The 56259-nt window shown below is 70.8% G+C and carries 57 protein-coding genes and 2 pseudogenes (1 of these 59 running past the window's edge); 29 read left to right on the plus strand and 30 right to left on the minus strand.

All coding sequences use genetic code 11. The features are described 5' to 3' along the window. Window positions 1-239: 239 nt before the first annotated feature. The 7 genes from ABT297_RS09140 to ABT297_RS09170 all read left to right on the plus strand — a co-directional run bounded on the left by ABT297_RS09140 (window position 240) and on the right by ABT297_RS09170 (window position 6418). A complete protein-coding gene (locus ABT297_RS09140; RefSeq protein ID WP_350546545.1) occupies window positions 240-1406 on the plus strand; it encodes a lipid-transfer protein in 1167 nt (388 codons plus the stop codon). Continuing rightward, on the plus strand, window positions 1403-1855 hold the full coding sequence (locus ABT297_RS09145; protein WP_350546547.1) for an acyl-CoA thioesterase: 453 nt from the start codon (window positions 1403-1405) through the stop codon (window positions 1853-1855). The genes ABT297_RS09140 and ABT297_RS09145 overlap by 4 nt, the downstream gene beginning before the upstream one ends. 145 nt (window positions 1856-2000) lie before the next feature. Next, on the plus strand, window positions 2001-2942 hold the full coding sequence (locus ABT297_RS09150; RefSeq protein WP_350546549.1) for an ABC transporter permease: 942 nt from the start codon (window positions 2001-2003) through the stop codon (window positions 2940-2942). Next, on the plus strand, window positions 2939-3829 hold the full coding sequence (locus tag ABT297_RS09155; protein ID WP_350546551.1) for an ABC transporter permease: 891 nt from the start codon (window positions 2939-2941) through the stop codon (window positions 3827-3829). The genes ABT297_RS09150 and ABT297_RS09155 overlap by 4 nt, the downstream gene beginning before the upstream one ends. A gap of 8 nt (window positions 3830-3837) precedes the next feature. Continuing rightward, the gene (locus ABT297_RS09160; protein ID WP_350546554.1) at window positions 3838-4863 is read left to right on the plus strand and encodes an ABC transporter ATP-binding protein; all 1026 of its coding nucleotides are present in this window, start codon (window positions 3838-3840) and stop codon (window positions 4861-4863) included. After that, window positions 4860-5702, plus strand: a complete 843-nt coding sequence (locus tag ABT297_RS09165) for an ATP-binding cassette domain-containing protein (RefSeq protein ID WP_350546557.1) — start codon at window positions 4860-4862, stop codon at window positions 5700-5702. Before ABT297_RS09160 ends, ABT297_RS09165 begins: the two co-directional genes overlap by 4 nt. A 44-nt stretch (window positions 5703-5746) precedes the next feature. Continuing rightward, window positions 5747-6418, plus strand: a complete 672-nt coding sequence (locus ABT297_RS09170; RefSeq protein WP_350546560.1) for a TetR/AcrR family transcriptional regulator — start codon at window positions 5747-5749, stop codon at window positions 6416-6418. Here ABT297_RS09170 and ABT297_RS09175 read toward each other — a convergent pair. The 3 genes from ABT297_RS09175 to ABT297_RS09185 form a co-directional block, all read right to left on the minus strand. After that, window positions 6375-6974, minus strand: coding sequence for a PaaI family thioesterase (locus ABT297_RS09175; protein WP_350546562.1), 600 nt, complete (start codon window positions 6972-6974; stop codon window positions 6375-6377). The genes ABT297_RS09170 and ABT297_RS09175 overlap by 44 nt on opposite strands. Window positions 6975-7297: 323 nt before the next feature. Beyond that, complete coding sequence (locus ABT297_RS09180) at window positions 7298-7420, minus strand: hypothetical protein (protein WP_350546565.1); 123 nt, start codon at window positions 7418-7420, stop codon at window positions 7298-7300. Continuing rightward, window positions 7417-8316, minus strand: a complete 900-nt coding sequence (locus tag ABT297_RS09185) for a DMT family transporter (protein ID WP_350546567.1) — start codon at window positions 8314-8316, stop codon at window positions 7417-7419. The genes ABT297_RS09180 and ABT297_RS09185 overlap by 4 nt, the downstream gene beginning before the upstream one ends. 211 nt (window positions 8317-8527) lie before the next feature. On the opposite strand from ABT297_RS09185, the gene ABT297_RS09190 reads away from it, so the two are divergent. After that, complete coding sequence (locus ABT297_RS09190; protein WP_350546570.1) at window positions 8528-9430, plus strand: DMT family transporter; 903 nt, start codon at window positions 8528-8530, stop codon at window positions 9428-9430. Window positions 9431-9444: 14 nt separating this feature from the next. Here the strand turns inward: ABT297_RS09190 and ABT297_RS09195 are convergent, their stop codons facing one another. The 8 genes and pseudogenes from ABT297_RS09195 to ABT297_RS09230 all read right to left on the minus strand — a co-directional run bounded on the left by ABT297_RS09195 (window position 9445) and on the right by ABT297_RS09230 (window position 20761). Then, entirely contained in the window at window positions 9445-11340 is a 1896-nt protein-coding gene (locus ABT297_RS09195; protein ID WP_350546571.1) for an amylo-alpha-1,6-glucosidase, read from the minus strand. Further along, window positions 11337-13982, minus strand: a complete 2646-nt coding sequence (locus tag ABT297_RS09200) for an MGH1-like glycoside hydrolase domain-containing protein (protein ID WP_350546573.1) — start codon at window positions 13980-13982, stop codon at window positions 11337-11339. The genes ABT297_RS09195 and ABT297_RS09200 overlap by 4 nt, the downstream gene beginning before the upstream one ends. A 71-nt stretch (window positions 13983-14053) precedes the next feature. Next, a pseudogene (gene helR / locus ABT297_RS09205) lies at window positions 14054-16206 on the minus strand (RNA polymerase recycling motor ATPase HelR). Between the two features lie 348 nt (window positions 16207-16554). After that, complete coding sequence (locus ABT297_RS09210; RefSeq protein ID WP_350546754.1) at window positions 16555-17997, minus strand: protein kinase domain-containing protein; 1443 nt, start codon at window positions 17995-17997, stop codon at window positions 16555-16557. Window positions 17998-18185: 188 nt separating this feature from the next. Further along, entirely contained in the window at window positions 18186-18764 is a 579-nt protein-coding gene (locus tag ABT297_RS09215) for a transcriptional regulator (RefSeq protein ID WP_350546575.1), read from the minus strand. Further along, complete coding sequence (locus tag ABT297_RS09220; protein WP_350546577.1) at window positions 18764-19900, minus strand: PEP/pyruvate-binding domain-containing protein; 1137 nt, start codon at window positions 19898-19900, stop codon at window positions 18764-18766. The genes ABT297_RS09215 and ABT297_RS09220 overlap by 1 nt, the downstream gene beginning before the upstream one ends. Next, a complete protein-coding gene (locus tag ABT297_RS09225) occupies window positions 19897-20292 on the minus strand; it encodes a DNA-binding protein (RefSeq protein ID WP_350546579.1) in 396 nt (131 codons plus the stop codon). Before ABT297_RS09225 ends, ABT297_RS09220 begins: the two co-directional genes overlap by 4 nt. Before the next feature lie 67 nt (window positions 20293-20359). Then, window positions 20360-20761: a hypothetical protein gene (locus tag ABT297_RS09230; protein WP_350546581.1), complete on the minus strand. Its 402-nt coding sequence runs from the start codon at window positions 20759-20761 to the stop codon at window positions 20360-20362. On the opposite strand from ABT297_RS09230, the gene ABT297_RS09235 reads away from it, so the two are divergent. Continuing rightward, a complete protein-coding gene (locus ABT297_RS09235; RefSeq protein ID WP_350546582.1) occupies window positions 20760-21404 on the plus strand; it encodes a hypothetical protein in 645 nt (214 codons plus the stop codon). The two genes, ABT297_RS09230 and ABT297_RS09235, sit on opposite strands and share 2 nt — an antisense overlap. A gap of 20 nt (window positions 21405-21424) precedes the next feature. Here ABT297_RS09235 and ABT297_RS09240 read toward each other — a convergent pair whose 3' ends face one another. Further along, the gene (locus tag ABT297_RS09240; protein ID WP_350546584.1) at window positions 21425-21913 is read right to left on the minus strand and encodes an ArsR/SmtB family transcription factor; all 489 of its coding nucleotides are present in this window, start codon (window positions 21911-21913) and stop codon (window positions 21425-21427) included. Here ABT297_RS09240 and ABT297_RS09245 point away from each other — a divergent pair. Both ABT297_RS09245 and ABT297_RS09250 read left to right on the plus strand, forming a co-directional pair. Next, window positions 21875-22507 (plus strand): MFS transporter, encoded by a 633-nt coding sequence (locus ABT297_RS09245; RefSeq protein ID WP_350546586.1) that lies wholly within the window; start codon window positions 21875-21877, stop codon window positions 22505-22507. The genes ABT297_RS09240 and ABT297_RS09245 overlap by 39 nt on opposite strands. 75 nt (window positions 22508-22582) lie before the next feature. Next, window positions 22583-23074 carry a YcxB family protein gene (locus ABT297_RS09250; protein WP_350546587.1) on the plus strand — a complete coding sequence of 164 codons (492 nt, stop codon included), beginning with the start codon at window positions 22583-22585 and terminating at the stop codon, window positions 23072-23074. A gap of 9 nt (window positions 23075-23083) precedes the next feature. Here ABT297_RS09250 and ABT297_RS09255 read toward each other — a convergent pair whose 3' ends face one another. The 3 genes and pseudogenes from ABT297_RS09255 to ABT297_RS09265 form a co-directional block, all read right to left on the minus strand. After that, complete coding sequence (locus ABT297_RS09255) at window positions 23084-23629, minus strand: DUF488 domain-containing protein (RefSeq protein ID WP_350546589.1); 546 nt, start codon at window positions 23627-23629, stop codon at window positions 23084-23086. Between the two features lie 51 nt (window positions 23630-23680). Next, on the minus strand, window positions 23681-23968 hold the full coding sequence (locus ABT297_RS09260) for a hypothetical protein (protein ID WP_350546759.1): 288 nt from the start codon (window positions 23966-23968) through the stop codon (window positions 23681-23683). Window positions 23969-24039: 71 nt separating this feature from the next. Continuing rightward, window positions 24040-24651: pseudogene (locus ABT297_RS09265) on the minus strand (MFS transporter); the annotation flags it as partial. Between ABT297_RS09265 and ABT297_RS09270 the strand changes: the two are divergent. The 5 genes from ABT297_RS09270 (at window position 24575) to ABT297_RS09290 (ending at window position 28192) form a co-directional block, all read left to right on the plus strand. Beyond that, entirely contained in the window at window positions 24575-25276 is a 702-nt protein-coding gene (locus tag ABT297_RS09270; RefSeq protein ID WP_350546591.1) for an arsenate reductase/protein-tyrosine-phosphatase family protein, read from the plus strand. The pseudogene ABT297_RS09265 and the gene ABT297_RS09270 sit on opposite strands and share 77 nt — an antisense overlap. Window positions 25277-25292: 16 nt before the next feature. Further along, window positions 25293-25955 carry an arsenate reductase ArsC gene (locus ABT297_RS09275; RefSeq protein ID WP_350546594.1) on the plus strand — a complete coding sequence of 221 codons (663 nt, stop codon included), beginning with the start codon at window positions 25293-25295 and terminating at the stop codon, window positions 25953-25955. Between the two features lie 153 nt (window positions 25956-26108). Then, window positions 26109-27230 (plus strand): ACR3 family arsenite efflux transporter, encoded by a 1122-nt coding sequence (gene arsB, locus ABT297_RS09280; protein ID WP_350546597.1) that lies wholly within the window; start codon window positions 26109-26111, stop codon window positions 27228-27230. Window positions 27231-27290: 60 nt separating this feature from the next. Next, window positions 27291-27701, plus strand: a complete 411-nt coding sequence (locus tag ABT297_RS09285) for an arsenate reductase ArsC (RefSeq protein WP_350546599.1) — start codon at window positions 27291-27293, stop codon at window positions 27699-27701. Between the two features lie 185 nt (window positions 27702-27886). Beyond that, entirely contained in the window at window positions 27887-28192 is a 306-nt protein-coding gene (locus ABT297_RS09290) for a hypothetical protein (protein ID WP_350546601.1), read from the plus strand. 56 nt (window positions 28193-28248) lie between these two features. On the opposite strand, the gene ABT297_RS09295 is transcribed toward ABT297_RS09290, so the two are convergent. The 6 genes from ABT297_RS09295 to ABT297_RS09320 all read right to left on the minus strand — a co-directional run bounded on the left by ABT297_RS09295 (window position 28249) and on the right by ABT297_RS09320 (window position 33442). Beyond that, complete coding sequence (locus ABT297_RS09295) at window positions 28249-28746, minus strand: inorganic diphosphatase (RefSeq protein WP_350546603.1); 498 nt, start codon at window positions 28744-28746, stop codon at window positions 28249-28251. Between the two features lie 149 nt (window positions 28747-28895). Next, window positions 28896-29330: an OsmC family protein gene (locus ABT297_RS09300; RefSeq protein ID WP_350546605.1), complete on the minus strand. Its 435-nt coding sequence runs from the start codon at window positions 29328-29330 to the stop codon at window positions 28896-28898. Beyond that, window positions 29327-30712, minus strand: coding sequence for an NtaA/DmoA family FMN-dependent monooxygenase (locus tag ABT297_RS09305; protein ID WP_350546607.1), 1386 nt, complete (start codon window positions 30710-30712; stop codon window positions 29327-29329). The genes ABT297_RS09300 and ABT297_RS09305 overlap by 4 nt, the downstream gene beginning before the upstream one ends. Window positions 30713-30781: 69 nt before the next feature. Next, a complete protein-coding gene (locus tag ABT297_RS09310; RefSeq protein WP_350546608.1) occupies window positions 30782-31576 on the minus strand; it encodes an ABC transporter ATP-binding protein in 795 nt (264 codons plus the stop codon). Further along, the gene (locus tag ABT297_RS09315; protein WP_350546610.1) at window positions 31554-32546 is read right to left on the minus strand and encodes an ABC transporter substrate-binding protein; all 993 of its coding nucleotides are present in this window, start codon (window positions 32544-32546) and stop codon (window positions 31554-31556) included. Before ABT297_RS09315 ends, ABT297_RS09310 begins: the two co-directional genes overlap by 23 nt. Before the next feature lie 95 nt (window positions 32547-32641). Further along, window positions 32642-33442: an ABC transporter permease gene (locus tag ABT297_RS09320; protein ID WP_350546612.1), complete on the minus strand. Its 801-nt coding sequence runs from the start codon at window positions 33440-33442 to the stop codon at window positions 32642-32644. 562 nt (window positions 33443-34004) lie between these two features. On the opposite strand from ABT297_RS09320, the gene ABT297_RS09325 reads away from it, so the two are divergent. From ABT297_RS09325 to ABT297_RS09355, 7 genes are all read left to right on the plus strand, one after another. Then, the gene (locus tag ABT297_RS09325) at window positions 34005-34544 is read left to right on the plus strand and encodes a DUF3887 domain-containing protein (RefSeq protein ID WP_350546614.1); all 540 of its coding nucleotides are present in this window, start codon (window positions 34005-34007) and stop codon (window positions 34542-34544) included. A 2-nt stretch (window positions 34545-34546) separates the two neighbouring features. Further along, complete coding sequence (locus ABT297_RS09330; protein ID WP_350546616.1) at window positions 34547-35683, plus strand: ATP-binding cassette domain-containing protein; 1137 nt, start codon at window positions 34547-34549, stop codon at window positions 35681-35683. After that, entirely contained in the window at window positions 35680-36435 is a 756-nt protein-coding gene (locus tag ABT297_RS09335) for a hypothetical protein (protein ID WP_350546619.1), read from the plus strand. The genes ABT297_RS09330 and ABT297_RS09335 overlap by 4 nt, the downstream gene beginning before the upstream one ends. Window positions 36436-36806: 371 nt before the next feature. Further along, window positions 36807-37778, plus strand: coding sequence for a MetQ/NlpA family ABC transporter substrate-binding protein (locus tag ABT297_RS09340; protein ID WP_350546622.1), 972 nt, complete (start codon window positions 36807-36809; stop codon window positions 37776-37778). 13 nt (window positions 37779-37791) lie between these two features. Next, the gene (locus ABT297_RS09345; protein ID WP_350546624.1) at window positions 37792-38868 is read left to right on the plus strand and encodes a methionine ABC transporter ATP-binding protein; all 1077 of its coding nucleotides are present in this window, start codon (window positions 37792-37794) and stop codon (window positions 38866-38868) included. A 1-nt stretch (window position 38869) separates the two neighbouring features. Beyond that, the gene (locus tag ABT297_RS09350) at window positions 38870-39529 is read left to right on the plus strand and encodes a methionine ABC transporter permease (protein ID WP_350546627.1); all 660 of its coding nucleotides are present in this window, start codon (window positions 38870-38872) and stop codon (window positions 39527-39529) included. A 43-nt stretch (window positions 39530-39572) separates the two neighbouring features. Continuing rightward, complete coding sequence (locus ABT297_RS09355; RefSeq protein ID WP_350546631.1) at window positions 39573-39941, plus strand: hypothetical protein; 369 nt, start codon at window positions 39573-39575, stop codon at window positions 39939-39941. Window positions 39942-39999: 58 nt separating this feature from the next. Here ABT297_RS09355 and ABT297_RS09360 read toward each other — a convergent pair whose 3' ends face one another. From ABT297_RS09360 to ABT297_RS09400, 9 genes are all read right to left on the minus strand, one after another. Further along, window positions 40000-41238 (minus strand): MFS transporter, encoded by a 1239-nt coding sequence (locus ABT297_RS09360; protein WP_350546633.1) that lies wholly within the window; start codon window positions 41236-41238, stop codon window positions 40000-40002. Beyond that, entirely contained in the window at window positions 41235-42188 is a 954-nt protein-coding gene (locus ABT297_RS09365; protein ID WP_350546636.1) for a DMT family transporter, read from the minus strand. The genes ABT297_RS09360 and ABT297_RS09365 overlap by 4 nt, the downstream gene beginning before the upstream one ends. A gap of 108 nt (window positions 42189-42296) precedes the next feature. Next, window positions 42297-43289 (minus strand): LysR family transcriptional regulator, encoded by a 993-nt coding sequence (locus ABT297_RS09370; protein WP_350546639.1) that lies wholly within the window; start codon window positions 43287-43289, stop codon window positions 42297-42299. After that, complete coding sequence (locus tag ABT297_RS09375; RefSeq protein ID WP_350546641.1) at window positions 43286-44362, minus strand: (Fe-S)-binding protein; 1077 nt, start codon at window positions 44360-44362, stop codon at window positions 43286-43288. The genes ABT297_RS09370 and ABT297_RS09375 overlap by 4 nt, the downstream gene beginning before the upstream one ends. Continuing rightward, window positions 44359-45756, minus strand: a complete 1398-nt coding sequence (locus tag ABT297_RS09380) for an FAD-binding oxidoreductase (RefSeq protein ID WP_350546642.1) — start codon at window positions 45754-45756, stop codon at window positions 44359-44361. Before ABT297_RS09380 ends, ABT297_RS09375 begins: the two co-directional genes overlap by 4 nt. Beyond that, entirely contained in the window at window positions 45753-46505 is a 753-nt protein-coding gene (locus ABT297_RS09385) for an SDR family NAD(P)-dependent oxidoreductase (protein WP_350546645.1), read from the minus strand. Before ABT297_RS09385 ends, ABT297_RS09380 begins: the two co-directional genes overlap by 4 nt. Further along, window positions 46502-47263 (minus strand): SDR family NAD(P)-dependent oxidoreductase, encoded by a 762-nt coding sequence (locus ABT297_RS09390; RefSeq protein WP_350546648.1) that lies wholly within the window; start codon window positions 47261-47263, stop codon window positions 46502-46504. Before ABT297_RS09390 ends, ABT297_RS09385 begins: the two co-directional genes overlap by 4 nt. A gap of 67 nt (window positions 47264-47330) precedes the next feature. Next, complete coding sequence (locus ABT297_RS09395) at window positions 47331-48863, minus strand: UxaA family hydrolase (RefSeq protein WP_350546650.1); 1533 nt, start codon at window positions 48861-48863, stop codon at window positions 47331-47333. Continuing rightward, a complete protein-coding gene (locus tag ABT297_RS09400; RefSeq protein ID WP_350546652.1) occupies window positions 48860-49006 on the minus strand; it encodes a hypothetical protein in 147 nt (48 codons plus the stop codon). Before ABT297_RS09400 ends, ABT297_RS09395 begins: the two co-directional genes overlap by 4 nt. A gap of 377 nt (window positions 49007-49383) precedes the next feature. Between ABT297_RS09400 and ABT297_RS09405 the strand changes: the two genes are divergently transcribed. From ABT297_RS09405 to ABT297_RS09430, 6 genes are all read left to right on the plus strand, one after another. Then, entirely contained in the window at window positions 49384-50889 is a 1506-nt protein-coding gene (locus ABT297_RS09405) for a sugar ABC transporter ATP-binding protein (RefSeq protein WP_350546655.1), read from the plus strand. Further along, window positions 50886-51911 (plus strand): ABC transporter permease, encoded by a 1026-nt coding sequence (locus ABT297_RS09410; protein ID WP_350546658.1) that lies wholly within the window; start codon window positions 50886-50888, stop codon window positions 51909-51911. Before ABT297_RS09405 ends, ABT297_RS09410 begins: the two co-directional genes overlap by 4 nt. A 55-nt stretch (window positions 51912-51966) precedes the next feature. Then, complete coding sequence (locus tag ABT297_RS09415) at window positions 51967-52974, plus strand: sugar ABC transporter substrate-binding protein (RefSeq protein WP_350546660.1); 1008 nt, start codon at window positions 51967-51969, stop codon at window positions 52972-52974. Continuing rightward, entirely contained in the window at window positions 52964-54022 is a 1059-nt protein-coding gene (locus ABT297_RS09420; RefSeq protein ID WP_350546663.1) for an ABC transporter permease, read from the plus strand. Before ABT297_RS09415 ends, ABT297_RS09420 begins: the two co-directional genes overlap by 11 nt. A gap of 18 nt (window positions 54023-54040) precedes the next feature. Then, a complete protein-coding gene (locus tag ABT297_RS09425; RefSeq protein ID WP_350546665.1) occupies window positions 54041-56053 on the plus strand; it encodes a ricin-type beta-trefoil lectin domain protein in 2013 nt (670 codons plus the stop codon). A gap of 146 nt (window positions 56054-56199) precedes the next feature. Further along, window positions 56200-56259 carry the start of an amidohydrolase family protein gene (locus tag ABT297_RS09430; protein WP_350546667.1) on the plus strand. Its footprint extends 783 nt past the window's final position, so only the first 60 of its 843 coding nucleotides appear in the window; its start codon is at window positions 56200-56202; its stop codon lies beyond the right edge, outside the window.

Consider the following 56259-nt stretch of genomic DNA (forward strand, 5'->3'; position numbering starts at 1 on the left):
CCGCTCATCATCAACGCAGGTGTAACTCATGCCGCTGCCGGAGCGAAGCGGAGGTGACGGCATGAGTGGTACGGAGCGCAGCGGAGTGGCCGCTCATCATCAACGCAGGTGTAACTCATGCCGCTGCCGGAGCGAAGCGGAGGTGACGGCATGAGTGGTACGGAGCGCAGCGGAGTGGCCGCTCATAATAGATGCAGGTGTAACTCGTGCCGCTGCCGGAGCGAAGCGGAGGTGACGGCATGAGTCGCCGTGCGGTGATCGCCGGGATCGGCGCGACGGAGTTCTCCAAGCAGTCCGGGCGCAGCGAGCTGCAGCTGGCCTGCGAGGCGGTGCTGCTCGCGCTGGCCGACGCCGGCCTCGAACCGTCCGATGTGGACGGCCTGGTCACCTTCGTCAACGACAGCAACCCGGAGATCGAGGTCGCCCGCAACACCGGCATCGGCGAGCTGACCTTCTTCACGCGGGTCGGCTACGGCGGCGGCGCGGCCTGCGGCACCGTCCAGCAGGCGATGCTGGCGATCGAGCACGGCGTCGCCGACGTGGTGGTGTGCTACCGGGCGTTCAACGAGCGCTCGGGCGTGCGCTTCGGGCTCGGCCACGCCGACCGCCCGATGGCCGCCGGCGCCGACCGGGCCGGCTTCTCCTGGCTCACGCCGTTCGGGCTCAACACCCCGGCCCAGGAGGTGGCGATCTTCGCCCGGCGGTACATGCACGAGTTCGGTGCCACGAGCGAGGATTTCGGCCGTGTGGCGGTGGTGGACCGCGCCTACGCCGCGAACAACCCGAAGGCGTGGTTCTACGGGCGCCCGATCACCCTCGCCGAGCACCAGGCGTCGCGCTGGATCGCCGAGCCGTTGCACCTGCTCGACTGCTGCCAGGAGTCCGACGGCGGCCAGGCGATCGTTGTCGCCGCGCAGGACCGGGTGGCCGGCCTGCGTCACCGCCCGGTCCGCATCCTCGGGGCGGCCCAGGGCAGCGGCGACGACCAGCATCTCATGACGAGCTACTACCGGCCGCAGATCTCCGGCATTCCCGAGATGGGGCTGGTCGCCCGCCAACTCTACGCGCAGAGCGGGCTCGCGCCGCGGGACATCGACGCGGCGATCATCTACGACCACTTCACGCCGCTGGTCCTGCCGCAGCTGGAGGAACTGGGCTTCTGCGGGCGGGGCGAGGCGGCGGGGTTCATCGCGGACGGAAACCTCGAGATCGGCGGGCGGCTGCCGACCAACACCCACGGCGGGCAGCTCGGCGAGGCGTACCTGCACGGGATGAACGGCATCGCCGAGGCGGTGCGGCTGGTGCGGGGCACGTCGGTGAACCAGCCCGAGGGCGTCGAGACGGTGATCGTCACGTCCGGCACGGCCGTGCCGACGAGCGGGCTGATCGTCGGGGTCGCTGAGTGATCGCGGAGCGAGCGGGGACGAGCGCCACGCCGGAGGTTCACCGCCTCGACCTGCGGCTCGGCTACGCCGACTGCGACCCCGCGCAGATCATCTACTACGGGGCCTGGTTCCCGTGGATGGAACGGGTCCAGACCGAGTGGTTGTACCTCAACGACCTGCGCCCCGACACCCTCGAAGAACGGTTCGGCTTCCGGATCGTCTCGCGGGCGGCGCAGTGCGAGTATCTGTCCCCGGCTCGGGTGTTCGACCGCATCGCGCTGTCGCTGCTGGTCGAGCACGTGGGCCGGACCTCGCTGCGCTGGGGCTTCCGGATGGTGCGGCACGACGACGCGGCGCTCGTAGCCCGGGCGTGGCTGGTCAACGTGACCATCGGGCCGGACGGCGAGCCGGTGCCCGTGCCGGAGCCGATGCGCTCCGCTCTGCTCAACGTGATGGCGCCGCATCGCTGAGCGCGGTGCGGCACTGCCGTCCGCGCGGAAGGCAGAGTGCCCAAACAAGCGCTTGACCGAGATCAATCGGAGGCGCTAGGTTCATGTGAACAAGCGCTTGGTTGTTCGACAACCGAGCCGTCGGGAAGAGGCCGGGTGCACTCCGATGCTTCGTTTCGCGGGAAAGCGGTTGTTGGCGGCAGTACCACTGCTGTTCATCGTGCCGTTCCTCGTCTTCGCTCTGATCAACTTCGCACCGGGTGATCCCGCCTACGCCCTGGCGGGCGACAACCCGACCCCCGAGCGGATCGCGATGATCCGGCACAACCTCGGCCTCGACGAACCCATGTTCGCCCGTTACGGGCAGTGGGTCTGGTCGGCGATGCACGGCGACCTCGGCGTCTCGTTCATCGCCGACCAGAACGTCACCGACCTCATCCTGCGCCGGGCCTCGACGACCGTGTCGCTGGTGGTGGTCGCCATGGTCATCGCCGTCGTCTTCGGCATGCTGTTCGCGATCCTGGCGTCGCTGCGCCCGAACGGCATCTTCGACCGCATCGTCAACTGGGTGTCCTCGATCGCGATCGCGGTACCGGCATTCTGGTTCGGCATCGTCCTGGCCTCGCTGTTCACGGTGTCGCTGCGGCTGTTCCCGGCCTTCGGCTACCGGCCGCTGGCCGACGGGTTCGGCACGTGGCTGTCCTTCCTCGTGCTGCCCGGGCTCGCGCTGGGCCTGCTACCGGCGGCCGAGGTGGCGCTGCAGCTGCGCTCGTCACTGGGTACCGTGCTCAAGAGCGACTACATTCTCAACGCCGAGGCCCGGGGCCTGAGCCGGCTCAGCGTCGTGCTGAAGCACGCGCTGAAGAACGCGGCCGTGCCGGTGGTGACCGTGCTGGGCTTCCGGGTCTCCGAGGTGCTGGCCGGCTCGGTCACCCTGGAGATCATCTACAACATGCCGGGCCTCGGCCGGCTCGCCGTCGACAGCGTCCTGGCCCGCGACGTGCCCGTCCTGCTGGGCTTCGTGCTCTTCTCGACGACCATCGTGGTCCTGGTCAACCTGCTCGTCGACATCTCCTACGGCTACTTCAACCCGAAGGTCCGCACATGACCGCAACCACCGTGGCGCCGACCCCGTCCGCGGATCAGCCGGAGGGCGGCGCGGTCGAGACCAGCCTTCTGCGCGGCATGCTGCGGCGCACCACCACCGTGGTCGCCGGCGGGTTCCTGCTGCTGCTCATCGTCGTGGCGATCCTGGCCCCCGTGGTGGCGCCGCACGACCCGAACGCCCAGGACGTCCTCAACCGGCTGCGCCCGCCGAGCGGCGAGCACCTGCTGGGCACCGACGACTACGGGCGCGACGTGCTCAGCCGGATCATCTTCGGCGCCCGGGTCTCCCTGGTGGCGGCGGTACAGGCGGCGGGCCTGGCGCTGGTGATCGGCCTGCCGCTGGGGATCATCGCCGGCTACGTGCGGGGCTGGCTGGAGGTGGTGCTCGTGCGCGTCATGGACGCCATGATGAGCACTCCATCGCTGGTGCTGGCCATCACGATCGTCGCCGTGCTCGGCCCCGGCATCACCAACGCCATGCTCGCGATCGGGCTGATCATGTCGCCGCGGTTCTTCCGGGTGGCCCGGGCCAGCACGATGAACGTGCGCCACGAGACCTACATCGAGGCGAGCATCGCCCTGGGCTGCACCGGCACGCGGACGGTCGTGCGGCACATCCTGCCCAACGTGCTACCGCCGATCGTCCTGGTGACCTCGGTGTCACTCGGCGCGGCGGTGGCCGCGGAGTCGAGCCTGAGCTTCCTCGGCCTCGGCGTGAAGCCGCCCGCCGCGAGCTGGGGATCGATGCTCACCACCGCGGCCGCGAACATGGACACGGCGCCGTTCATGGCCTGGCCGCCCGGCGTGATGATCTTTCTGACCGTGCTCTCCTTCACCTACCTCGGTGACGGGGTGCGCCGGGGCCTGACCCGGACCCGAGCGGAGTAGGCCGAGCGATGACCATCGACATGACCACAGCGCCGGACCTGCTCGACGTCCGCGGCCTGAGCGTCGAGTTCCCCGCGCGCGGCGGCGGCTGGGTCCGGGCCGTCTCCGACGTGTCGCTGCGGGTGGGGCAGGGGGAGTCGGTCGGGCTGGTCGGTGAGTCCGGCTCCGGCAAGACTGTCACCTCGCTCGCGGTGATGGGCCTGACCCGGCTGACCGGTGGGCGGATCGCGGAGGGATCGGTCGCCTTCGACGGCCGGGAGCTGACGTCGCTGCCGGAGCGGGAGTGGCGGGCGCTGCGCGGCGGGGGGATCGGCATGATCTTCCAGCAGCCGACGCGGAGCCTGAACCCGGCCTTCACCGTCGGCGACCAGATCGCCGAGTCCGTCCGGCGGCACCTCGGCCTGGGCCGGCGCGCGGCGCGGGCGCGGGCCGTCGAGATGCTCAAGCTCGTCGAGATCCCGCGCGCCGAGTCCCGGGTGGACGACTACCCGCACGCCTTCAGCGGCGGCATGTGCCAGCGGGTGATGATCGCGATGGTGATGGCGACCAACCCGCGCCTGCTCGTCGCGGACGAGCCGACGACCGCGCTGGACGTCACCGTGCAGGAGCGGATCCTGACGCTGCTGCGCGACCTGCGGGAGCAGACCGGGGTCGCGCTGCTGTTCGTCAGCCACGACCTGGCCGTCGTGGCGGACCTGTGCGAGCGGGTCGTGGTGATGTACGCCGGGGAGATCATCGAGGACGGCACCGCCGGGGACGTGTTCTACGAGCCCCAGCATCCGTACTCGGCCGGGCTGCTCGCGTCGATCCCCAATCCCCGCGCGGGTATCGGGAAGCGGCTTGCCTCGATCCCGGGTCAGATCCCGTCCGCGGGGACCTGGCCGGCGGGCTGCCGGTTCCAGGCCCGCTGCGGCTTCGCCGTCCCGGGGGTGTGCGACACCGCCCACCCGCCGCTGCTGCCCTCACCGGCCGGGAGCCTGTCCCGCTGCGTGCGGGCCGGAGAGATCACGCTGGAAGGGGTGGCGGCCGGATGAGCCTGCTCGAGGTCACGGGGCTGTCCAAGTCGTTCTCCTCGGGGCGCGACCTGCTCGGGCGGCGCAACCGGTGGACGCATGCGGTCCGCGACGTCAGCTTCACGATCGATCGTGGCGAGTGCCTGGCAGTGGTCGGGGAGTCCGGAGCCGGAAAGTCGACCGTCGGCCGGATGGTGCTGCGGCTCATCGAGCCCGACACGGGAACGATCACCTTCGACGGCGTCGACGTGCGGTCGCTGAAGGGCGGTCAGATGCGCCGCATGCGCCGGCGCATGCAGATGATCTTTCAGGATCCGTACAGCTCACTGGATCCGCGCATGCGGGTGGCCGACGCGGTCGCCGAGCCGCTGGTGGTTCACTCCACAATGGACGCCGCGGCGCGGGAGCGGCGGGTCGCCGAGCTGCTCGACACGGTCGGGCTCGGATCGAGGTACCTCGCCCGCTATCCCGCCGAGCTGTCGGGCGGCCAGCTGCAGCGCGTGGCCATCGCCCGGGCGCTCGCGCTGAACCCGAGCCTGATCGTGTGCGACGAGCCGGTCGCGGCCCTCGACGTATCGGTGCGGGCACAGGTGCTCAACCTGCTCAAGGACCTGCAGGAGGAGTTCGGGCTGGCCTACCTGTTCGTCTGCCACGACCTGGCGCTGGTCGAGGTGATCGCCGACTCGGTGCTGGTGATGGCCGCGGGGCAGGTCGTGGAGCGCGGCAGCGTGGAGCAGATCTTCCGTACGCCGGCTGAGGAGTACACCAAGCGGCTCCTCGCGGCGACCCCGGTTCCGATCCCCCGGCACTCGGCCCGCGGCCACGCGGGGGCGCCCAGCCCCGGCGTGACAGGCGTCTAGCGATCGGGCGTCATCGAAGCCTTGCCTCGGACAGGAGCCAGTCGGTGGATTCGCAGGATCGTCGATCGCTCATCTTGGAGAAGGCGGCGGAACTCTTCGCGACCAAGGGGGTCTCGGCCACCACGGTCCGGGAGATCGCCGACGTCACCGGCATGCTGTCCGGCAGCCTCTACCACTACTTCGAGTCCAAGGACGACATGGTGGCCGCCATCGTCATCCGCTATCTCGAAGACCTCAACGCCTGCTACGGCGCGATCCCGGCCGATATCGACCCGGCCGAGCAGTTCGTGCGGCTGGTCGAGGGCTCGCTGTCGATCATCGAAGCCCACCCGTACGCCACGGAGATCTACCAGAACAGCGGGAACTACCTGCACTCGCTGGCCAGCTACGAGAAGATCCGGCAGGCGGTGGGTGGCGTACAGCGGCGCTGGGTCGACCTGCTCGAGGCCGGCGTGGCCGCCGGGGTGTTCCGCTCGGACGTGCCCCCACGGGTGCTCTACCGCCTGGTTCGCGACGCCCTGTGGTTGTCGGTGCGCTGGTTCACCCCGTCCGAGGACTACCCCACCCGGCGGTTCGCCGCCAACTTCGTGTCGGTCTTCCTGCACGGCATCCGTCGTGACGGCGCCGGCTCCCGCGCCCTGCCGGCCGGCGACGCGGCGCCGCTCCCCGGCCTCAGGCGGCCACCTCGACGAACGTCGCCTCGCTCTCGACCGTGACCACGCCGCCCGCCGAGACCGTGGCGTACACCTTGATCCGGCGCCCCACCCGTTCGGTGATCCGCGCGGCGAAGGTCAGCTCCTCCTCCAGCGGGGTGCGGTGCCGGTAGCGCAACAGCAGCGTGCCGGTGACGGCCCGCACGCCGGTCGTGCGGATCAGCTGGCCCATGAGGCTGTCCACGACCATGGCGACATACCCGCCGTGCACGGCGTCGGGTGGCCCCTCCACGAGCGGGCTCACGCGCGCCGTCGCGGTCAGACCGCCCTCGGCGTCGGGGATCATCATGATCGGCCCGGAGAGCGGGTTGAGGCTGCCCGAGACCGCTTCGTGGGTGGGGTGCATGCCCCCGTCGCCGTTCGGGCTGGTCTCCAACCGGCGGATCAGGCGCGGCCGGCTGCGCTCGCGCAGCGTGGCGGTCACCCGGGTGACCGCGTCGGTGGCCGCGCGCACGTCCGCCTCGTCGACGTCGGTCAGCCCGACCGCCACCATCAACTCCCGGGTCGCGTGGACGAGCTCGGCCAGGTTCGCCGGCCCGGCCGGGGGCGTCGCGTTCACGGCCGCTCGACGATCGTCGCGGCGGACGGCGCGCCTCCGCGCCGGCCGAAGGGCGTGCGCGCGGCGTCGACGATGACGGCCTGCTTCATGTGCGGCTCCAGGCGAGTGTGGGGCGGTGGGGTGCTCGACGCCGTCCAAAATCCAGATCCGCCACGCCTCACCGCTGAACCAAGCGCTTGCTTGCTTCACCTTAGCAGTCGCCATGATCACGTCAAAGCCCTTGCGAGGCGTGCGCGGCAACGGACGGGATGACCGGCGGGAACGGCGGAACCCCTGGCCGGCGGGTGGCCGGAACAGGGGCTCCTTGACGCGATCGGCCTATGTCAGCCGTCGGACTCCGGCGACGGGATGTAGGTGCCCGGCACGCAATCCGGCGCGAAGAACTTGCCCTCGCCGGGGTACGCCTTCGTCCAGTCGTGCGCCGGGTACCACGTGAAGTGGTTCATCTGCGCGGGGTTCGCGAAGTCGGCCCTGGCGTCGGCCCCGGCGACCCGTTGAGGGTCTCGGCCTGGCTGGTCGCGGCGAGCCAGATCCCGCCCGCCATGGCGAGCACGCCGATGGCTTGGAAGCCGATCTGCGGCCAGGTCGTGGAGAGCCGTTCGTGGAAGGCGGTCACGCCGATCAGCACGCTGGTGAGCGGGTCGAGGATGACGATCGCCGTGAGCGGCACGGCGATCCGGCCGCTCTGGAAGGCGTGCTGGTTGAGCACGACGGCACAGGCGCCGACGACCGCCAGCACGTAGACCTGCGGGGTGGTCAGCACCGACAGCGGATCGGTGGTGAGGTCCGCCGCGAGCGTCTTGAGCAGGGAGGCGCCGATGCCGAAGAGCAGGCCGGTGGCGATGCCGAGCAGAGCGCCGCGCAGCGGGCCGCGTGCGCGCTCGCCGGCCACGAGGCAGACGGCCAGGGCGGGGGTCGCCCACAGCGCGACGCCCAGCCAGCCGGCCAGCGACGGCTGGGACAACCCCGGGCGCGGTTGCGCGGAGAGCAGGAAGACGGCCAGTCCGCTCCCGCCCAGCGCCACCACGCCGAAGTCCGACACGTGTATCCGGCGCCGGTTGAGGGCGGCGGCCAGCGGGATGGCCAGGAAGAGCCCGCTGACCAGCAGCGGCTCGACGAACGCCAGCGGGGCGCGGCTGAGGGCGAGCGCTTGCAGGCCGGCGCCGACGGCCTCCGGGATCCAGCTCAGCAGCCACCTCGGCTGGTGCGCCAGCCGTATGATCAGGCGCGGGTCGAGCGGCCGCGACAGCTGCTCCCGCTTGGCCGCGCTCTGCTCCAGCGCGGATGCGACGGCGAAGCAGACGGCGGAGCCGACGCCCGCGAGCACCGCGACGAGGTCCACAGGGCGCGCCCGCCGGCTGCCGTGCCGCCGGTCAGCGCCGCGCGGCCGGAATGCCGTACCTCGTCGTTGGAACAGCACTCAGTGCGCGCATGTGGCCTCTCCTACCACGATCCGCGAGGGCTAATCCTGTGGGCCCATCGCGGCCCGTACCTCGCCGCGGTAAGCGCCCCGCTGAGGTGTCCATCGCCGTGCCGCAGGGTAAGCCGAGGGCATGGTGTACGCCATGGCGGTCTGTGCCGCGGCGCTGATGGGGATCGGCAACGCGATCCAGCAACGCGCCGCGGCCCGCGCCCCGGCCGCTACGGTCCTGCACTGGCGGCTGCTGGGGTACCTGGTTCACCAGCGGTTGTGGCTGGGCGGCATCGCCGTCGCGGTGGTCGGCAACATCCTGGCCGGCATCGCCCTCGGCCTGGGCAGTGCCGCTCTGGTGGAGCCGCTGACCGTGACCGGGTTGCTGTTCGCGTTACCCGTGGCGGCGCTCTGGAGCCGTTACCGGGTCGGCCGGCGGGAATGGTCGGGCGCGATCGCCGTGGTTGCCGGCGTGGTCGCGTTCCTGCTCGCGGGGGAGCCGAGTCCGGGCGAGCGCGCGGACGCGCCGATCTGGCAGTGGGCGGTCGCCGCGGGGGCGATCGGCATCATCACCTTCGGCCTGGTGTCGCTCGCCCGGCGGATGCGCCCGCAGCACGAGGCGGCGATGCTCGGGCTCGGCGCCGGCATGCTCTTCGGCCTGCAGGCCGCCCTGACCAGCACCGCCGTGCGGCGGCTGTTCGACCATGGGGTGCTGATGCTGCTGCTGTCGTGGACGCCGTACGCGGTCGTGGCGGTCGCCGTGATCGGCATACTGCTCGCGCAGAGCGCGTACAAGCTCGCCCCGCTGCCGGTGTCCTATCCGCCTGTGGTGGCGGCCGAACCGCTCGCCGGCGTCGCCATCGGGATCGGGGTGCTCGAGGGTTCCCTGCGGATGGCGCCGCTCACGATCGCCGTCGAGATCCTGGGGCTGGGGGTGATGACCGTCGGTGTGTACGCCCTGGCCGCCACGCACCTGGTCGAGGCGCACCACCGTCCTCACCACCTTCCGCACCTGCCCCATCGTCTGCACCACGACCGCGGGTGAGGAGGCGTTGCCGCTCATCGAACGGCGCGGCGCGCGCGGACGAGCTCCGCGACCGACCACGCCTGGAACGGGCAGCCGGTGGCGGCGTGCGGCGCGTCGCCGTCCGCGGTCTCCGACACCGAGCCCAGGCCCCATTCGCCGAGGTGGAGTTCGAGGCCGTCGAGCAGTCCGCCGGTGTCGGCACCGACGCGCAGGGAGGCGTCGGTGAACGGTCCGATCAGCCAGGGCCAGACGGTGCCCTGGTGGTAGGCGTGGTCTCGCTCGGCCGGGCCGCCGCTGTGCCGGCCGACGTAGGCGGGTGCGTCGGGCGCGAGGGAGCGCAGGCCGATCGAGGTGAGCAGCGCCTCGCGGCACACCTCCACCACCCGCGGGTCCACGATCGGCGCGTGCGGCAGGCCGACGGCGAGCAGCTGGTTCGGGCGGAGGGACGGGTCGTCGCCGCCCGGCCCGTCGACGACGTCGTAGAGTCCGAGCCCGTCGGGCCGGGGGAAGCGACGCCGGAACGAGGCCGTCGCCAGCTCCGCGGCGGCGCCCCAGTCGTTCGGCCGGCCGATGCGGTCGAAGAGGTCCGCGGTCACGGTGAGCCCCTCGATCCACAGCGCGTTGATCTCGACCGGCTTTCCGCGGCGTTCGGTGACGGGCCGGCCGCCGACGCGGGCGTCCATCCAGGTGAGCGCGAATCCGGGGGACCCCTGCGTGAGCAGGCCGTCGACCGGGTCGGCCGCGATGCCGTAGCGCGTGCCTTTCTGGTGGTGGCTGAGAACGTCGTGCATGCTGTCGCCGAGGGCGGCGACGATGTCCAGGTCCCCTGTCGCGTCGACGTACCGGCCGATGGCGTGCAGGAACCACAGGGCCGCGTCCGCGGTGTTGTATTCCAGTGTTCCGGTGTCCGCGGTGTTGGCGAGCATCCCCTCCGACACCGTCGCACTGGCCCGCGTCAGGACCTCGCGGGCCTCGTCGAGCCGGTTGGTGGCCAGCAGCAGCCCCTCGAAGGACGTCATCAGGTCGCGCGACCACTCGCCGAACCAGGGGTAGCCGGCTACGGCCGAAGGCCCCGCGGGGGTGTCGATGACGAACTGGTCGGCCGCGACCGCGAGCTGCCGTCCGGCGGCGTCGGTGGCGCCGGCCTGCCGGCTCAGCTTGCGTGCTCGCCGGCGTGCCTCGTTGATGAGGCGGGTGGCCGGCGGCAGGACGCCGTCGAAGGGCGTCGCGGCCGCGGTGATCTGCACGGTACCGCCGGGCTCCAGCTCGGCGGTGAACCGCCCGGCCGCCCAGAGATCCTCGACCGGGTTCAGCCCGCGGGCGGCCTCCTCGCGGGCGTACACCCCGCGGTACCAGTCGCCGTCGGGCTGCCACCCCGGGCCGGCCACCCGGTAGGCGTTCTCGAACTCGAAGCCGCCGGCGACCGCGGTCACCTCCGGCGCGCCGCCGGCGAGGCGTTCGCCGTGCGCGTCCCGCCACGTGCACAGCGGGATCAGGTCCAGCACGACCGGGCGTGGGGCCTGCAGCAGCCGGAACACGACGCCGACCGCGGGGCGGCCGTGCGCCATCGCGAGCTCGCGCTCCAGCACCACGTCGCCGAGGTCCCAACGCCAGCTCGGCACGCCGTGCTCGAGGCTGAACTGCGCGAGATGCGTGTGACCGGCGGGGTCGACGGCGCCGCCGGCCCATTCGTCGGTGGCGAGCCGGAACACTCGTTCGCCGACCCGCACGACGGGCTCCAGCGCCGCGAGGCCGAGCCTTCGGGAGCTCGCTCCGGGTGACGCGACCACCAGCAGCCCGTGATACCGGCGGGTGCGCAGACCGGAGACCGTGCCCATCGCGTATCCGCCGAGCCCGTCGGTCACCAGCCACTCGCGGGAGGAGGCGAGCTCGAGGTCGCCGCAGACCTGCCGGCCGAAGGCGATCATGACCGCGCCTCCAGGCGCTCGGGCCGCCGCGACGTCGGCCGGGCCACGAGCTCCGCCAGCAGGCCGGTCCAGCCGGTCTGGTGCGACGCGCCGAGCCCGGCGCCGTTGTCGGCGTGGAAGTACTCGTAGAACAGCAGGTTGTCGCGCCAGCGCGGGTCTTCCTGCAGCGGCCGCACCCACCCGTGCGCGGGTCTGCGACCGTCGGGCCCGCGGCGGTACAGCGAGAGCATCCGCTGCCGCAGGTCCTCGGCGATCTCCCCGGCGGTGCGCAGCTGCCCGGACCCGGTCGGGTACTCGATCTTCATCGACTCGCCCAGGTGCGAGTGGTAGTCCTCCAGCGTGCGCAGCACGAGGTAGTTCAGCGGTACCCACAGCGGCCCGCGCCAGTTCGAGTTGCCGCCGAACATGCCGGTGCTCGACTCCGCCGGCTCGTAGCCGACGCTCGCGGTGTAGCCGGGCAGCTCCACGCTGAACGGGTTCTGCGCATGCCACCGCGACAGCGCGCGCAGGCCGTACGGCGACAGGAAGCTGTCCTCGTCGAACAGGTGCGTCAGGACGCGGCGTACCCGACCCTGCGCGGCGACGCCGACGCCGACGAACCGCTCGCCGTCGGGCCTGGTCAGGACATGCTCCTCGGGTATCTCCGCGAGGCTCTTGCAGCGCCGGCGTACCCGCTGGAAATCCTCCTCGTGCAGGACCTTGGTGGAGAACAGCGGGATGATGCCCACCATCGACCGGACCCGCAGCGGCACGGCGGAGCCGTCGGCGCCGCGCAGGACGTCGTAGTAGAACCCGTCGTTGTCGTCCCACAGGTCCTTGCCGTGCATCGCCTCCGAGATCAGCCCGAAGTGCTCCATGAACTTGACGGCGAGGTCGTCCAGCGCCGGGTTGTGCCGGGCCAGTTCGTAGGCCATCTCCAGCAGGTTGATGCAGTAGAAGGCCATCCAGGCCGTCGCGTCGGACTGCTCGAGGGAGAACCCGGCGGGCAGGTGGGAACGGTCGATCGGACCGATGTTGTCCAGGCCCAGGAATCCGCCCTCGAACAGGTTGTTGCCCTCGGCGTCCTCCCGGTTGACCCACCAGGTGAAGTTCAGGACCAGCTTGGAGAAGACCCGGGTCAGGAAGGCGATGTCGCGCCGCCCGTCGATCTGGAACACCTGCAGCGCCGCCCACGCCTGCACCGGAGGGTTGAGGTCGTCGAACGCCCACTCGTAGGCCGGGATCGCGCCGTTGGGGTGCTGGAACCACTCGCGGCAGAGCAGGATCAGCTGGTACTTCGCGAAGGCCGGGTCGAGGTGGGCGAGCGCGACGGCGTGGAAGGCCGAGTCCCACGCGGCGAACCACGGGTACTCCCAGGGATCGGGCATCGACATGATGTCGGAGGCGTCCAGGTGGCGCCAGCCGGCGTTGCGGCCGAGCCGGCGGCCCGGCGGCGGTGGCGGCTGCGCGGGGTCGCCGCTGAGCCACCGGCCGACGTCGTAGTGGTAGAACTGCTTGCCCCAGATCATGCCGGCGAACCCCTGCCGCATGATCATCCCGTCCTCGGCGCTGGTGCCGGGCGGGGTCAGCGCCGCGTAGAACGTGTCGGCCTCGTCGCGCCGCTGGGTGAGCACCTCCTCGAAGGCCGGGCCGAACGCGTCCGGGCCGGCGTCCGGCGCCAGGCGCAACGACAGTTCCACCGTCTCGCCGGGCGGCACCGTGAGCCGGTACCAGAACGCCGCCTTCGTACCCTCCTGGGCCGGGTTGACGGTGCCGGCGCCGTGGACGATGTGGTCGTTGATGCCGTCCTTCGGGTACGCCGTGGCCGGCGGGCTGCCGAACAGCCGTTGCGTGTTGGTCTCGTTCTCGCAGTACAGCTGCGCCGGGAGCGTGCCGTCGGGCGCCGGCGCGGCCTGCAGCACCAGCGGGCCGAGGTTCTCGTGCTCGATGCCGATCCCGGACCCGCCGGCGACGTCCACGTGGGCCAGGCGCGGCTTCGGTGCGCCCGCCTCCCAGGACCACGTGTTGCGGTACCACACCGTCGGCAGCACATGGATCGTCGCCGCCTCGGGCCCGGCGTTGGTCAGCCGGACCCGGATCCGCACGTCCGTGGGGTCAGCCTTCGCGTAGTCGGCCTCGACGATCCAGTACCGGTCGTCGTCGAAGACGCCGGTGTCGAGCAGCTCGAACTCCGGCTCCTGCCGCGAACGGGTGCGGTTCTCGGCGACCAGCCGCTCGTACGGGAAGGCCCGCTGCGGGTAGTGGTAGCGCCAGCGCAGCCAGGCGTGGCTCGGTACCGCGTCGAGGTACCACCAGTACTCCTTGGCGTCCTCGCCGTGATTGCCCTCGTTGCCGGTCAGCCCGAAGATGCGCTCCTTGAGGATCGGGTCCTGCCCGTTCCACAGCGCGAACCCGAAACACAGCCGCTGCTGCGCGTCGCAGATGCCGCCGAGGCCGTCCTCGCTCCATCGGTAGGCGCGGGACCGCGCGTGGTCGTGCGGAAACGCCTCCCACGCCGTGCCGCCGCCGCTGTAGTCCTCGCGTACCGTGCCCCACGCCCGTTCGCTGAGGTACGGACCCCACAGGTACCACGGGCTCGCGTCGAGCAGCCCGTCCTCGGGGGGCCCGAACGACGCCACCCGCTCCCGCTCCGGATTGTTCACATCGCAAGATGATCATCCCCGCCGCGCGACGTCGTCACCCAGCCCGCGTGAGCTTCAACGGCCCGGCGTTGTCAGGAGCTGGTGAGGATGACGAGCTGCCGGGTCGTCCGGGTCATCGCGACATAGCGGTCGACCGCTGCTTCGATGCCCTCGCCGAACGCCTCGGGGTCGATGAGCACGACCAAGTCGAACTCGAGCCCCTTCGACAGCTCCGGGGTCAGCGACCGGACGCGGGGCATCGCCGGGAACGTCGCCGAGAACCCTGGATCGCCGATGACGCAGGCGATCCCATCGGCGTGCGCGGCGAGCCAGGTGTCGAGGATCGAGGCCAGATCCGCGGCGGATCCGTGTACGACGGGGACGCCGCTGCCGCGGATGGAGGTCGGTACGTTGGCGTCCGGGAGTACGGCCCGGATGACCGGCTCGGCTTCGGCCATGGCCTCCTTCGGCGTGCGGTAGTTGATGCTCAGGGAGGCCAGGTTGATCCGGTCGAGCCCGTTGCGCTCGAGCCGTTCCTGCCACGACTCCGTGAACCCGTGCCTGGCCTGCGCGCGGTCCCCGACGATGGTGAAGCTGCGGGACGGGCAGCGCAGCAGCAACATCTGCCACTCGGCGTCGGTCAGTTCCTGCGCCTCGTCCACGACGATGTGCGCGAACGGGCCGGCGAGCCGGTCCGGTTCGGTACCGGGCAGCGCGGCCTCGTCGACCAGGGAGTTGCGCATGTCCTGCCCGTACAGCATCGTCAACACGCCTTCACCGTCGTCATAGGCATCGGCATGGATCAGGTCGTCGACGACGTCGGCCATGCGCGCGCGTTCGGCGGCGGCAGCGGCGGTGTGCTGCCGCCGCCGTCGTGACGCCTCCGGGTCGCCGAGCCGCTGCCGTGCCGCGTCCAGGAGCGGCAGGTCGGACACCGTCCAGGCCTGCGCGTCCGTGCGCTGCAGCTGCTGAACGTCGTCGCGGCTGAGCCAGGGAGCGCACTTGCGCAGGTAGGCGGGTACCGACCACAGGTCACCGACGAGGTCGGCCGCCTCGAGCAGCGGCCAGGCGCGGTTGAAGGCCGTGCGCAGCTCCCTGTCGCGCTCCAGCGACATGCGCAGGAGGTGCTCCGGCTCGTCGCCGTCGTGCTTGTTCGCCAGGGTGGTGAGCAGTTCCTCCCAGACCTGGTCGCGCGCCTCGTTGTGCGGCGTGCCGGGTGCAGCTTCAAACGCCTCGGCCCAGTCGTCGGCGCTCAGCCAGATGTCCGACTCGTCGGTGGTGACCGCCATCCCCTTGGCGGGCGGCTCCTCGTAGAACCTGACGGCCGCCTCGATCGCCCGCACCAGCTGAGCGGACGACTTCAGCCGGGCCACCTCCGGGTCGGTCTCGATCGCCGCCGCCGCTCCTTCGGCGACGAGGTCCCGCAGAGTGCAGATCAGCACGTCCTCCTCCCCGAGGCTGGGCAGGACGTCGGCGACGTAGGCCAGGTAGGGCTGGTGCGGGCCGACGAACAGTATGCCGCCCCGGCGGTGACCGAGGCGGGGGTCGGAGTAGAGGAGGTAGGCGGTGCGGTGCAGCGCGACGACGGTCTTCCCGGTGCCCGGACCGCCGTCGACGACGAGAGCGCCGTGGGACCCCGCTCGGATGATGGCGTCCTGGTCGGCCTGGATGGTGCCGAGCACGTCCCGCATCCGGGCCGACCGGTTGCCGCCCAGGCTGGCGATGAAGGCGGACTGGTCGTCGAGCGCGGCGTGCCCCTCGAGCCCGTCCGGGGTGAACACCTCGTCCCAGTAGTCGGTGATCCGGCCCTTGGTCCAGCGGTACCTGCGGCGGCTCGCCAGACCCATCGGGTTGGCGTGGGTCGCCGCGAGAACGGCTCGGCCGCCGGGGAGCGCCAGTCGAGCAACAGCCGGCGACCCGCTCCGTCCGTGAGGCCGAGACGTCCGACGTACACAGGCTCGGGGTTGTCCGCGCCGACCATGCGACCCAGGCACAGGTCCATGCCGAAGCGGCGCAGGGCGCGCAGGCGAGCGCTCAGCCGGTGGACCGCCTGGTCCCGGTCCAGCGCCTGCCGGCCTTTACCGCCGGACGCCTTGCGCTCGGCGTCGAGGCGGCCGGACAGGTCGGCGATCGACTGCGCGAGGCTCGCCGCGATGGCCGCGAAGTGCTGCTCATCGCGGGCGATCAGCGCCGGGTCGGCCTTGGGGGAGAGGTGGTCGGGAAGGTAGAACACGCCGGTGGCCAGGGGGTCCACGTCATCAGCTCCGATCTGAGGCCGCCAGCGATTCTGCGGCAGGACCCGGGTCTTGCCACAAGCCCCCCGGTGCGATATACGTTGAGAATGGAAAGGGGCGCGGAGCGCTTACCTTTCCATTTCTTTGTTTAGAGCGACCGTCAATTGGCTGGCAGCGGCAGTCCGCGAGCAAGGCCTCCGTGGCCATGCGCCCGGCGCCCACAGTGCATGGGACTCTCCATGATCACGGAGCGAACGTGCTGGCCCTTGTGCATTTTTACTCCGTGATCACGGCGAACATGATGGTCGGGCGACGCAGATCGCAGGCATTTAGGCTGCTTTTGTTAGGGCCGCTTTTTGTTAGGGCTGTGCCGCCGTCTGGCAGCGCATGCCGTTCAGGACGAAGATGTCGGGAATCGTCCCGGCGTGCTGACCGTCGATGTTGGCGCCGACGTCGGTCACCGACACGCCGGCTCCGAGATCCGGATGGCCGTCGAGGCCGGTGACGGTGACCTGTGCGCCCTGTTGGTGCCACGTCCCGTTCCAGCCGGACTCCGTGTGTACCCGACCGTCGACGTCGAAGCTGAGAGCCCATTCCGGCAGCGTCTTCCGGCCGGTGTTGGTGATCGACAGCGCCACGGTGGCGCCGTTGTCCCAGGCCTGCTTCACCTGGTACGCGACCGTGCACGACGCGGTGGACGCCGGGCCCGCGCCGGTGCTCGGCGAACTCGTCGCGCCCGCCGAGGCGCCGGCTCCGGGCAGGCTCGACGCGGACGCGCTCGGTGCGGGCCCGCCGGACCCGGTGGACCACCGGACCTGGCCGGACCCTCCGGAGCGCAGCAGCGCGCCGGCGACGGCCGTCCCGGCGAAGCCGACGGCCACGGCCACGGCGCAGCCCACGACCACCTTCCGCAGCCGGCCGGGCCGTGCCCGCGGCGGGTGCTCCGTCGTCGCCGGCAACTCCCTGGTGTAGCCCAGGTTGGCGGTCTCGTCGTGCGACGGATTGACGACGCGGACGTCGACGGCACCCACCCGTACACCTGCCAGGGCCGCGAGGCGATGGGCCAGTGCCGCCGAGGACGGGCGCATGGCCGGTTCGGCGGCGAGGCAGCGCTGGTAGAGCGTCGCGACCTCCAGCGGCATCCCCGGGATCAGCGGTAGCGGCGCCGGCTCCGGGTCGTCGCGCAGCAACCCTGCCCGGCCCGTCGCCGGCGGGTGGCCGGTCAGCGCCGCGAACAGCACGACGCCGAGCGCGTACACGTCGGCGGCCTGCTCCCGGGCGCGGTCCGCCGGACCGGTCCGGCGCTCGGGCGCGGCATAGGCGGACCTGCCGCCGCCCGCTCTGGCGCGGACGATCGAGGCGATGCCGAAGTCGACCACCTTGACGCCGACGTCGGTGAGCATGATCGTCTCGGGCGTGACGTCTCCGTGCGCCAGGCCGCGGGCGTGCGCCGCCGACAGCGCGGCGGCGACATGGGCGCACACCTCGACGGCGCCGCGCCACGGCAGCGGACCGCGGCTGAGCCGGTCGGCGAGCGGGACTCCGTCGATGAGTTCCATCACGATGAAGGCCTCGTCGCCGGCCACGCCGTAGTCGTGGACGGCTCGGACGTTCGGATGGTTCAGCAACGCCGCGGCCTGTGCGGCGGCCCGCAGGCGCCCGTCGGCATCCAGCTTCGCGGCGAGCAGCCGCACGGCGACCCGCCGCCGGAGGACCTCGTCCTGCGCACTCCAGACGAAGGAGGTTCCGCCCTCACGCACGCGTTCGATCAACCGGTACCGACCGGACACCAGCCTCGGCATCTCCACCACGCAGACAGTGTGCCACAGACATTTCTGTTCAAATGCCAGGGAATACTGGCGAATATGGACAACCCTCGCTAGCCCCACGGCCTCAGGTACCGGTTCATGATCGATGCGCGGTCACGCGTCCGGGCGGATTGTATGAAGCGCCGGCCCGGCACGCATTCCCGCGGGACGGGCCGGCGCGGTTACCGGGTGATGCCGAGCGTGGCGATCAGGTCCTCGTGGAGCTCGAACCAGACCCGGTGGCACGAGTCGACCTCGACGCCGGTGATCCACGCCGGGTCGTGGCCGGCCCGGGCCAGCGCGGCGGCGAACCGGTCGTGGTAGCCGGCGAACCGGCCCAGGTGGGTGGCCAGGGGCCGTTCGAGCTCGCGCAGCTCGCCGGCGAGGCCGGCCAGCCGGCGGAACGTGTCCGCGGGACCGCCGGCGTCCAGCTGCCATGCGGTGAAGATCTGGGTCGCCCGGGAGTTGAGCGGCAGGAACCGTTCGTGGACGGCGGCGACGGTCCCGTGGGCGCCGGCGCGGTCGAGCTCGTCGCGGAGCTGGGCCTCGTTGCGCCGGTACCCGTTCCCGGTGAGCGACCACCCGGTCAGGTCGGCGAACGAGGACCTGCTGAGCCAGCCGTGTGCCTGGGCGTCCAGGAGCTCCTCGCGGGTCTGGTCGGTGTCGAGGCCGAACCGGGCGGCGACGGCGGCGGTGCCGGCGAAGCCTTTGAGCCGCACCGCGTGCAGCGCCAGCAGCTCGATGGGAGACGGGTGGCCCATCAGTCGCATCCTCCGGTGATCGTGCCGGCGGTCCCGTCGACGGTGACGGGTGCGCCGTCGGTCAGGCTGGTCATCGCGTCACCGGCGCCGACGACGGCGGGGATCCCGAACTCCCGCGCGACGATGGCCGCGTGGCTGAGGACGCCGCCGGTCTCGGTGACGACGGCGGCGGCGAGGCGGAACAGCGGGGTCCAGGCCGGGTCGGTGGTCCGGCATACCAGGATGTCGCCGTGCCGGACGCTGGAGAACTCATCGACCGAGCGCACGAGGCGGGCCGGTCCCCGCGCTCGGCCGGGACTGCTGGGCACACCGGTGACCAGCGGGGCAGCCGAGTCCCGGCCGGCCTCGGCCGCCGGGTCGCCGAGCGCGGTGATCGGGCGTGCCTGCAGCAGCCAGATGTGGTCGTCGCGGACCACCCACTCGACGTCCTGGGCTCGGCCGAAGAGGTCCGCGCACCGCCGGCCGAGCGCGACGAGCCGGGGTACCTCGTCGGGCGGCACACAACCGCGGGCCCGGTCCGCTTCGGGGACGGGCGAACGCACCAGCCCGTGCTCGCGCAGGTCGAGCCGGGTCTGTTTGGTACCGACGGTGACCCGGACGGTGTCCGCGGGCGCGGTCACGATGATCTCGTCGGGAGTCACCGCGCCGGAAACGACGGACTCCCCGAGGCCCCAGGACGCGTTGATCACCACCGCGTCGGCGCCGGTGCGGGGGTCGCGGGTGAACAGCACGCCCGCGTGGTCGGCCTCGACAAGCTCCTGCACGAGCACCGGCGCGGCGGGCTCGCCGTCGAGGTCGAGGTGTGCCCGATAGCCGCGCGCCCGGTCCGTCTGCGGCGAGGCGGCGCAGCGCCGGATCGCGGCCAGGACCTCGTCGAGGCCCCGGGCGCCGAGGACGGTTTCCAGCTGCCCGGCGAAGGACGCCGTCGCGGAGTCCTCGGTCAGCCCCGACGATCGGACCGCGAACGCCCGGCCGCGCAGCCGGCCCAGGTGCTCCGCGACCACCCGAGGGCCGGCGGCCGGGTCGGTGACGACGAACCCGTCCGGGACGGGAAGGCCGGCGCGCAGCAGCACGGCGAGCCCGTGGGCCTTGCGGCCGCAGGCGGGGCCGGCGTGGACGAGCGGGACGACGCTCACGAACCGGCGTCCCCGTCGAGCCGGGCCAGCACCCGCTCGTGCCGCTGCTGCGCCGCCTGAGCGGTCCGCAGGCCCAGCGGCCGCGCGACCTGGGCCCAGGTCAACCCCTCGGCGCGGGCGACGAACAGCAGGCCCGCCTCGAGCTGGTCGAGCTCGGCGCGGGCGGCGGCGAGCAGCGCGATCGCGGCCAGCAGGTCGTCGGGCAGCTCCAGCGTCCCGCGGTCGGTGCTGGCGCGCCACAACGCCTGGCGGATCAGCGTGAACGCGTCGTGCGGCTGGTCGTCGGCCAGCCACGGCAACCGGGGCAGGTCCTCGCCGCCGCGGGCGGTCAGCCGATCCCGCGCCCACCGCTCGACGGCCCCCGCCGATTGATCGTCCGATCCTTCAAGCACGCGCCCAGCATCGACTTCAACAATCTGTTTGTCAACAGGCTGTTGAGGTTCGCGATCGCGGGATCGGCTAGCCGAGCGGCTTCCAGTAGTCTTCCGACGGATCCTGAGCCGTGAGCCATCGCAGGAGCGCCTCGATCGACGAGCGGTGCGACTCCGAACAGACCTCGTGCCACCGGTACAGCAGCAGCTCGTGGATCCGGACGGCCCGCAACGCGCAGTCGACGACCCAGGCGTCCACGGCCCGGACGACGGCGACCTCCTCGGCATCTCCCCGCAGCAACGCGGTGCAGTCGATGTCCGTGGCGATCTGGAATCCGTCGCCGGCCGCGAACACGGAAAACTCGACGGTCCGCTCGCCCGAATCCACGTCGATCGTCCGCGCGAACACGATGACGTCGTCACCGGCGGGCACGGGCATGCCGTTGCCGGCCGCACCGGGCGGAATCACATAATGTACCCAGAACGTCATGCGTCAGATGCTAAGCACCCTCGGGCTGCTGCCGTGCGTGCTGGGAGGTCATCCGGTGTCCGAATCGGTGTTCCTGACGGCGGCGATCGCTGTTGCGAAACCGTGCCTGCGGGCGTATCTCAGAGCACCGGTCAAGCCGGCATCGGGATGGTCGCAAGAGCAGTGGGCCGGCATCGCCGCGCCCGGTCCGGGTCGAGCGCCGTACCTCGACGAGCTTCCCGCCGCGATCGAGGAATGCGACCGGTGGATCGACGGCGACTACGCGACCGTGCTCCGTGAGTTGGCCCATGACGACGAGCTGATGTTCCGGTTCGACGAGGCGAGCGGCTCGCTGGCCATCGACCTCTCCTGCCGGGCCGACTTCCGGCTGCCGACGCTGGTCTGGGCGTTCACGGTACTTCGCGGGATCGCCGAGTTCATGGCGGACGGCGACCATGGGATCGTGACCGCGACCACCGACTGGAACGAGGACAGCATCCTGATGCGGCTGGCGCCGAAACACGCGGCATTTCTCGACTCCGACGGCGACGCCAGAGCCCGCGCGGAGGCAAGGAACCGCGAGATCGACATTCGATCCGCGGCCTGTGATGCCGATCAGGCCGACTCCGCCGCCGAAACCATCGACTGGCTGATCGACGACTGACGTCAGGATCCGCGTCCGGATCAGCTGAGCAGCGCGTCGCCCCGCGCGGTGCGCACGTAGAAGACCAGCCGGCCGGCCCGCCGCCGGGTGACCAGGCCAGCGGCCGCGAGCCGCGAGAGGTGGGCCGAGACCCCGCTCGGGGCCAGCCCGGTGCGGCGCGCCAGCGATGTCGTCGTCGACGGGGTCGTCAGCTCGACCAGCAGGGCCGCCCGGGCCTGGCCGAGCACCGGTGCGAGGTCGACCGCGGGTGGGTCATCGAACCACATCGCGCCCACGCCCCGAGTGGGATATCGCAGCACCGGCGCCCAGGGCTCGGACGCCTTGACGAAGACGTTCGGCCACGCGAACAGCGACGGCACGAGCACCAGGCCGCGCCCGCCGAGCTCGTGGTGCAGATCCAGCTCGGGCCGGTTCACCGACAGCACGCCGTCCGACCACGAGATCGTGGGATCGAGTTCGGAGAACATCCGGTGCGGGCCCGCGTCGGCCAGGCGCCGTGCCCGAAACATCACCTGTCGTTCGTTCGCCGCAACCACACCTTGCGCGCGATCACCGTCGCTGGAGCGCTCGTGAACTTCGCGACCGCGGGCACGGTCGCGATGCTGCCGCTCATGCTGGTCCAGGAACTGCACTGGTCGGAGGGCCAGCTGGGTCTCTTCCTCGGTGCCAGCGGAACCGGTGGCCTGCTCGGAGCGTTCTTCGGGGAGCGGTTGTCGAGGTTCCTCGGTGCCGGTCGCTCGGTACTCGTGATCGGTCTGGTGATCGCTCCGGTCTCGTTCGTGGTGCCGCTTGCCGGTCGGGCCGTTCCCGGGCCGGTCGCCGCGCTCGCGTGGGCACTCGTGATCTTCAAGGTCGGCTTCGACAGCGTGGTGCTGATGTCGTTCCGTCAGCACGTCACGCCGTCGCGGCTGCTGGGACGCGTCAACGGCACCCTGCGCGTGATCTTCAGCGGCGCGCTCACGCTCGGCGCGGCGGTGGCGGCATTCATCGGCGATCTCTCCGGTCCGCGCGCCGCCACCTGGGTCGCCTGCGCCGCGCTCGCGCTGGTGTGGGTGCCGATCCTGTACTCCCCGATGCGCCGGCAGACCCTCGGCGGATCTTGAACCTCGTTCCGTCGCTGGCGCGGCCCGACACGGGTCGGCGCTGTTCGGGGCGAGTCGGGGCACTATCGTTCTGGCGTGCACATTCGATTCGACGTGCCGGCCGATCCCGCCTATCCGGGCCGCGTGGCCGCGGTGCTCAGCAGCGTCCGGCTGCGCAAGTACGGCTACATCGGCGCGGCGCTGCTGGCGGCCGGGGTGATCGGGCTCGCCGTGCGGGAGGCCGGCTGGGGTGAGCGGGCCTCGTCGCTGTACCTCGCGATGGTCGTGGGCGGCCTGCTCTCGATGCTGTACTCGCCGTGGGTGCGGTTCAACGCCCGGCGCCGCTCCAGTAGCTACGCCGTCGAGGGCAGCTACGACATCACCGACGACAACATCATGATGCACAGCGGCTCCGAGTCCGGCGGCATCGCCTGGGAAGGGGTCACCCGGGTGGTGGACACACCCGAGTTCTGGATCCTGTACGTCGGACGGATGCCGGCAACCGTGATCCCGCGCCGCTTCATGTCCGCCGAGGACGCCGAGACGCTCGGAACCTTCATGGCGGAGCACGGGCTGCTCGACTCCTGACGGGCACGCCTATTCGCCGCTCGGAGGCTGCCCGTCGTAGACGAGAAGTCCGTCGTCGCGGAGACGTACTCGCGGGTTGAGCGGATGCGGGACGAGCCGGCCGTCGTGCATCAGATGCAGGACAGGCCATCCGCGTGCGAGCACCACGAAGTCGGCGATGAGGCGACGGTGGCAACGCCACCAGACGGCTTCGCTGCACATGACGGCCGTCCGCCGATCCGCGGCCTCCTCGAGGAGCAGCGTGATCGCGTCGAGGAAGTCCGGCGTCCGGGTGTGTGCGGCGTATCCACGGAAGGACTCGTTGCGCCAGGCGGTGTCGGGTGAGTCCGGCGGCGATTTGCGGAATCCGCCCAGTCGCGGTTCCCGGCGGTACGCGATCCCGAGATCGGGCAGCCACTGCCGCAACCGCTCCCTGCCGACGTCCGGGTTGCGGCGGCTTCCGGGCGCGCTCCTGACATCCACCACGGCGGCGATTCCCGCTGGGCGAAGCAGGTCTGCGAGCTGGTCGCGGTCCGCCGTACCGTGTCCGAAGGTGACGAGCGCCGGCTGTCCCATGCCTTCCAGGATCGTCCGATCCCGGGGCTCGCTGCCGCCGACGGGAGCGAGTCATCCTCGGGGTTCAACCGCGCCGGCACTCGGCGGGGGCGTGCCGGCGCGGGCCAGGATGCCGATGGCGGCGGCCGCGCAGGTGGCGCCGATCGCGGTCAGCGTGATGCCGTAGCCGGCGGCGGTGGCCAGGGCCGCGGCGGCGAGCGGGGCGGCGGCCCTCGCGAGGGTGACCGGGGTGGCGAGGGTGCCGGCGATGGTGGCGTAGCCGGTGGTGCCGTACCGGTCGGCGAGCAGGGCCGGTGAGGCGAGCGATGCGACGCCGAACCCGACGCCGAACGCGACCACCCCGGCCACCGCGCCGGTGCGGCGCCGGCCAGCACCGGCAGCGCGGCCGCGGCGACGGCCTGCACGGCGAACACGCCGGCCACGACCGTGGTCATGCGGAACCTGCGGCGGGCGCCGGTGAGCAGCAGCCTCCCGGCCACCGACAAAACACCGAGCAGGCCGGCGACCGTGGCGGCGAACATGGCCGGGTGACCCTTGCCGGCCAGGAAGCCGACGAGGTGGATGGTCATGGCGCTCATGGCGGCGCTGTGGGCGACGAACGCGGCGGCGAGGCACCAGAACCGGCGGTCGCGGTGGGCGGCGCGGACCGCTGCCGCCCGCTCGGCGGCACTCGGGCGCCGGGTTCCGTCGTGCCGGCCGGCCGGTGGGCGCACGACGGCGTAGTGCAGGGGGACGGCGACGGCCGCATAGAGCGCGGCGAGGATCAGCAGGGTCGTGCGCCAGCCGTGGTGCTGTTCGAGCAGCCCGGTGAGCGGCATGAAGATGGTGGAGGCGAACCCGGCCACGATGATCATCGCAAGGATCGCCCGCGGTTGCCGCTCGGCGTCGAACCAGGAGACGACTCCTTGTTGACGCACGCGATGTAGATCAGTAATCATTGAGTCAATGAATGTTGAGCTTGCTTCGTTGCGGGCGCGGGCCCGGGTGCACGCCGCGCTCGGCGACCCCGCCCGCCTTGCCATCGTCGACGCCCTGACCCTCGGCGACGCCTCACCCGGCGAGATCGGCCACGACCTCGGCCTGCCGACCAACCTCGTCGCGCACCACGTCAAGGTGTTGCAGGACGCGGGGCTGGTCGCGCGCAGCCGGTCGGAGGGCGACCGGCGCCGCACCTATCTGCGGCTCGTGCCCGAGGTTCTCGCATCGCTTGCCCCGCCCTGTCTGGACCCCGCCGAGCGGGTGGTGTTCGTCTGCACGCACAACTCGGCGCGCTCGCAGCTGGCCGCCGCGCTGTGGCGGCACCGGGTCGGCGGCCCGGTCGCCTCGGCCGGCACCCATCCCGCTGTGCGGGTGCACCCGCGCGCGGTGAAGGTCGCCCACCGGCACGGCCTGGCCCTCGACCCGACCGGCACCGCAAAGATCGGCGACGTCGTCCGCGAGGGCGACCTCGTCATCGCGGTCTGCGACAACGCCCACGAGGACCTCGCCGGGCCGGCCGCCCCGGTCCACCCGCGCCTGCACTGGTCGGTGCCGGACCCGGTCCGGACCGACACCGACGCCGCGTTCGAGGCCGCCTACACCGACCTCGCCGGCCGCATCGACCGCCTCGCGCCGGCGGTCGTCCCCGACTCTCGCCTTCCCGAGTAGCACCCGGAGTCCCGTCATGACCGACGCGCTCGCCCGCTTCTACCATCCGGACCTTTCCGTCGATCAGCACCTCGCCCTGCGCACGGCCGCCCTGCGCCTGGCCGGGGAGTTCGACGGCATGTACGGCACCGAGACGATCGAACGGTTCCTGCACACCAGCTACGACCGGTTCGCCAGCCTCTCCAGCGTGCCGAACTTCCTGCCCCTGCTCGCCGAACGCTTCGCCCGCCAGCGCCTGCGCGCCCTCGCCCGGGTCGAAGGGCATCACCACGACGGCAAACCGGTCGTGCTGTTCCTGTGTACCCACAACGCCGGCCGATCCCAGATGGCCCTCGGGTTCTTCGCCCACCTCGCCGGCGACCGAGCCGTCGCCTGGTCCGGCGGGTCGGAGCCCGGCTTCGAGATCAACCCGGCGGCGGTCGCGGCCATGGCCGAGCGCGGCATCGACATCACGGACGAGTACCCGAAACCGTGGACCGACGAGATCGTCCGCGCCGCTACCGTCGTGGTCACCATGGGTTGCGGCGATGCCTGCCCTGTCTTCCCCGGCACCCGCTACGAGAACTGGGACGTCGACGACCCGGCCGGTCTGGGCGTCGCCGACGTCCGGCCGATCCGCGACGAGCTCGAACGCCGCGTCCGCCGGCTGATGGACCAGCTCGCCATTCCCACCGCATGACCCCGATCAGGCCCTGATCGCGACGCCGCGCCTCGCCGGGGACACCGGCCTGGTCTGCCGGCTGCTGCCCGACGCGATCGAGGCGGCCGCCGCCTACCTCTGCGAGCTGGCCACCCGCACTCGCGCCAACAGCGAATCTCTCCCGGAGTGTTGATGAGCACCGCTGACACCACCGCCTCCGTACCCCACACGGCGGTCGCCCGGCTGTCCCGCCTGGACCGTCTCCTGCCCGTCTGGATCGGCCTGGCCATGACCGCCGGCCTGCTGCTCGGCCGGCTCATCCCCGGACTCAACAGTGCGCTGGAAGCGATCAAGGTCGGCGGTATCTCCCTGCCGATCGCCCTCGGACTGCTCATCATGATGTATCCGGTCCTGGCGAAAGTCCGCTACGACCGGCTCGACACCGTCACCGGTGACCGCCGGCTGCTGATCTCCTCGCTGATCCTCAACTGGCTGCTCGGTCCGGCGGTCATGTTCGCCCTCGCCTGGATCTTCCTGGCCGACCAGCCCGAGTACCGCACCGGGCTCATCATCGTCGGGCTCGCCCGCTGCATCGCCATGGTCATCATCTGGAACGACCTGGCCTGCGGCGACCGCGAAGCCGCAGCCGTCCTGGTCGCCCTCAACTCCGTGTTCCAGGTCCTCGTCTTTGGCCTGCTCGGTTGGTTCTACCTCACCGTGCTACCCGGCTGGCTGCACCTACCCGGCGCGCACCTCGACATCTCCGGCTGGGACATCGCCCGCAACGTCCTGATCTTCCTCGGCCTTCCCCTGCTCGCCGGCTACCTCACCCGCCGCCTCGGCGAACGCGCCAACGGCCGAACCTGGTACGAACAGCGCTTCCTGCCCAAGATCGGACCGGCCGCGCTCTACGGGCTGCTGTTCACCATCGTCATCCTCTTCGCCCTGCAAGGCGACGCCATCATCTCCCGGCCCTGGGACGTCGCCCGCATCGCACTGCCACTGCTGGCCTACTTCGCCATCATGTGGGCCGGCTCCTACGCCCTCGGCCGCGGCATCGGCCTGAACTATCCCCGCGCCACCACGCTCGCCTTCACCGCCGCCGGCAACAACTTCGAACTCGCCATCGCGGTCGCCATCGGCACCTTCGGCGTCACCTCAGGCCAAGCCCTCGCCGGTGTGGTCGGCCCGCTGATCGAAGTACCCGTCCTCGTCGCCCTCGTCTACGTCAGCCTCGCCCTACGCCAGCGCCTGTTCCCCGCCACCGACGCGGACGCCACCCCTCGTCGTGGCGCTGTACCCGTCCGCCGGTGACGGCGCCGGCGACGTGGTCGTCTCCCGTGCCGATCCGCAGCCCCTCAAGGAGCGCAGCCAATGAGCACCAAGCCCACCGTGCTGTTCGTGTGCGTGCACAACGCCGGTCGTTCCCAGATGGCCGCCGGCTGGCTGCGCCATCTCGCAGGCGACACCGTCGAGGTCCGCTCCGCCGGGTCCGAGCCGGCGGACCGGATCAACCCGGTCGCGGTCGAGGCGATGCGCGAGGCCGGCATCGACATCACCGCCAACGCCCCGCGCAAGCTGGACTGGGACACCGCCGAATCCTCCGACGTGCTCATCACCATGGGCTGCGGCGATGTCTGCCCGGTGTTTCCGGGCAAGCGCTACCTGGACTGGCAGCTCGACGACCCGGCCGGGCAGGGCATCGAGGCCGTCCGGACGATCCGCGACGAGATCAAGCGCCGCGTCGAGCGGCTGCTCACCGAGCTGCCCGGCACGACCGGCTGACCCACCGATCACCGACCGGCTGCCGCGTTTGCCTGCTCACCGGCGGCGAACTCGCCCTCGGCTTCCATGCCTCGCGCGACCTGTCGGATCCGTGCGCCGACCGCTTCCCGCGGCGTTTGTGTATCGGGGGGCGGGCGGGGCATACATGCCTTCGCCATCGCATGTCAGGGAAGAAGGCCACGAAGGTGACGACCGCGACTGAACACCGGCCGCACGGCGGCCATGAGCACACCCACGGCGAAGGCTGTGGGCACGCCACGGTGGTCCATGGCGACCACGTGGACTATCTGCACGAGGGGCACGCCCACCATCGACACGGCGATCACTACGACGAGTGCACCGTGGCGGGCGTGCATACGCCGGCCGAGACACATGAGCACGTCCACGGCGAGGGCTGCGGGCACGACACCGTGTCGCACGGTGACCATGTGGACTACGTGCACGAGGGGCACCGCCACGCCGCCCACGACGATCACTACGACGAGCATTGACCACTCGCTGTGCTACGGCGGCCGCCTCCCGAGCAGGACGGCCGCCGTTCGCTGTGTCAGGCCGCCATCCGGCGCGTTGACCGGTGCCGGTGCTGTGCCGCGCGGAGTTCCGCTTCGGCCTCGGTGCGGTCTCTCCAGCCTCGTACGTCGGTCTGTTTGCCCGGTTCCAGATCCTTGTAGATCTCGAAGAAATGGCCGATCTCCCGCAACTGGTACTCGGGAAGGTCGGCCAGCTCGCCGATCGCCTGCCAGCGGGGGTCGGCGGCCGGCACGCACAGCAGCTTCGCGTCCGGGCCCTGCTCGTCGTGCATCCAGAACACCCCGATCGGCCGCACCCGGACGCCGCAGCCGGGGAACGTGGGCGCGTCCAGCAGCACCATCGCGTCGATAGGGTCGCCGTCCTCGGCCAGCGTGCCGGGGATGTAGCCGTAGTCGGCGGGATAGGCCGTGGCGGTGAACAGGGTCCGGTCGAGCCGGATCCGCCCTTGTTCTTGATCCATTTCGTACTTGTTGCGCGACCCGGCCGGGATCTCGACAACCATGTCGACGTTCATGGGATACCTCCGCTTGGCCAACGGACTGACGCGCCGCGCGTTCCCCCGCGTGACGCCGCGCGGCTGCCGGCGAGTGCGGGATCAGCGATGTGGACACCGAACCGCGCCGCCCAGTCCAGTCTTGCCGCTTACCTCGCGGCTCGTCGAGCTCAGCCTGCTGCCTTCACCTCGATGTCGATCGGTGTACCGCCACGCACCAGCGTGTTGTAGATCGGGCAGCGGTCGCTGAAGTCGTTGACGTACCGCCAGCTCTGCTCCTCGTTCGTGTCGGCGAAGCTGAAGCTCAGCTCGATCCGTTCGAAGCGGGTGCTGTCGTTCTGATCGACCAGGTACGACGCGGCGAGCTCCAGCCGCGGGTACGGCAGTTCCCACTCCACCGAACGCGCCGCGATGATGTTCAACGCGCATCCGGCGAGGCTGGCAAGGAAGTACTCCGCCGTCCCCGGGTGCTCGGCGTGCTCCAGGAGCTTGCTGTTGTCGATGGTGAACGTCGTGTCGTCGCCGGCCGCCGCGAAGCGCCCGACCACATCGGTCGTCCTCAGCGTCAGCGCGTAGGGCCTTCTGCCGGTGTCGGGGTTGGTCATGCGGCACCGCCTTCGGCGGGCGCGCGCTCGGCCAGGCGATTCGGCGCGCTCTTGAGACCGAGGTGCTCGCGCAGCGTCGACGTCGTGTACTCGGTTCGGAATACGCCTCGACGCTGCAGTTCCGGGACCACCAGGTCGACGAACGTGGCGGCCGGCCCGGGCCAGTACGGCTGGCAGATCGCAACGCCGTCGAACGCGCGCTCGTGGAAGTTGGTCTCGACGAAGTCGGCGAGTTGTTTCGCGTCCCCCACGATCGCGGGCTGTGAGATGGGGTTGTTGCCCATGTAGTGGGTCAGGTCTTCGAGCGTGATGTCCTCGTCGTCGAAGCTCGCGATCGCGTTGTCGATGATCCAGGCCTTCTCCGGGATGAGCTTGCGGTCGATCGCCTCCAGGACACGGTCCGCGCCCGTACGGCCGGTCAGGTCGGTCCCGAGCTGGTCTGCGAGCAGCGCCGGCACGAAGACGTTCGTGTTCAGGTCCTGCACCTCACGGAACTTCGCGTGCGCATCGCGCGCGTTCTCGGCGACGTAGGGCGTGATGCCCGAGATGAGGAGGTGGTCGCCCTCCTCGCGCCCATGGCGGACGACCCGGGACTTGATGTCCGCGTAGTACGCCTTGTTCCACTCGGCATTGCGCCAGTGAATGAACCGCATGTCGGCGTACTTGGCGCCGTACTCCAGCGAGCGCTGCGAGTATCCGGGATGCAGGAACGGAATGTGTCCCTGCGGCGGCCGGGGGAAGTTCAGGGGGCCGCGGATCGAGAAGTACTTGCCCGTGTGGTCGATTCTGTGGGCTTTGCTGACGTCGTGGTAGATGCCCTGTTCCTTGTCGGCGACAAGCCAGTCGTCCTCCCAGCTGTCCCACAGATCCCAGAGCACCTCGGTGAACTCCTCGACCCGGTCGTACCGGTCCTCGTTGTCCAGATGGCGTTCCTGGCCGAAGTTGAAGGCGGCGGACAGGTCCGAACCCGTGACGATGTTCAGGCCGAGCCGCCCACGCGAGAGGTGATCGAGGGTCGCGGTGATCCGGGCGATGTGGAAGGGATCGTTGTACGTCGTGTTGAACGTCACGACGAGGCCGACCTTCTCGCTGAAGGCGGCGGCATACGCCATGGTGGCGAAGCCTTCGATCGCGAAGAGATGGTCGTGCGAGACCTTGACGTTCTTGCCCGTGTACGCGAACTCGCCCCGGTGCGCGGAGCTCGTCAGCGAGTTGCCGACGAAGAAGAAGTCCAGCTTTCCACGCTCGGCGATCTTGACCGCCTCGGAGACCAGCGCCGGATCCGTGTATCCGTCGGCTACGGCTTCGGGCAGCCGCCAGGCGCTCGAGTGGCGTCCGATCCCGCTGTAGATGAGACCGAGCTTCACGTGCTGATGGGTCATGCGAGAAACACCTTTCGGAGCGGAAGAACAGTGGTGGGTGGCCGAATGCGATCGCGGAGCCGGCTCGGCTCAGTCCTCGGCGACGGTCTCGCCGGCCGCCCCGGCCGATCGTCCGGCAGTCACCTTCGAGCGCGGCCTTCTGCGCAGCGTGCCGAGCTGCTCGACACCGAGATACGCAAGGAGATCGGCCCGGTGGGCGAGCAGTTCCGCGCCCGGGACCGAGCCGTCCTGACCTCGCCGCACCTGAAGCTGGTGAGCGATACGCCCCTCGCGGAGCACGAGGACACGGTCCGCCAGCAATACCGCCTCGTCGACGTCGTGCGTTACCAGTACAACGGTCGTCGCGTGCCGCTCCCAGATCTTGACGACGAGCTGGTGCATGGAGATGCGGGTCAGGGCGTCGAGCGCGCCGAAGGGCTCGTCGAACAGCATGAGCCGGGGTGCTCGCACGAGCGCACGGGCGAGGGCGACTCGCTGTGCCTCGCCGCCCGACAGTGTCAGCGGCCACGCCTGGCTCTTGTCGGCGAGTCCCACCTCGGCGAGCGCATCGAGTGCGGCCGGCGTCGACGTGCGCGGCAGCCCGATGGTCACGTTGTCGAGCACGCTGAGCCAGGGGAACAGGCGCGCCTCCTGGAAGACGACCGCCACGCCGTCCGGTACCTCGACGCGGCCCGCGTCGGGCTTGTCCAGTCCGGCGAGCAGGCGCAAGAGCGTAGACTTCCCGGAACCGGACCGGCCGAGGAGAGCGACGACCTCGCCCTCCTCGACGGTCAGGTCCAGGTCGTCAAGAACGCGCTGAGCACCGAACCAGCGGGAAACGTGACTGGCCAGTTCGAGCACGTTACTTGCCGAGGGTCGTGACATCGACGTAGTTCTTGGACAGGTCGGGCACGCTCTTGCGGAACCCGAAGCGCACGGTCTGCTCGCCGACCTCCTTGATCTGCGACAGGATCTCGTCGTTGATCGCGACCACCTCGACCGGGTCGAAGCCGAGAACGATGTCGACGAGGTTGGCCGGCTGACCGCTCGCCAGTCGTGCCTTCTTCTCGATGTCAGGATTGGCGCGGATCTGCTTCGCCTGGTTGACGAGCCCGTCGAACACGGCCTTGACGGAGGCGGGGTGCGCGTCGAGGAAGCTTCGTGTGACGACGAACAGGCTCCAGTTGCGGGCCTTCGTCTTCGCGTTGGTGGTCAGCACCGACGTGTCCTTGACCAACTGTGCCGACGCGAAGTAGTTGTCCCACGTCGCGAGGGCGTCGACATCGCCACTGGCCAATGCGGAGACGCCGTCGGCCGGGTTCGCGATGTGGACGATCTTCACATCGCCGGCCTTCAGGCCCGCCGACTCCAGCGCGGCGAGCAGCACGTACTCACCCGTCGAACCCGGAGTGCTCACCGCGACCCGCTTCCCCGCGAGGTCGGCGACGGTCGCGATGCCGGCCTTGTTGCGCACGACGATGCCCTGGTTGTCGCCGTTGTTGAGGCTGAGGGCGAAGGCCACCAGGTTTGAGCCGGAGGCGGCCTCGTTGAAGAAGGTCGCAACCGAGTTCGACGTGAAATCGATCCGGCCGGCCTTGGCCGCCTCGGATGCCTCAGTCGGCGCGAACGGCCCGTTCCACTCGACGGACCCGCCGATGCCCTTGAGAGAGTCCGATACCGCGTTGCTGTTCTGTGCCAGTGTCCACAGGTTCGTGCCGCCGAAGTACCCGACCCGGGCGACGGCCGGGTCGCGCTGGGTCGTTGCCGAGGAGGCGGCGGAAGGAGCGGCCGAGGGGGCCGGGTCACTGCCGCAGGCGCTCAGCACGAGCGTTGCCAACAGAGCGAGGCCGCTCACCGTACGACGGTGCTTGCGGACCTGTAACGATACGTCCATGGTGTTCTTCCTTGTGTTTCTGAGGGATGTGCTGGAATGGCCCCGTTCGGCGGGGTCTATACGCCACGGTGGGCTTGTCGCCAGCGGAAGATCCTGCGCTCGACCAACGCGACGAGCGCATCGGTGACGAGGCCCAGCGCGGCGTACAGGACCACGCAGAGGATGACGACTTCGCTCTGCCCGTACTGACGGGCGTTCGTCAGGAGGAATCCGATACCGGTCACCGCGTTGAGGCTCTCGGCGATCACGAGCACCGCCCACGTGATGCCCAGCGCGTACCGGATGCCGATGAACACCGACGGCAAGGCTCCGCGAAGCAGCACCCGGGTTGCCAGTTGGTATGTGGTGAGGCCGTACACCTTTCCCGCCTCAACCAGTCGCCGATCCACGTTGCGGATGCCGCCGAAGGTGTTGAAATAGACCGGCACGGCCGTGGCCAGGACCACGAGCAGTACCTTGGTCTGCTCGCCGATGCCCGTCCAGAGGATCAGCAGGGGCAGCATGGCCGTGAACGGGATCGCTCGGATTATCTGGACCGGCTTGTCGAGCACGAACTCGGCCCAGCGCGAGAATCCGGCGAGCACGCCGAGCAGAATCCCGGCCGCGGTGCCGATCACCGCCCCGATCAGCCCGCGGGCGACCGTCACGCCGATGGAGGACCACAGCAGGCCCGCGTCGGAAAGCTCCGCCGCGGACGCGGCGACCTTGCTCGGCGCCGGAAGGAACTGCGCCGGGACCGATTCGTTTGCCGTCGTGGCGATCCAGATGACGACGATCGCGAACACGCTCAGCCAGGGCGCGACGCGCAGCCCTAGCCGCGGCCACGCGAAGCCTGGGCGAGCGGCGATGGAACTCAAGACGACCTTCCCTACGGGCGATGCAGCCGGCTGCTGCCGACGCCGCAGGGGCTGGCGTGGCGCGGGCTATTCATACAATTCAGATTGGTTGAATATGATGATAATGACGGGTTGATCAAGGTCAAGACCATGTGACTGGCGCAACATCGCAGGTCAGCGCCACGTCGCGGCCGGCTACCCGGTCGGTGGTTCGGCGGGTGTGGATGGTCCTGGCGCGTGCCCGCGACTGTCCAATGTGGCCGGAAGAATCGCCGCCGGCGGTATCCCACTCTGCGCGGCGCGGTCCGATCGAGACGCCCGCGGCCGGACGCGCCGATTACGTGCGCCGTGCGGCCCCTTTTCGTGCTAACGTCGCACGAAAAGGCGGGTGATCATGGACAACAGCGACGAGGCGGCGGCGTGTGAAGTGTGCGGTCGGCCCCTGGAGTCCCGTTCGGGACCCGGTCGTCGTCGCCGGTACTGCGGGGCGACCTGTCGCAGTGCGGCCCGGCGGCTGCGGGAGCATGAGGGTGTCGTAAAGGTCTCCTTGACGCGAGCGCGACGTCAAGTCAAGCTTGACGACGTGGAGGTTGCATCGCCGTTGCCGGCGCTCCGGCAAGCCCTCGACGCCGTGCGTGCGGCCGAGAGCAGGCTGCGCGACGCCGTTGATGCCGCTCGCGAGGCCGGCCACACCTGGTCGGAGATCGGCGACGTGCTCGGCACGACGCGGCAGGCGGCTTTCCAGCGTTTCGGCCGGCCGATCGACCCCCGCACCGGTGCTCCGATGAGCGCCGCTCTGCTGCCCGGTGCGGCCGAGGCCGCGGTCGCCCTCTTCGTCAACCTCGCCGAGGGCAACTGGGAGGAGGCGCGCCGCGACTTCGACGCCAAGGTCGGCGAGGCGCTGCCCGACGCGGCGTCCGTCGCCGCGACGTGGGCCGCGATCGCCGGCCGTTGCGGGCGGTACGAGCAGCACATGGGCGAGCCGATCGCCCACCAGGTCGGCGACTACACCGTCGTCGACATACCGCTGCGGTTCGAGGTCGGCGAGCAGGTGGGCCGGGTCAGCTTCAGCCCCGACGGCAAGGTCGCCGGCCTGTTCGTGCTGCCTCCGGAGGCGATCTGACCATGCGCAACCCCGCCGTCTGGCTCCCGATCGCCGCGCTGCTGCTCGCGTTCCTCATCGTCTGCTACGCGCAGCTGATCCGCCGGCCGGCCAGGTATCTGCCCAAGGCCGTCTGGGCGCTGATCATCCTGGCGCAGATTCCGCTCGGTGGTGTGCTGTACCTGATCATCGGGCGCTCCGAACGGACGACGACCGCTGAACCGCCGCTCGCCGCCACCCCGGCCGTGGCTGCCACGGACCCGCCGCGGCCGGTCGTGACGCAACCCGCCGCCGTGCGTACCCATGCCATAACGAAGCTCTTTCCCGGCAACGTCGGCCTGCACGCTGTGGATCTGACCGTACCGGCCCGCGGGGTGTACGGACTCGTCGGACCAAACGGTGCGGGCAAGACGACGCTGCTGTCCGTGCTCGCCGGGCTGCGGCGCCCCGACACCGGCCAGATGTCCACCACGGCCCGCGTGATGCTGTGCCCCGACACGCCTGCCTTCGAGCCGTGGCTGACGGCGGCGGAGACCGTCGAGCTGTTCCGGCGGTTGAGCCCGAACGGGACGGCGGACACCGATCACGCCCTCGCCCTCGCCGGCCTGACCGCCGTGCGCGACCGGCGGGTCGGTGGCTTCTCGCGGGGTATGGCGCAGCGGCTCGGCCTCGCCGTGGTGCTCGCCTCCGGCGCCCAGGTGCTGCTGCTCGACGAGCCGACCAGTGCCCTGGACCCGCAGGGACGCTCCGAGATCCTGAACCTCATCACCGCGCTCGGACGCGACCACGCGGTGGTCTTCTCCAGCCACATCCTCGCCGACGTCCAGCGTGTCGCCGACACGGTCGGCGTCCTACGCGAGGGCAGGCTCATCTACCAGGGCCCGGTCGATGAGCTCCTGGACCGGCATACCCGACCGAGCTGGCAGCTGCAGCTGCGCGCCGGCGCCGACCGGCTCGCCGATCGCCTCGGCCGGCTCGACTGGGTGGCCGCGGTCCGGCGGCACGAGCAGGGCCTGCGCGTGGACACCACAAGCGTGCACGCCGGCGAGACGCTGCTGCCGGCCGAGATCAGCGCGAGCGGCGCGGAACTCATCGCGTTCAATCCGGTCGGCGCGGACCTGGAAACAGTCTTTCTGAACCTGGTGGAGCTACAGCCATGAACCTGTGGCGGCTGGAGTGGTTGAGGCTGTTGCGGACGGGGCGGTGGATCGCCTTGACCGCGGTCTACCTGCTGCTGGGCTTCGGTGAGCCCCTGATCACCCGATACCTGGGGCAACTGCTGAGCGGTGCCACGGGCAACGGCTACATCCAGATCACGACGACCAAGCCGCAGCCGTCCGACGGGATGGGCGCCTACTTCGGCAACGTCACCACGCTCGGCACACTCGTCATCGTCGTCATCGCCGGCCTTGCCTTCTCGGTGCGGGCCAACCCGCCGCTCGCCGCGCTCTACTTGACCCATGTGCCAGGCCGGATCGGACTGCTCGTCCCGCGACTGGTGACGATCGCGGCCGCGGCAGCGTTGGCCAGCGCCGTCGGCGGAGTCGCGGCGGCGTACGAAACGACACTGCTGCTGGGCGCGCCGGCCACCGCCGCGACCGCCATCGGCATCCTGATCTCTAGTCTGGGCGCGGTATTCGCCGTTGCGGTCACCTTCCTGGCCGCGATGCTCCTGCGCGGACAGGTGGCCACGATCGCGGTCGCGCTCGGCGCGATCTTCGTCGCGGTGCCGTTCGCCAACCTGATCCCGGGCATCCGCGACATCGGGCCCGCGGCATTCATCGCACTGCCCGGGCACCTGCAACTCGCCGCGTGGCGCACCGAAGACACCTGGGCAACCGTGGTGACGCTGCTGCTCGCCGCCGTGTGCGTGGCCGGTGGGCTCTGGCGATCGACCCGCTGGGAGCTGTAGACCCTCGGCCGGGTGGTGCCCGGCGACGCACCCGCCGCCGGGCCCGCGGTGAAGTCCGAACGGGACGTGGAACACATTTTGTCTATCGGAGAACTAGGTTATTATCGAGGTCGAGTCCAGCGCTGGAAAGGGGGCAGGAGTTCGGTGCTGACATCTCCCCACATTCGCATCGCGCTGCCGGCCAGCCGGCGAGTGTCCGACCATGCGCGGGTTGCCGGCTGTCCGTGTCGTTGACGCGGCGCCGGGCCGAGACCATCTCCCGAGCCCACCGATAGGGCTCGGCGGCGCACCCTCGCGTCCTTGTGCCCCTTGTGTTCCTTGCCCGGCGCGCGCATTGCCGCGCGCACCTCTCCCCATCCCGGAGCATCGCCATGTCAGAACCGACATCGTCCGAACCCGATCAGCCCGGTCAGCCCGACCGGGCAGACCAGCCGCAACTGCCGGCCCGCCGGCGTCGCCTCTGGCCCTGGGTCGGGGCCGCTGCCGCCGTCGTCGTCGTGGCCGCGATCGCCGTGGTGGCCACGACCCGCGGCGGCGGATCCGGTGACTCGCAGACCGTTCGCATCGGTGTCGCCGACGCGTCGGAGCCGTATTGGAAGACGTACGCGGATCTGGCCAAGCAGCGGTTGAACGTGACGGTGACGTTCGTCAACTTCAGCGACTACAGCCAGCCGAATCCGGCGCTGAAGGAGAAGCAGCTCGAGCTCAACCAGTTCCAGCACATCCAGTATCTCGCCAACTACAACGTCATCGCGCGCGACGACCTGCAGCCGATCGGCGCGACCGCCGTCTATCCGCTGCCGCTGTACTCGCTGAACCACAAGTCGCCGTCGGCGCTGCCGGAGGGTGCCAAGGTGGCGATCCCCAACGACGCCATCAACGAGGCGCGCGGCCTGCTGGTCCTGCAGTCGGCGGGCCTGGTGACGCTGAAGAACGGCGGCACCGCGTTCTCCAGCACGTCGGACATCCTCACCAAGAAGGTGGACGTGGTGACGCTGGACGCCTCGCAGACCGCGGGCGCCCTCAAGAGCGGCTCGGTGGCGGCGGCGATCGTGAACAACAACTACGCCACCAGCGCCGGCCTGCCCCGCTCGGCGGCCGTCTTCCAGGACGACCCGGCGAGCCCGAGCGCGGCGCCCTACGTGAACCTCTTCGTCGCGCGGGCCGCGGACAAGGACAACCCGACGTACCTGAAGCTGGCGGAGCTGTACCACGACGCCACGGTGGAGGAGGGTGTGCAGAAGTCCAACGGCGGCGTCGCCGTCTTCCGGCAGGTGCCGCCGGCGGACCTGCAGTCGCTGCTGAAGACCGTGCAGGGCCAGGCCGCCGCCGCGGGCAAGTAGCCACGGGCCGATCGTGTCCACAGTAGACCACGATGCGGGGCGGGCCGGCGTGCCCGCCCCGCCGCACGTGCGCCTGAGCCACGTCACCAAGGCATTCACCCGGGGCAGCAACGGGACCCGGGTGGTGGCCCTCGACGACGTCAGTCTCGACGTCGCCAAGGGCGAGGTGTTCGGCGTCATCGGCCACTCCGGCGCGGGGAAGAGCACCCTGATCCGGATGATCAACGGGCTGGAGACCCCGACCAGCGGCCAGGTGTACGTCGGCGACCACGAGGTCACCGCATTGTCCGAAGGGGACAGACGTGACGTCCGGCGCGACATCGGCATGATCTTCCAGCAGTTCAACCTGTTCCGGTCCCGCACCGTGGCCGGCAACGTCGCCTACCCGCTCAAGGTGGCCGGCGTCGGCCGGGCCGAACGGGACCGGCGGGTGGCCCGGCTGCTGGACTTCGTGGGGCTGCTTGACCGCGCACACGACTACCCGGAGCAGCTGTCCGGCGGGCAGAAACAGCGGGTGGGCATCGCCCGCGCGCTGGCCACCGAACCCTCGTTGTTGCTGGCGGACGAGGCCACCAGCGCGCTCGACCCCCGGACCACGGCCGAGGTGGTGGCCCTGCTGGGCAGGGTCAACCGCGAGCTGGGAGTCACCATCGTGCTCATCACCCACGAGCTCGACGTGATCCGGGCCGTGGCCGACCGGGTCGCGGTCATCGACGGCGGCCGGATCGTCGAGGCCGGCACGGTGTACGACGTGTTCGCGCACCCAAGCACCCCCGCGGCCGCCGACTTCGTGCGCGACGCCCTGCGCGACCGGCCCTCGGCTGAGACCCTCGCGCGGCTGCGCCGCACGCACAGCGGGCGCCTCGTCACCGTCGCGATCCGCGACCGTACCGGCTTTCAGACCGCCCTGGCCAAGACGTTCCTCGCGTACGGCGTGGCCGCCGACATCGTCTTCGGCGGCATCAGCGAACTGCAGGAGCGCCCGGTCGGCAGCCTCACGTTCGAGCTGACCGGCCCCGACGGCGCGGTCGACGCGGCGCTGGCCGCGCTGCGGCGCGACGGCGTCGATGTGACCGAGGAGGACAGCTGACGTGGACGAGTTCATCACCAATCTGCCGGTCTTCCGCCAGGCGATCTGGCAGACGTTCTACATCGTCGGCATCTCGGTCGTGGCGGGCGGCCTGCTGGGTCTCGCCCTCGGCCTGGTGCTGTACGCGACGCGCCCGGGCAACCTGCTGTCCAACCGCTTCGTCTTCACCGTGGTCAACATTCTCGTCAACGTGGTGCGGCCGATCCCGTTCGTCATCTTCCTCACCGCCATCCAGCCGGTCATGATGGTCGCGATCGGCACGACCATCGGCACGAACGCGGTCACCTTCGCCCTGTCGCTCGCGGCGGCCTTCGCGGTCAGCCGCATCATCGAGCAGAACCTGCTCGCGGTCGAGCCAGGCGTCATCGAGGCCGCCCGCGCCGCCGGCGCCCGGCCGCTGAGCATCCTGCTCACCGTGGTCGTCCCCGAGGCGCTCGGCCCGGTCATTCTCGGGTACACCTTCATCTTCGTCGGCGTCGTGGACATGTCCGCCCAGGCGGGGCTGTTCGGGGGCGGCGGGCTCGGCGACTTCGCCGTCACCTACGGCTCCCAGCGCTACAACTGGCCGGTCGTGTACATCACGGTCGCCACCATCATCGTCATCGTCCAGGCCGGCCAGTTCGTCGGCAACAGGCTCGCCCGCAAGGCCCTGCGCCGATAAGGCAGCGCATCGTCCTGTACGGACCCGAATAGGAGTGGCAGCTGTGACCATCACCGGAACGCTGATCGGGGACGGCCTGCGTCCGGATGCGCAGTTCGCGCCGCCCGGCACCCGCATCCGCCGCGTCTACCGGCTCGACCTGGGCGGTACCGCAGCGCCGACCCAGCCGGCAGTCTGGACCGTGATCGACTTCGAGGCGGACGACGCGGATGCCGTGGCGGAGGCCCTCGCCGCGTCGCTCCGACCGGACGGCGGCTGGTACGCGGACTTGCGCGATGGCCCCGACCGCGTCATCGTCTACGCGGGCGCGATCTTCCGCTACGGCCCCGGCGACGAGGAGACCCGCGCCGCCGCCATCGCGTACGGCCGCGCCGTCGGCGTCCCCGAGCACCAACTGGACTGGAAAGACTAAGCGGCGCCTCCTCATCCTCCTTTCGTGGGTCGGGAGACGCAGCTGACAGGTCGGTGAGTCAAGCCGCGGCCGCGATGGGCGACTTGCGGGCCGCGTGCGGGCCCGTGCCGGAGGTGGACTCGGCGCGGCCCAGCAGGGCGAACGCGACCGCGTTGCAGGCGACCAGGCCGGCGAGGGTGGCCAGCGGCTGTGTGTTGGTGAGCGTGCTGAACAGGGCCGGGGCGAGAGCGGCGGAGATCGCCCAGGACATCTGGTAGACGGCCAGGTAGCGTCCGCGGTCGCGCTCGGTGGCCACCCCGAGGGCCAGGGATGTCGAGGAGGGGCTGTGCGCGACCTCGCCCAGGCTGTAGATGACCATCGCGATGATGAGGACGGCCGATGCCGCGACGGTGTGCGCTCGCAGCGGCACGGCCGAACCCATGAGGACGAACCCCGCGGACATCAGGGCGAGCCCCAGGCGGGCGATGCGCTTGCTGCCCAGGCCGCGTGAGCGTAGCCACCGCATCAGCGGGATCCCGCAGGTCGCGCAGATGATCGTGTTCAGGGTGAACAGCACACCGGCCAGCGGCGCCGGCAGATGCAGGGCCCGCACCGTGTACAGCGGGACAAGCATCGACAAGGCGGCGTACCCGAAGGCGCTCAGCGCGTTGGCGGCGGTCAGGACGCGGAAGCCGCGGTGCGCCAGGACCTGACCGAACCCGATGCTGGGGCCGGCCGGATGGCCGGCGCCGGTTCGTGCGGAGCGGATCCGCGCGGTGAGCAGCGCCGCCACGCCGAAGGCCACGGCGGCCAGCCAACTGGTGAGGGCGTATGCCGTGTCGCCGTTGACGGCCAGCAGCCCGGCGAGCAGCACCCCGCCGAAGCCGAGGCCGGCGTTGCTCAAGGCCCGATCCAGGGCGAGGTAGCGGTCACGGTCCGCGCCGTCGACGACCTCGGCGATCAGGGCCGGCCCGGCCACCCGGCTGCCGCGTTCGGCGATCGCGACCAGCGTGGCGAGCACGAGGAACAGTGCCGGCTGGTGGGCCAGCGGGTAGGCGACGAACCCGAGGCAGCGCAGCAGATGGTTCACCGTCTGCATGCGGGCGGCGCCGAACCGGTCGACCAGGACACCGCTGACCGGCATGACGAGCAGGGCCAGCAGCTGGCCGGCCGTCAGGACCACCCCGACGGTGATCAGGTCGATGCCGGTCACCGCGGCCAGCAGCAGCAGGGCGACGGGCAGGTAGGCGCCGTTGCCGACGGCGTTGACGGCGGTGCTCGCGACCAGCAGCCTCCGCTGCAGCGTGGTGACGCTCACCGCGTCACCTCCGCGGACGCGCGCCGCTGACGGGTGCTCGCCGGATCGGGGGAGTGCTCCGGCGACGGGGCGGCCGCCGGGACCGCCCGGGTCACCAGGAAGGTCCCGAGCAGGAGCGCGGCGCCGGACACGAGCATGCGCGGCGTCAGCGGCTCACTCAGGAACACCGCCCCGGCGGCGACGGCGACGACCGGGTTGACGTAGGAGATCGCGGTCGCGCGGGCCGGACCCACCTCGCGAATGAGCAGGAAGAACAGGCAGAATGCCAGCGCTGTGCAGACCACGGCGAGCACGGCCAGCGAGGCCAGCGTCGAACTGCTCGGCAACGTCGAAGGCCAGGTCAGGATCGCCGGACCCGCCCAGAACAGGGCCGAGATCGCCAGGCAGGCGGTGGTCAGCGGGATCGGCGGTACGTGCGACAGCCGGCGTTGCGCGATGGCTGGGGCGACGGCATATCCGATGGCCGCCAGCAGCACCTCCACGACCGCCCACGGGTCCGCGTCGCCGGCCGCGCCCCAACCGAGGACGGCGACGCCGGCCATGCCGACCCCCAAGCCGACGAGCCGGGCAACGCCGACGCGGCGCTCGTCGCCGGTGAACCGGGCCACGAGTACGGCGACGATCGGGGTGATCGAGATCAGGAGCCCGGTCAGCGCGCTGGGCAGGCGCCGCTCGGCGTCGGAAAGGAAGTACCAGGGCCCGACGACCTCGACGACGGCGAACGCGATCAGCGGCCGCCAGGCCCGGACGGCGGTGCGCAGGGCGCCGCCGCGCAGAGCCAGTGGCAGCAGGATCAGCGCGCCGAGGGCGGTGCGTCCCAGCACGAGCACCGCGGGGCTCAGCTCGGAAACCGTGGTGCGGATGAACAGGTAGGGCATCCCCCAGATCACGCCCATGGCGGCGAACAGGAGAATCCCGCGGCTGGTCACGCGGTACTGGTGCGCGTTCATGAGACGAACGCTAGGAGCGGAATTGGCTCAGGTGAAGTGCCGATCTACGACGGTTCGACCAGACCAATGGAGGTACGCGCCGGGGGCTGGCGAGGACCGGCACCGGCGTCAGATCGGGAGCACGCCGGGTGGTAGCGGCGCCCGCTCCTGGGCGTCGAGGAACGCCTTGACGACCGCGCTGTCCGCCCGCCGGCGCATCCAGAAGAGCGCGACGTTGCGATGGGCGGTGGGCGAGTCGATGGTGCGGACGGTCAGCCCCTCGGTGCTGGTGGTCTGCAACGCGAGGCGGTTGATGACGCCGATGCCGAACGCGGCGCGCACCAGCGCGACCAGGGTCGTCGGCTGGTCGGTCAGATAGACGATGTTGGCGCGGGCGGCGGCCTCGCCGAGCGTGTTGCGGAGGTCGAATCCGCCGCCGTCCTCCTCGGAGCCGGCCGGATTGCCGATCAGCGGGCGGGCCAGGACGTCCTCGACGCTGACCGACGCCTGCTGGGAAAGGGGGTCGTTCTCGCGCATGACCACGACGATGTCCTCGTGCCAGATCGTGCGATGGCACAGCGTGGTCTCGCGCATCTTCGGCAGGAGCGGCCGGAACGCCAGATCGACGGTTCCGCCGGCGACCATCTCCTCCAGCGTCGCGGCGGTGCCCTCGTGCAGTTCGACCGTGACGCCGGGATGCCTGGCCTGCAACTCCTGCAGCACCGCGGGCAGGTAGGTGCAGCTGACGCTGGGGTAGCTGCCGATCGTCACGTGGGCGACGATATTGTCGAGCGTGCTGCGGACCGCTTCGATCCCGCGCTGCAGTTCCAGCATGGCGGCCATGGCGTGGCCGCGGAACAGCTCCCCGGCCGCTGTCGTGCAGATCGGCCGTGCCTTGCGATCGAACAGCGTCACGCCGAGGGCGTGCTCCAGCGCCGCGATGTGGGCGCTGACCCGGGACTGGGACAGGTGCAGTGCGAGGGTGGCGGCGCCGAAACCGCCCTTGTCCGCCACCGCGAGAAAGCTGCGCAACCAGGCGGTCTGCAGCGACATGGCGTCCCGGGGGTCGCGCGGGGTCAACGCGACCGGGTCGAGGTCGCCGGGTTCCTCGGGGGTGCTCATCGGTGATCGTCCTGTGCCGAGGCGACGAGCTCGGCCAGGTGCACCACCTTGGTGCGCAGCCCGGCGCGACGAACCGCCGTCGTCAGCTGGCGCTGGCATCCCGGGTTGACCACGACCAGGAAGTCTAGGTCCAGATCGGCCAGCGCGGCCAGTTTCGCGGCGAGGACCCGCTGGCTGTCGCGCCGGCGGAGGATGGCATACGTGCCGGCGGCGCCGCAACAGTCGCCCGCGCCGGGGACCTCGACGTATTCGCCGAGCATCCCGAGCACCGCGCGGGGCGCGTCCCGCACGCCCAGCCCGTTGCGAAGGTGACACGAGTCCTGCAGGCCGATGCGGGCCGGCCGGTCGTCGACGAGGATCGGGCCCGGCACGCGGCCGAGTTCGAGCAGCGCCTCGGAGTAGTCCAGGACCCGGTCGCGGCCCGCGACCGCCGCGAGATGGGCGGCGCAACCGCCGGCGGTGCAGACGAGCCGCCCGGGCCGGTCGGCGAGGCCCGCGGCGAGCCGCTCGCCGCGGGCCAGGTCGCCGTTGTGGGCGTGCAGCGCGCCGCAGCAGCCCTGGTCGCGCGCCACGCGCACACCCGGTAGCGTGCTGGCGGCGGCGCGGCTCACCGAGGGGAACAGGACCCGCTCGAAGCAGCCGAGCATCAGCGTGTCGCCGTCGTCCCGCGGTACCGCCGGCGCGGTGAACGGTGCGTGCCGGCGGACGCCGCCGATGAGCCGGATGAGCCGGCGGCTCTTGGCGAACGCCAGCAGGGGCCGGATCCGCAACGGCCGGCGCTTGCCCTTCCATTGCGCATCGCGGAGATGTTCCAGCAGCCGGCCGTAGGGGACCCCGGCCGGGCACACGGGTTCGCACGCGCGGCAGCCGAGGCAGAAGGAGCCCTGATGGCGGGCGGCGGCGTCGAAGACGTCGACGGTCCCGTCGTCGATGGCGCGCATGAGCGCGATCCGTCCGCGCGGCGACGACGCCTCGTCGCCTGTCAGCTTGTAGGTGGGGCAGGAGGGCAGGCAGAACCCGCAGGAGATGCAGGTGCCGAGATCCGCTGGGTCGAAGATGCGGCCGGCGGTCATGATCCCAGCTTTCCGGGGTTGAGGATGCCCGCGGGGTCGAACGCCCGCTTGATCCGGGCCAGCAGCGCGGTCTGCGGCCGGCCGAGTTGTGCTTCGAGGTACGGCAGCTTCGCCGCGCCGACGCCGTGCTCGCCGGTGATGGTGCCACCCAGGTCGACCGCGGCGGCGAAGATGTCGTCGAACGCGGCCGCGACGCGTGCGCGCTGTTCGGCATCGCGGGGGTCGAAGCATCCGACCGGATGTGCGTTGCCGTCGCCGGCATGGCCGAAGGTCGCCATGGTCACCTCGTGCCGCTCGGCGATCGCGTCGATGCGGCGGACCAACTCGGGCAGGCGCGAGCGCGGCACGCCGACGTCCTCGAGCATGGTCGCCCCGCCGAGCCTGGACAGCGCCGGTAAGGCGCAGCGGCGCGCGGCCAGCAGCGCGTCGGACTCGGCCGCCGCGGTGGCGATCTGCACCGAGGAGGCGGCGTGTTCGCGCATGACCGCCGCCATCGCCGATACCGTCCGCCGCACCTCGGCGTCGCTGCCGTCGTCGCCGAACAGCAGCATCGCCCCTGCCGTCGTGTCCAGGCCCAGGTGTGCGTACGCGTCGACGGACCGGATGCATCTCGCGTCGAGGAACTCGAGGGTGGCGGGCAGGATGCCGGCGCCGATGACGCCGCGCACGGCGTCGCTGGCCGACTCCAGATCGGCGAAGTACGCCAGTCCGGTGGTGCTTGCCGCCGGCGCCGGGCGCAGGGCCAGCGTCAACTCGGTCAGCACCGCCAGCGTGCCCTCCGAACCGGTGAGCAGGCGGACGAGGTCGTACCCGGCGACGTCCTTGATGAGCTGGCCGCCCGCGCGGATGACTTCGCCATCGGCGAGGACGGCCTCCACGCCCAGGACATAGCCGCCGGTGTTGCCGTACTTGAGCCCGTGCAGCCCGCCGGCGTTGGTGGCGACGTTGCCCCCGAGCGTGGACACGCGCTGGCTGCCGGGATCGGGCGGGTAGTGCAGGCCGTGTTCACCGGCGGCGCGCGCGAGGTCCTGGGTTGTGACGCCGGGTTGCACGACCGCGGTGAGGTCGACCGGGTCGATCGACACGATCCGGTTCATGCGGGTCAGGGCGAGCACGATGCCGCCGCGGATCGGGACCGCACCCGCGGCGAGGCTGGTGCCCGCGCCGCGCGGCACGACGGGTACGTGGCGCCGGTTGGCCCAGGCCAGGATCCGCGACACCTCCTCCACACCCGCGGGCCTGACGACGGCCCATGGTTCGCCGGAGAACCCGAACGTGGCATCCGTCCGGTAGGGCACCAGCGCCGCCGGGCGTATCTCCACGTTGGACGCCCCGACGATGCGGCCCAGATCGGCGGCGATCGCGGGGGCGTCGGTGACTGCCGCGGCGGTCAAGCTGCCGTCATCCCGCCGTCGATGACGAGGGCCGATCCGTTGATGAACCGGCCCTCGGGACCGGCGACGAAGGCGACCATGGCGGCTATCTCGTCCGGCGTTCCCATGCGCCCGTCGAGCTGCCGGGCCGCCATCGCGTCGCGGGCGGCGGCCGGATCTGGGGCGTTGGCGAGGATCTTTCCGACCCATTCGGTCTCCACGGTGCCGGGGCAGATCGCGACGCAGCGGATGCCGTCCCGGGCGTGGTCCACCGCGATCGCCCTGGTGAGCCCGATCAGTCCGGCCTTGGAAGCGCAGTACGCGGCTCGGCGGGCGAGGCCGACCAGGCCGCCCACCGAGGCGATGTTGACGATCACGCCGCTGCCTCGATCGAGCATCAACGGCAGCGTCGCCCGTGTTGTGAGGAAGGGACCCGTGAGGTTCACCGCCAGGACACGGCTCCAGTCCTCGTCGCTGGTTTCCAGCACGGTCGCGGCCACGCCGATGCCGGCCACGTTCACCAGCACCTCCGGGGCGCCGATGGTCACCGCGATCTCGCGGGTGACCGAGCCGACCGCGAGCGGGTCGCACAGGTCCAGCGCGAACTCGTGCGCCTTGCCGCCGTCGCGCTCGATCTGGGCACGTGTCGCGGCGAGGCCGGCGATGTCGAGGTCGACCATGGCGACCTCGTAGCCCTCGCGGGCCATCGACACGGCGGTGGCGCGGCCGATGCCGGAGGCGGCTCCGGTCACCACGGCGACGACGCTCACGAGTACGCCGTCCCGGGCAGCGAGCCGTCCATGGCGTATCCGCCGTCGACGTCGAGACAGGCGCCGGTGGTGTAGCAGGCCTCGTCGGAGGCGAGGTAACAGATGGCCGAGGCCACCCACTCCGGCGGCGCGATCGTGCCCAACGGGATCTTCGCCCGCAACGACTGGACGATCTGCGGGGTGTAGATGGGCTCGCTCATCCTGGTCCTGGTCGCGCCGGGGCGCACGCAGTTCGCGGTGATGCCGTAGGGCGCGAGCTCGGATGCCATGGTGCGGGTCATGGCCTCCAGGCCGCCCTTGGTCGCCGTGTAAGGTGCCGCGTTCGGCTCGGAGACCACGGCGTGGACCGACGAGACGTTGACGATGCGCCCCGCGGTCTGCTTGTCGACCATGATGCGGGCGACGGCCTGGCTCAGGAAGAACACGCCGGTCAGGTTCACCGCGAGCACACGGTCCCAGTCGCCGCGGCCGACCTCCAGGAAGGGCGCGATGTGCAGGATGCCCGCGACGTTGGCCAGCACGTCGACGCGCTGGTCGTCGTCGCGCAGCCGGGCCGCGAGCCGCTCGGGGGCGCCTGCGTCGGCGACGTCGAGGTCGATCAGCCGCAGGCGCCCGGCGCCCGGGTCCTGCCACGGGTCGGTGTGGTGCGAGTCGACGGCGTAGACGGTGGCCCCCTCGGCCAGCAGGCGCGTCGCGGTAGCCCGGCCGATGCCGGAATTGGCGCCGGTGACGACGGCGACCTTGTCGCTGAATCTCATCGTGACCTCTCGTGCTGAGCGGAACTGGTTCGGCGGCGGCCCGGGAAGCGCGGGCGGGCGTCGGCGGTCAAACAACGGCTCCCATCCGCCACGGCACGATCTCCTCGGTGCCGAAGCCGAGCGTCTCGGACTTGCTCGGTGTGCCGGAAGCCATGTCCACCAGGGCTTCGAACATGAGGGTTCCACAGTGGATCTGCTCGTCCCGCGACATCGCGGGACCGGCGTCGAAGTCCATGTCGCCGCGCATGCGCTCGAACAGCCGGGAGGTCGTGCTGATCTTGAAGCACGGGGTGGGCCGGGATCCGAACACCGAGCCGCGCCCGGTGGTGAACGCCAGCAGGTTCGCCCCGCCGGCCACCATGCCCGTCGCCGACACCGGGTCGTAGCCGGGGGTGTCCATGAAGGTCAGGCCCGCGGCGGTGACCGCTTCGGCGTACGCGACGACGTCGTTGAGCGGACTGGTGCCGGCCTTGAGGACCGCGCCCAGCGACTTTTCCCAGATGGTCGTGATGCCGCCGGCCTTGTTGCCCTTGGACGGGTTGCTGTCGAGCGCCGCGTCGTTGCGCGCCGTGTACTCCTGCCACCAGAGGATCAGCTCGTCGATGCGCCGGGCGAGCTCGGGTGTCGCGGCGCGGTTGCGCAGCAGGTGCTCCGCCCCGTAGATCTCGGGAGTCTCGCCGAGGATGACCCGGCCGCCGGCCGCGACCAGGAGGTCGGCCGCCACGCCGAGCGTCGGGTTGGCGGTCAGGCCCGAGTACGCGTCGCTGCCCCCGCACTGCAGCCCGAGCACCAGTTCGGCGACCGGGATGGGCTCGCGCCGCAGGGCCGTGACGCCGGCAACCATCTCCGCGACACGCTCGAGTGCGGCGTTGACGGTGGCGGCCGTCCCGCCCAATTCCTGGATGCCCAGCGTCTCGGCGGGGACGTGCTCGCCGAAGACGTTGTCGGGCTGGTTGACCTCGCAGCCGAGGCTGATCGTCACCACCGCGGCGATGTTCGCGTGCCCGGCGTACCCGCGCAGCGTGCGCCGCAGGATGGCGTCGCCCGGGGTACCCTCGGCCATGCCGCAGCCCAGGTCGTGCGTCAGCGCGATCACGCCGTCCAGCCCGGGAACACCGGCATGCGCGGCGTTGGCGGTCTGCGCGATCATGCGGGCCACCGTCGCCGAGCAGTTGACGGTCGGCAGCACGGCGATGTAGTTGCGTGTCGCCGCCCGGCCGTCGGCGCGGCGGTAGCCCAGGAAGTGCTCGCGCGTCGGCGCGGCCGGCGGGCTCCATGCCGCCGATGCGCCACGGAACGTGCCGTTGCCCGCCGAGGACTGCCCGACGCCGAGGTTGTGCAGGTGTACGTGGGCTCCCGGCGGAATCTCCTGCCTGGCCGAGCCGATCACCTCGCCGTACTTGCGCACCGGCGCGCCGGCCGCGACGGACCGGACGGCAACCTTGTGACCGGCCGGAATGTCATCGACCGCGGTGACCACGCCGACGGCGGTCCGGACCGGCGTCCCGCGGCCGACATCGGTGAGGACCAGCCCGACGTCATCCACCCCCGCCATCGGCACCAGCGGCTCGACGATGTCGGCCGGCGCGGCTGTCGTCATGAAAACTCCCGCAGGCCGGCGTTCGCGCGACGCACGGAAGCGTCGCCGTCGAGTGCCACCGCCTCGAATCGGCGGGCGATTCTTTCATGCTTGGCCGGGAAACGACCGAGCCCGGATTCTGCGACTCGAAGCGGGAGCGTCATGCCGTCGACCATAGGTCGCCGCGCTTCCGCGGCGAAGCGTGAGTAACAGAACGGGATCATCCGTATCGCGAATAGCCGCGGACCGGGCCGCGGGCGAAAAACGGCACATGGCCGGTGGTGTGGCAATGGCGCGAATAGCGACCGGCCGATCCGAATTTCGGATCGGCCCCTGCCGAAACATGCGCTTCACCGGCATGATCGCCGGGCGTAACGTCGGCTGCACCTTGAGCCCGGACACGGCCGAGACATCATGTGAACTGGAGGCATCTGATGTTCGAGCACCGCCGCTGGTTCGGCGACGATGCGCGGGGCACCTGCTGTCAGCGGCGGCCTGCTCGTCATCGCCGGGTCACGACCATCCCGACGGCGAGCTGACCGTGGTGCATCCGGCGCCGGCGATCGCGGTCGCCAACGTGTCGAAGTCGTTCGGCGGTATCGCCGCCGTGGACGGCGTCTCGTTCACCGTCGCCGGCGGCGAGGTCGTCGCGCTGGTCGGAGAGAACGGTGCCGGCAAGTCCACCATCAAGAACATCATCGGCGGGACCCTGCGGCCCGACTCCGGCCAGGTGAGCTTCGGCGGCGCGCCGCCCGCCGAGGGGGTCGGCAGCGCCAAACAGTCCGGCGTTGTCACGGTACATCAGGAGACCAGCCTGTTTCCGGACCTCACCGTCGCCGAGAACATCCTCATCGACCGGCTTCGGGCCCCCGGCCGTGCGACGGTCCGGCCCGGACAGCTGCGCCGCGCCGCCGCACCCGTGCTCCGTCGCGTCGGTGCCGGCTTCGGCCCGGAGGCGGTCGTTCGTGACCTGTCCGCCGGGCAGCGCCAGCTGGTGGAGATCGCCAAGGCGCTGGCCGCCGACCCGCGCGCGATCGTGTTCGACGAGCCGACCGCGTCGCTGAACCTCGCCGAGCGTGAGCTGATCATGGGGATCGTCGAGCAACTGCGCGCCGACGGCGTCGCCATCCTCTACATCTCGCACTACCTCGAGGAGATCACCAGGCTCAGCCAGCGTGTCGTGGTCATGCGCGACGGGCGTGTCGTGGCGGACCGGCCGACGGGCGAGCTCAACCGGGCCGCGCTCGAGTCGCTCATGGTGGGGCGGGAGCTCGCCCGTGGCTATCCGTCGCTGGCGCCGCCCCGGGACGCGAAGGCGCTGTCGGTGCGCGACCTGGGGGACGGCGCCCGGGTCTCAGGGGTCTCGTTCGACATCGCCGAGGGGGAGATCTTCGGCCTGGCCGGGCTGATGGGCTCCGGCCGCACCGAGGTCGCCCGGGCGATCTTCGGTCTGGCCGGCGACATCGGCCGGGTCGAGATGGACGGACGGCAGCTGCGGCGCGGCAGCGTCCGCGCCTGCATCGAGGCCGGGATGGCGTTCGTCACCGAGGATCGGCGGCACGAAGGTCTGTTCCTCGACCGGCCCATCCGCGAGAGCCTGTCCATTGTGGACCTCAACTCGGTCTGCCGGTTTCGCCGGACCGGATGGCTCGACAGCGGCCGCGAGCGTCGGATGACCGAGGAGCTGGCCGGCAGGGTGCACCTGGTCGCCCGCGGTGGTCTGGGCGCCGGCGGCGGATCGTTGAGCGGCGGCAACCAGCAGAAGGTGGTCCTCGGCAAGTGGCTGGTGCGACGGCCCCGCCTGATCATCCTCGACGAGCCGACCCGCGGCATCGACGTGGGCGCCAAGGCGGAGATCTACCGGATGCTCGTCGATCTCGCCGGCGCCGGATCGTCGATACTGGTGATCAGCTCGGAGATGGAGGAGGTACTCGGGCTCAGCCACCGTGTCGGGGTCATGCACGACGGCCGCCTCGCCGGCATCCTCGACCGTTCGCGGGCGACGCAGGAGACCGTGATCCGGCTCGCCACGGGCGGTGCGGCGTGAGCCGGGCGACCGACTGCTACGGGCGACTCCGTGCCGTCCTCCGACGGGAGCCGTTGCTGCCGGTGCTCGTGGTGGTGCTGCTCGGGCTGGCGGCCTCCTACCACGAGTTCGCAACCGTGGCCAACTTCCGCAACATCGCCGTTCAGGCGAGCCCGCTGATCGTCGCCGCCGTCGGCATGACATACGTGATCATGACCGCCGGGATCGACCTGTCCGTCGGGTCGATGCTCTTCCTCGCGGCGGCGATCGAGTCCAGCCGGGCCGTCGTCGGCCTGCCCACCGCCGTGGTCTTCGCCGTCATCTGCGCGACGGGCGTCCTCATGGGCCTGCTCAACGGTGTCGCGGTGGCGTTCACCCGGGTGCCCGCGCTCATCGTCACCCTCGCGACGATGCAGGTGTTCCGTGGTGCGGGCGGGCATGTCACGGGCCAGCAGAACATCGACCTTCCCGCGAACCTGCGCGGTATCGGCACCGGAAGCCTGCTCGGCGTGCCGACGCCGGTCCTCATCGCGGCGGCGGTGGCGCTCGGCGGCGGGTTCGTGTTCAGCCGCACGACCTTCGGCCGGTACGTGCAGGCGGTTGGCTCCAACCCCGATGCCGCCGTCAATGCCGGACTGCCGGTCCGAAGGGTGCTCGTGGGCGCCTACGCGGTGGCCGGCCTGCTGGCCGCGGTCGCCTCCCTGACCCAGACCGCCCGCCTCGGCGCCGTGCAGCCGTCCATCGGCCAAGGCTTCGAGCTGACGGTCATCACGGCGGTGGTCCTGGGCGGGACGACTCTGTTCGGCGGGCGGGGAAGCATCGGCGGAACCGTTCTGGGCGCCCTCGTGCTCACGACCGTCCAGACCGGTCTGGTCTTCTCCGGCGCCTCGCCGTACGTCTTCGACATCGTCCGCGGCAGCGTGCTGCTCGCCGCGGTCCTGGCCGCCGGAGCGCGGTGGCGAAAGCTTGCTCACGCGGTTGGGCTGACCGGCCGGGGCCGTCCGTCACGGGACGGGCGGTACGGCGGCGCGACGTCGGCGTGATCGAACACCCCATGAATCAACCGAACGGCAAATGAAGCCATCGAAGGGAGCTGTCGTGAAACGGTTCGGTGTTGTGCGATGCCTGGCCACGGTCGCCGTGGCGTCGTTGACGCTCACCGCGTGCGGTTCGACCGCGAGCTCGAACGGATCGGACGGGGCGGCGTCGGGCAAGAAGCGCACGCTCGGCGTGAGCTTCGACCTGTTGAACGCCATCCGCCAGGCGGAGAAGTCGTCGATCCAGAAAGCGGCCGAGGCCGCGGGGTACTCGGTCATCTTCAACGTCGCCGACCAGGACGCCCAGAAGCAGGCCTCCCAGATCCAGGACCTGATTCAGACGAAGAAGGTCGACGCGGTGATCGTGATCGCGCAGGACGGCCAGCAGATCGCCTCGTCGGCCAGCCTGGCCAAGGCCCGCAACGTCCCGTTCCTCGCGATCGACCGCTCGGTCGCCGACCAGCAGAACATCACGTTCCAGATCACCGGCGACCCGGTGGCCGACGGCAAGGCGGTCGCGGCCGAGTTCATCGCGGCGGCCAAGACGACGCCGCTGAAGGTCCTGGAACTGGTCGGCGGGCTGACCGATCAGAACGCGATAGGCCGGCGCGACGGATTCAACGCCGCGGTCGCCGGCCAGCCGAACATCACCGTCGTCAGCCAGGTGCCCACCGACTGGAACCCGACGCAGGCGCTCGACGGAACCTCGAACGCGCTGCAGAAGGACCCGACAATCAACGCGATCTACGTGCCCTCCGACTTCCTCCTGCCGTCGGTGCAGTCGGCGCTGACCGCGGCCGGCAGGCTCGCGCCGATCGGCGACCCCAAGCACGTGTTCATGGTGACCATCGACGGGGACCAGAACGGCTGCAAGGCCATGCAGGCCAAGACGCTGGACGCCGACATCGCCACGCCCGTCGACGAGTTCGGCAAGCAGGCCATCGCCGCGGTCACCACGGCGCTCGGCGGCCGGCCGGTCGATCCGAAGACCGTCCAGGCCAAGGGGCTGACGCTCAACCAGGCCAACTTCGCCACGACCAGCTCACAGGTGTGGGGCTGTGCGTCCTGAGCCCGCTCGCACGGAGGGCTCCACCGCGGAGCCCTCCGCCGCCCTGTCCGCCACCCCGACCCCGCGGCCGGCCCGCCTCGCCTGGCTGCGCGACGGGCGCCGTCGTCCCGGCTGGCTCGCCGACCTCGCGATGCTGCCCGCCCTGATCGCGTTGATCGTCGTCCTCGGCGCCATGACCGACGGCCTCCTGACGTCGTCGAACCTGATCAACGTGCTGAGCCAGTCGGCCGTCGTCGCCATCGCGGCGATCGGCGCGACCTTCGTGATCCTGACCGGCGGGATCGACCTGTCGACCGGAAGCGTGATCGGCGCCAGCGGTGTCGCCGGCGCGTGGGTCATCACCAGCAGCGGCAGCCTCGCGGCCGGCATCGCCGCGGGCCTGTGCGCGGGGACCGTGATCGGACTGGCGGTCGGGGTCGTCGTGTCGAGGCTCAACGTCGTGCCGTTCGCCGTGACGCTCGCCGCGCTGTACGTCGTGAGCGGTTGCACGACACTGCTCAGCCACGGCCGGACGATCGCGCCGATGCCCATCGGTTTCATCCGCTTCAGCATCGACGGGCCCGCCGGCGTTCCGTACGCGGTGTGGCTCGCCGTCGTGCTGTACGTCATCGCACAGATCGCGCTGACGCGCACGGCCTGGGGCCGCCGTGTCGTGCACGTGGGAGCGAACGTCGAGGTCGCGCGCATCAGCGGCGTCAACGTGGTCCGCACGCGGACGAGCGTCTACGTCGTCGCCGGCCTCTTCTCGGCGATCGCGGGCATGGTGCTGACGTCGGGACTCGCCGGAGCGGGTGCGAGCATGGGCAGTCCGCTGCTGCTCAACATCGTCGGCGCCGTCGTCCTGGGCGGCACCGGCCTCTCCGGCGGGCGGGGGAGCCTGCTGCGCACCGGCATCGGCGTGCTGTTCCTGGGGTTCCTGTCCAACGGGATGAGTCTGCTCGGGCTGCAGAGTTTCGACCAGCAGATGGTGACGGGCGCGTTCATCTTCGTGGCGGCGTCTGCGGACGGTGTGTTGCGTTGGCTGAGACGGCGATCCGGCAGCGCCTAGGATTCGCCATACAGATAGATGAGTTCCGAAATCCACGATCGACGTAACCGGGCCGCCTCGCTAATTTCATTTCTGGCTGATGAAAGCCGCGTTACCGGCCATCCGATCCCCCGCTGGCCGTCATCGCCCGCCGAGCTGGAAAGGAAAACCATGGCCAAACCATTGGCGTTTGCCACTTCCGTGATCGGTTTCAAACGCCGCGTGCTGACCTGGGCGGCCGCCGTACTGACCGCGTTGGCCTCGGCCGCGCTGATGGTGGTGCTCAGCCCGGCGAGGGCCGACGCCGCCCCCGGCTTCGACCCCGGTCAGTTCCGTGGCGTGCACTGGTCCCGGCTGGGAGACAACTTCACTCCCGACCGGCTCGTCCTGCAGGGGTTGTCCGCGAACGACGACTACAACTCCGCCCGGAGCAAGGCCGACGCCATGTTCGCCGCGTTCCAGAACGACCTGGGTGCCAACACCGTCCGGCTGCCGATCAACCCCGCCACCACGGCCTGGAACACCTACAACGGCGTCATCGACGCCGCCACCGCCAGAGGTTTCAAGGTCATCCTGTGCTACTGGGTGCAGGACGGTACGAACATGGTCCCGGCCGGCTTCCTGTCCACCTGGAACCAGATGTGGGACACGTTGGCCGCCAGATACCGGTCCAACCCTCTGATCTACTTCGACCCGATCAACGAGCCCATCGGCTTCAACACCACGCAGTGGCTGGACTTCGCCGCCACCTGGGTCGCCCGCATGAACACGGCCGGCATCGCGGGCAACCGGCTGTTCATCGAGGGCGCCCAGCTCGACGGCGGCGGGTGGGGAAGTGACCTGCGGCCGCTGTGCAACGACTCCCGCTTCAACGGGGTCTACCTCGGCCTGCATCGTTATGCCTTCCCGTACGGTTCACGGACCTACGATCAGTGGGTCAGCGACATCACGACGCTCATGGGCAACTGCGCCTCGCGCACCGTCATCGAGGAGTTCGGAGCGTCGGCGGACACCGGCGTCGACTTCAACGCCACCCCCACCGGCACGACCGACAAAGAGGTTGCGTACCTGCGTGCCATCACCGACGTCGTCCGCAACTACCACCTGGGTGCGATCTGGTGCCATGTCATCGGCGGCCGGACCACGACCCCGGACCACGACACGCTGAACATCCTGAGGCTCGCCGGCAGCTTCGACGGCAGCTCCAACAACCTGCCGCTGTGGACGGCCAACCCCACCGCCGTCGACCGGCTCAAGTACGCCTGGGGCGGTCTCGGCGCGGGCACGACCGAGCTGCGCAACGCCGGCCTCAACGCGTGCCTCGACGTCCCCAACTCGTCACAGGCCAACGACGTCCAGCTCCAGGTTCGCGGCTGCGTGAACGGCAATAACCAGCGATGGACCAGAAGGCCCAACGGAGCGATCACCGTATACAACGGCACGAAATGCCTGGACGCCTTCGGCTTCGGCAAGACCAACGGCACCCGTGTCGTCATCCACGACTGCCTGGGCAACGCCAACCAGCAGTGGCGCTTCTTCTCCGACGGTACGATTCGCGGAGTCGACTCCCGCCTCTGCCTGGACGCCGACCCGTCCAACCCGCAGAATCTCCGGCTCTGGTCCTGCGGGGGCGGCAACAACCAGAAGTGGCGCCTCTTCAACTCGCAGGTCGGCCTGCGCGCCCGCGTGAACGGCCAGATCGTGACCGCCGAGTCCGCCGGTGCGCAACCGCTGATCGCCAACCGGGCCGTCGTCGACGCCTGGGAGACGTTCGACCTCATCGACAACGCCGACGGCAGCGTGAGCCTGCGCGCGCACGCCAACAACCGGTACGTCGACGCGCCCAGCGGCGGCGCGGCATCGCTGATCGCCGGCAGCACCACCATCGGCCCGGCCCAGCAGTTCGACCTCATCTACAACAACGACGGCAGCATCAGCTTCCGAGCGCGTGCCAACGGCCGGATCGTGGCCGCGGAGTCCGCCGGTGCGCAACCGCTGATCGCCAACCGCACCGCCGTCGGCCCCTGGGAGGAGTTCGACCTGCTCGTCTAGGCAGGGCACTCGGCAGCGCACCTCGAGCGGCCGCGGCGCGACGATCCGTGCCGCGGCCGCCCGAGCACCGGGTGCGCCCGATGTACCGTGCTGGTCGGGCTCGCCCGATCGACGCTCGAGATGAACGCTCCGGATGAGGAGGCACCGTGCAACGCATCGATGCGCACCAGCACTTCTGGGACCCCGCCGGGTACACCTATCCCTGG

It is taken from the genome of Dactylosporangium sp. NPDC000555, assembly GCF_040300025.1.
Lineage (GTDB): Bacteria > Actinomycetota > Actinomycetes > Mycobacteriales > Micromonosporaceae > Dactylosporangium.

What these genes read in the sequence shown, in the direction of transcription:
- ABT297_RS09370 (WP_350546639.1), bottom strand. Translation starts at nt 43,289, where the DNA reads ATGAGCACCCCCGAGGAACCCGGCGACCTCGACCCGGTCGCGTTGACC.
- ABT297_RS09335 (WP_350546619.1), top strand. Translation starts at nt 35,680, where the DNA reads ATGAACCTGTGGCGGCTGGAGTGGTTGAGGCTGTTGCGGACGGGGCGG.
- ABT297_RS09305 (WP_350546607.1), bottom strand. Translation starts at nt 30,712, where the DNA reads ATGACCCATCAGCACGTGAAGCTCGGTCTCATCTACAGCGGGATCGGA.
- ABT297_RS09310 (WP_350546608.1), bottom strand. Translation starts at nt 31,576, where the DNA reads ATGTCACGACCCTCGGCAAGTAACGTGCTCGAACTGGCCAGTCACGTT.
- ABT297_RS09230 (WP_350546581.1), bottom strand. Translation starts at nt 20,761, where the DNA reads ATGACGTTCTGGGTACATTATGTGATTCCGCCCGGTGCGGCCGGCAAC.
- ABT297_RS09210 (WP_350546754.1), bottom strand. Translation starts at nt 17,997, where the DNA reads ATGCCGAGGCTGGTGTCCGGTCGGTACCGGTTGATCGAACGCGTGCGT.
- ABT297_RS09190 (WP_350546570.1), top strand. Translation starts at nt 8,528, where the DNA reads ATGGTGTACGCCATGGCGGTCTGTGCCGCGGCGCTGATGGGGATCGGC.
- ABT297_RS09330 (WP_350546616.1), top strand. Translation starts at nt 34,547, where the DNA reads ATGCGCAACCCCGCCGTCTGGCTCCCGATCGCCGCGCTGCTGCTCGCG.
- ABT297_RS09300 (WP_350546605.1), bottom strand. Translation starts at nt 29,330, where the DNA reads ATGACCAACCCCGACACCGGCAGAAGGCCCTACGCGCTGACGCTGAGG.
- ABT297_RS09400 (WP_350546652.1), bottom strand. Translation starts at nt 49,006, where the DNA reads ATGACGCTCCCGCTTCGAGTCGCAGAATCCGGGCTCGGTCGTTTCCCG.
- arsB (WP_350546597.1), top strand. Translation starts at nt 26,109, where the DNA reads ATGAGCACCGCTGACACCACCGCCTCCGTACCCCACACGGCGGTCGCC.
- ABT297_RS09390 (WP_350546648.1), bottom strand. Translation starts at nt 47,263, where the DNA reads ATGAGATTCAGCGACAAGGTCGCCGTCGTCACCGGCGCCAATTCCGGC.
- ABT297_RS09165 (WP_350546557.1), top strand. Translation starts at nt 4,860, where the DNA reads ATGAGCCTGCTCGAGGTCACGGGGCTGTCCAAGTCGTTCTCCTCGGGG.
- ABT297_RS09270 (WP_350546591.1), top strand. Translation starts at nt 24,575, where the DNA reads ATGAATGTTGAGCTTGCTTCGTTGCGGGCGCGGGCCCGGGTGCACGCC.
- ABT297_RS09295 (WP_350546603.1), bottom strand. Translation starts at nt 28,746, where the DNA reads ATGAACGTCGACATGGTTGTCGAGATCCCGGCCGGGTCGCGCAACAAG.
- ABT297_RS09240 (WP_350546584.1), bottom strand. Translation starts at nt 21,913, where the DNA reads ATGTTTCGGGCACGGCGCCTGGCCGACGCGGGCCCGCACCGGATGTTC.
- ABT297_RS09340 (WP_350546622.1), top strand. Translation starts at nt 36,807, where the DNA reads ATGTCAGAACCGACATCGTCCGAACCCGATCAGCCCGGTCAGCCCGAC.
- ABT297_RS09365 (WP_350546636.1), bottom strand. Translation starts at nt 42,188, where the DNA reads ATGAACGCGCACCAGTACCGCGTGACCAGCCGCGGGATTCTCCTGTTC.
- ABT297_RS09425 (WP_350546665.1), top strand. Translation starts at nt 54,041, where the DNA reads ATGAGTTCCGAAATCCACGATCGACGTAACCGGGCCGCCTCGCTAATT.
- ABT297_RS09395 (WP_350546650.1), bottom strand. Translation starts at nt 48,863, where the DNA reads ATGACGACAGCCGCGCCGGCCGACATCGTCGAGCCGCTGGTGCCGATG.
- ABT297_RS09375 (WP_350546641.1), bottom strand. Translation starts at nt 44,362, where the DNA reads ATGACCGCCGGCCGCATCTTCGACCCAGCGGATCTCGGCACCTGCATC.
- ABT297_RS09180 (WP_350546565.1), bottom strand. Translation starts at nt 7,420, where the DNA reads ATGAACCACTTCACGTGGTACCCGGCGCACGACTGGACGAAGGCGTAC.
- ABT297_RS09195 (WP_350546571.1), bottom strand. Translation starts at nt 11,340, where the DNA reads ATGATCGCCTTCGGCCGGCAGGTCTGCGGCGACCTCGAGCTCGCCTCC.
- ABT297_RS09160 (WP_350546554.1), top strand. Translation starts at nt 3,838, where the DNA reads ATGACCATCGACATGACCACAGCGCCGGACCTGCTCGACGTCCGCGGC.
- ABT297_RS09285 (WP_350546599.1), top strand. Translation starts at nt 27,291, where the DNA reads ATGAGCACCAAGCCCACCGTGCTGTTCGTGTGCGTGCACAACGCCGGT.
- ABT297_RS09150 (WP_350546549.1), top strand. Translation starts at nt 2,001, where the DNA reads ATGCTTCGTTTCGCGGGAAAGCGGTTGTTGGCGGCAGTACCACTGCTG.
- ABT297_RS09155 (WP_350546551.1), top strand. Translation starts at nt 2,939, where the DNA reads ATGACCGCAACCACCGTGGCGCCGACCCCGTCCGCGGATCAGCCGGAG.
- ABT297_RS09215 (WP_350546575.1), bottom strand. Translation starts at nt 18,764, where the DNA reads ATGGGCCACCCGTCTCCCATCGAGCTGCTGGCGCTGCACGCGGTGCGG.
- ABT297_RS09255 (WP_350546589.1), bottom strand. Translation starts at nt 23,629, where the DNA reads ATGGGACAGCCGGCGCTCGTCACCTTCGGACACGGTACGGCGGACCGC.
- ABT297_RS09275 (WP_350546594.1), top strand. Translation starts at nt 25,293, where the DNA reads ATGACCGACGCGCTCGCCCGCTTCTACCATCCGGACCTTTCCGTCGAT.
- ABT297_RS09140 (WP_350546545.1), top strand. Translation starts at nt 240, where the DNA reads ATGAGTCGCCGTGCGGTGATCGCCGGGATCGGCGCGACGGAGTTCTCC.
- ABT297_RS09235 (WP_350546582.1), top strand. Translation starts at nt 20,760, where the DNA reads ATGCGTCAGATGCTAAGCACCCTCGGGCTGCTGCCGTGCGTGCTGGGA.